This window comes from Campylobacter jejuni, assembly GCF_049221745.1.
Classification (GTDB): Bacteria; Campylobacterota; Campylobacteria; order Campylobacterales; family Campylobacteraceae; genus Campylobacter_D; species Campylobacter_D jejuni_E.
Genome location: NZ_JBMJAO010000002.1, coordinates 115,343 through 170,979, shown reverse-complemented (window position 1 = coordinate 170,979; position 55,637 = coordinate 115,343). Strand labels below are relative to the sequence as shown.

Here is a 55,637-nt window from a genome sequence, read left to right as displayed (position 1 = left end):
GTGTAATTAGCTTTTTATCTTTTTCATTTTGCTCTAACTCATTGTTTTTGTCCTCTAAGTTTTGATTAGCTTCTTCAAGTTCTTTTTCATTTTCCTCTTTTTTGTTAATTAATTCACCAGCAATCTCTTTTTCAAGCTCAGCAATTTGATTTTCAAGTTCTTCTTTTCTCTCTTCAAGTTCGCTTGTATCAGCAGGTGGTTCTTGACTTAAAGCCTCATCGATTTGATTTTTAATTTCCTTTAATTCCTCATTTTTTTGCTTTAATTCATCATTATTGTTTAAAGCTTCTTCAATTTGCTTTTTTATCTCTTCAAGCTCTTGTTCTTTATCTTTTATACCTTGCTCTATATTTGCAATTTCATCTTTAATTCCATCATCTTTACCATCATCTTTCTCATTAAGCAAAGAAAGAAGATATTCAACATTAGCCTTAACACCACTTATATCATAGATTCTTGCTTGATTGTCAATCTCATCTATGCACTCACCTTTTTTAGTTTCAAGCTCATTAAGTCCTTGTTCTTTTGTTTGGATTATTTCATTAAGGCTTTGCTCTTTTGTTTCATTTATTTTATTGAGTCCGTTTTCTTTTGCGCTCACAAGCTCATTTAAAAAATCTTGCTTATTCTCGTTTAAACTATGCAATTTTTCATTAAAAATAATACTAAACTCATTTTTCTTTGCTTGATAATTCGCATTAAAAATATGATTTAAGTTGTCAATCATAACTTTAGAAGTATCTACAAGAGTAGTAAATTCTTTCTTTTGAGTTTCAAAAACCTCTGTGACTTCATTTCTTTCATCACTTAAACCTTTGAGCATTTCTTCCATTTGTTTTATTGTTTCTTCAGCTAAAACTTTTAATTCTGTTTCATAAATTAACTTATCATTACCTAGTTCTTTTTTAGCAACTTCAGCTAACCTACCTAAATCTTCATTAGCTATCAAAGCTCTTTGATTAAACCTATCATAACTTTGCTCAAAATGTATTTTATACCCTTCACATTTTGCTGTAAGTTCATCAAATTTAACTAAAGCTTCATTTTTTACTTCATTTAATTTTTTTAATATTTCATTTTGTTTATCATTTAAAGAAGAGTAGATACTTTCAGACTGTGATTTTAAATCTCGTTCTAAATTTTCTATTTTACTTTTAAAATCTTTTATAATTTGGGAATAAGATGTTATATCATTTTCAAATTCTTTATATAAAGCTATAACTTCTCTTAAATCTTCTATATTTTGCTTGCTTTCTAAAAGTAGTTCATATGCACTAGCTATTTCTTTATATTTAACTCCAATATCAAATTTAATTTCTTCTAGCTTTTTAACACTATCTATCATTTCTTGATTTAATCTTTGGTTTTCAAAGAATATAGTGTTAATTTTATTTTTTATAATTTCGCTTGCTTCACTTACTACTAATTTTGCTTCATTTGCTAAATCTTTTACTTCTTTTTTAATACTTATTAATTCAGGTTTTATTTCTTTTAATTCATCAACATTTAAATGTAAGCTATCTACAATTTCTAAAGCATGATTAAGTTCACTTAAAATTTCATCTTTAATTTTTGTGTTCAAATCAAAATATTCTTTTACAAAATCTTTATTTTGTTTAATTTCATTAATATAATTATCTAAATTAAATTTTATTTCTTCATATTTCTGTATATCTTTTTTTAAATTCTCAAATTCTTCTGTATTATTTTCTAAAAAATCTTTAATGTTTTGTATTTCTTGTTTATTTAAAGAAAAATCTTCATACGCTTCTTTAATATAATCAAATTTTGCATTTACATTGTTGTATTTTTCACTTATATTTGAATATTTTTTATTAATATCATCATATTTGCTTAAAATATCATCATTTTTATCTACAATATCATTTTTAAATTTTAAACATTCATTTTTTAAAGATTCGCAAGCTTGTTTTAAGCCTACAACTTCATCAAGTCTTGTATTGTCTATTGCTTCTGAAATGCTGTTTATTCTAGCTAAAACTTGATTTATGATTTCAAGTTTTTCTCTACCTGTTTTTAATTCATTTAAGCTTGTTCCCATTTTTAACCTTCATAATAATCACTATCTTTAATTCTCTTTTCACAAAAGAAAAGCAGATCATCCATGGCTAAAAGCCATTTTTATCATCTAAATAAGCTATAAAATCAGCACTATTTATACTTTGCACATAGTCTTTATAACTCAAAGCTCTATTAAATTTTTTTGTGAAATTACAATTACAACCATGTTCTTTCATCATCAAGCTCCTTGCCATCATTAGCTATATACTCATAAATTATCTTGTCACATAATGCCAGAAAGTCTTTTTCTTCGCATCTTGTAATCAAATAACAAACATAATTAATCACAGCAAAACTAAGTGTTTCATCTATCATTAAATGTTCTTTTTCATTGTCAAAATCAGGCTCATCAGGAATAATCAAAAAATGATTATTCCTAACTTGCCTAAAAACTTTTTCGCCTTGCTCTACATTTTTTAAAAGAACGCTAGGAACACATTTTGATAAAATATAATAAAATGCTTCCATAAAATAGGCTTTCAAAACTTCATCATCTTCTATCATTTTGTAAGAATTTTTAACTTTAGCGATAATGAGTTTTTTAGCCGTAGCACAAAGCATTATGCACCTTTTGCTGCTTTTAAAACCGCTTTAGCCTTTGCATTATTTCCACTAGTTAATCCCACTCCTATAGCAAAAGCATCAGCATTTCTTACTTCTAAAGTGCTTTGCGTATAAAATCTTTTTGCTTTTGCAGTAATATCAGTTGGAACATCTTCAATCATAGTAGGAATATAAAGCCCATGTTTCATATACTCAAAATCTCCAGCAATTAAAACATCACCCAAACCATATTTAGGGCTTAATAATCTATGCATATGGAAATTTACCGTTCCAAATCTGTTTCAAGGCTTACTACTTGTCCTGCTAGTTTTGTTTCATTGCCTAAAATTCTTGTAGCAAATTTGTTAATAGCTCCTTTTAAGTCAGCTCCTAAAAAGACATCTTTAGGCGTAACTCCGCTATTCCAAATGGTTTGCAAAATTTGATTAAGTTTATCTTCTGTTAGTTCTGTTGCAGTTCCGCTCCAATCTCCTGTTTCATCAAAAGCTAATACATTTCCACGCTTTCCATCAGCAAAGCTATCTTTTCCTTTAGCGATATAATGAAAAAGTCCAGCCATTTCTCCACTTGTTGCTTCTTGTGCTTGAACATAATCTTTGAAAACTGATTTTTTTACATCACTATCTCTGCCTAGACCAAATAAAGCATATTCCATATCCATTTTATGTTCTTTGGTTTTTTTGCCTATTTGATACTCCATTTCATTACCACCATATTGATTTGCTTTTAATAAAGCTTTTGATACCATGGCTTCGGTAATGAATATTTGAGTAGCATTTGTAGTTTTTTGAGCTGTGTTTTTTGTTTCACCTACAAATTTACTTAACTCTAAATTTGCATTCTTTTTTGGTTCTTCAAAAGTATCAGTAATCCAACTATGAGTTAAAGGATTTGTAACCTTTGAAGTACCTATTTTATTTAAAATTGGTGTTTCAGTAGCTCCGATTTTAATAATCGTTTCGTATATTGATTGTTTTAATTTAACATTTTCCGTTGCGGGTAAGGTATGTCCCATTGAAGGTAAAGCCATTTTTGAATTCTCCTTAGTTTAGTTTTAAGGATTTTTCCAAAAATGACTATTTCAAATATAGTGTGTTTTGAAATAAATTAGATATTTTTAAAAACAAGACAAATTAAAACTAATTTATTTTTGTTTTTAGTTTTGTTTATTAGAATTTTGATTAAGAGCTTAAGGGCAGAATCTCGCCCTTTACAATTGCGAAAGATGTATATAAACTTTCACTTCTCTTATTGTAATTCATAGTTTGCAACTATCCATGTATTTGTCTTATCTCCTTTTCAATTATCTTTTATATTTTAAAAAATAATTACATGAATTTATGCTATAATTGATAATCGCCATTGACACTACTCACGCTTAAAGTGTCAGTATTAAGCCTAGCTTTAGTGCGTATCGGCTAAGCTAGGGGCGATATATTAATAAAAATTATATGCAGTTATAATCCACTTTTTATCTTTACCTTTATAATCAAGTGCTACCATAACTCTACTATTCTTAACATCAATAAAAGCTCTATTATTACCTTTTTTTACATTTCCATTATTTATAATATTTTCTATTTCTTTTATAAAATTTAAAGCTTTATTTTTTGCTTCTATTTTATTTAACCCTTGTTTAATGAAATCTTCTTCTCTTCGATTGACAATATGACTTAATCCAAAGTTTCCATCTCCCCAAACCAAATCAATATCCCCTAAATCTTTTCTATGAAAAGCACCTGCTACCTGTCCTTGTTTTTCAATGAGTAGTTTTTGTAAAGCACCTTTTCCATCGTGATAATATTCTGCATAATTTTCGCCAAATTCTTTTAAAGGTTGTATGTTTAATTCTTTTTCTATTTTACCCCTTAAAGCACTTGGAATATCTTTTTTTACACCTTTATTTGTGCTTTCTTTGGCATTGATTATCATCTGTCTAGTTAAGTTGTATTCAACAGTATTTAAATTCATATTATCTAAAAAATCAAAATTATAATCTTTATTCTCTTTTAGAAAATTATCATATCTTTTTAGAATATCTTCACTAGCCTTTTTATCATTTTGTATTTTTTCATCAAGACTTTGTTTTACGCTTTTTTTATTCTTTTTCTTTACTTCTTTTGCCTTAATATTCTTTTTTATATCATCCATTAAGTTTGTTTTAGGCTTAGTTTGGGTAGAATTTTCGTTAGAGAACGACACTTGCTTTGTCTCTGAAGATGCCCTAGATGTCGGTAAGGCTCTCGCATTATTATAATACACTACTTCAGCATTTTTCATTTTATTTTTTATATTATTTTGTTTCTTTGGTGAATTGCTAATTATAGTCAAGTGCGTTTCATAGTCTTTACCTATACTTGTAAAATAAGTTTGATTATCTATATTTTTAATAAAAATAAAATCATCTTTATCTTTTAAGATTGCCTGTGGGCTTTCTAAAGTTTCTTTGATATGTGGTATGTATTTAATTCTATCTTTTTCAATCAGCTTTAGTAAACTTCCTTTTGTAAGTTTTATTTCTCTATCTTTTAAAGCTATCTTTGCTTCTTTTGGTATATTAGGGATATATTCATCATCGATATTTTTAAGATTGAAAGTTTTCATCCATTCATTTCTAACATCTTTATTTATAGTATACTCTTTGCCATTTTTGCCTATAAATCTTAAAGAATTGTCTTTAGGATCAGCTTTACCCATGAAGAAGTTGTCGCCTTTGATTAAATCTTTAACTTTTGAATTAAATTCTTTTCTAGCCTCTTGTGCTTCTTCTTTGAGTGTTTTATCTTTAATACTTTCTATAAATTCTTTAGCCGATCTATCAAAATCTTTTAAATTATTTATATTGCTAAACCCCCTTCGCATTTGTATTCTTGTTCCAGCTCTTTTGCCAACTTCCCATAATCTCATAAAATAAAAAGCTATATAATCAGTGAAATTATTAACAAGCATTGTTTTAGCTCTTTCTATGAAATTTGTACTTATTCCATGTCCTAGTTCTTTTGCTTTTGAATTTAAAATACCATCTATTACAGTTTCAAAGTTAGTACGTAAATCACCTATTGTTTTTAAAACTTCAATCTTCTCTTGTCCTGATTTGCTTTTTGGTTTAAAGTTTTCAAAATTATCCATGACCGCTTTATAATTTACTGCAAATTTGGGATTATTGGCATCTCCTATATTTACTTTATTTTTTTCTAAAGCTCTAGTTATTATTTGATTATCTAAAACTTTAATCTCATCATCATTAAGTCCTTTTGTTATAGCTTCATAATTCTTTTTTGGATTAGTTTCATTAAGTATTTTATCTATATCTTTTGATATCTCTTTTTCACTTCCTTCTAGTTTTTTTCCTAATTTACTTTTATCATATACTTTAAAATCTGCATAATCTTTTCTAATCTTGGTTAAAATCTCTTTTGCTTCTTGGGGATTATCAGCACTTTTTACTATATTTTCTAAAAATGCGTCTTTTAAGCTATTTAAAAAATCTTTATAGTTGTAACTTGAGCTTTCTTTTATTTTATTGCCTATAGCATCAATTCTATCGTAAATCTCTTTAACGCTTTTACCATCTAATGCACCGCTTTTTACTTCATGAATAAAATTTTTTATCATAGCTGGCGTGCTTTCACTATAAACACTTGAGTTTAAAACTATATCATCTATGGTTTGCTTATCTACTTTTACACCATTTGGATTAAGCTCATCTAGTTTATCAAGTCCTTTTCCAAATTCATCATAAGCTCTTTTTGCTCTAGCATCTCTTAAAGCATAAAGCTCATCAGCCTTAGAAGCATTATTTAAATTTAACTCTTTTAATATAGCCTCATCTTGTAAGTGTAAAGAGTTTGCAACCTTATTTGCCATTTTAGGATCATTTGCTAAAACACTTCTTGCCATATTAGCTAAATCATCATTCATAAAAGAAAGATTAATAAGATCTTGTTGATTCAGTGCTGCTTCTTTTGAGCCTATATTTTTACTAATATTATTTAGTGAATTAGTTACGTTGTCTGCTGTATTTTTTACAAAACCATTTTTTGCAGTATTTGAGAAATCTTTTATTTTGCTTGCCACTCCATCAACTAATGCATTTCCTTGATTAACTTCTAAAGGCATAGCTCTTGATTTTTGCAATATATCATCATAATTTCTATTTCCGCTTTCTATTAGCTCTCTTGCATAAGCTTTTGAAGTTTCGCTACCTTGTGAAGCCAAATCATTTAAAATGCTAGGGCTTATTTTTCTAAGCTTATCCCCTATATTTTCTTTTAAATTACCACCTTTTACTGCCATGCCATCTATCATATCTTTACCAGCTTGTGCACCTGTTTTTGCCATATTATAGGTATTTTTTAAAGCTCTTGCTCCTTTGGCAACTCCTGCAAAAGCTGCATCTCCTATTAAAGAAAGTCCAGCATTTTCACCCATAAGCATAAGAGCTTCTTTTAAATTCATATCTTGATTTGTATCTTTTGTATTTCCGTAGTAATCATATCCTGCCCCTAAAGATGCACCTAATGCACCACCTGCAACCATACCAACTCCGCCACCTAGCATTGTACCGCCAATTGCACCTGCTGTTCCTAAAGCCATACTAGCACCATTATCTCTTAATCCACGATATAAATCACCCATAGTGCTACCTTGCACTTTAGAATAATTTCCATTATTATCTTGCACCCAATAAGATCCATCATCATCTTGCAATAATCTTCCACGCCCTGATTTTTGCAACTCATCGCCTAAATCTCTCATAAACTGATTACTTTTTCTTACTACTTCATTATCATCAGCAAAAATAGGTTTAGAGGCATTAAATTTAGATTGCTTATCTAAAATATAATTACTTAAATCATCAGCATTCATGGATGGATTTTTATTATAATCATATAAATCCCTTTTATATTCACTAATATTTCCCATAGGATTTGTTAAATTTTGGTCTTTGAAATTATATTTTTCATATTCTTTAGCATATTTATCTTTATTTTTATAAAAATCATTTATTACTTCATTTTTTAAATTTGATAAATATTCACTTGTATTTTGATTTTCACTTTGACTTGCTCCATCTTGCAAAAATGAAATAATGTTATTTTCTTGTGGTTTTTCTAATAAAAATTCTCTTATATTCATTGTATTAATCCTTGTTTTTTTAATTCTTCTATGCTAACTTGCATTTTTCTACCTGCTTGATTAACTAATATTACATTACCATTAGCATCAGGCTCTGATATTTGAGCATTAATTCCATTAAAACTAACGCTATGTAATTTTGGTGTATTTTGATTTTGCACTTCTAATGTATTTTTGGCTAAATCATTTTGTATATTTTGATTAGTTGTTGAATTACCTATAATTACTGCATTTTTACTAGGTTTTGAGTATTTTTCATCCCAATAAAAAGCTTTTACCTTTGGAGCATAATTGTTATAAAAATCCATATTATTTTTATAATCTTCTATAGCACTTTGTTTCTCAATATTTGTTTTTGCGTTTCCTAGTCTTTCTGCTAATTCCATTTTAAAAGAGTTTGGAGCTTCTGCTAACCATTCTCCTGCTAATGCTTGAGCTACCCTTTGATTATTTGCTTCCATAGTATAACCATTAATAGGGAAATTGGCTTGTATATTCTCTAAATTCCATTTAGCATTTTTACCACCCCTTAATAAATCACTTTGCATTCTTTTTAAGAATAAATCACTTGCATCATTTAAATCTGTGCTTTGACTTCCCCATCCACCAAAACCACGCTCTATAGCTCCATTCCAAAAACCATGGGTTGTATCATATGTTTTACCTTGTTTACTTGCTAAATCTAAAAACTGAGCATCTGCTTTATATCTTGTATTGTTTTGTAAATTTGCATTGTTTTGACTATCAAAACCTTGACTATTACTAAAAACTCCATTTAATAAATCTTGCTCTTTTTGTTTTGTATTTATCTCATTTTGTAATTTTTGTAGTTCTAATAATCCTTTTTGATAATTTAAATCCTTGTAAGCCTTATTAGCATTTATTGCTTGCTGTCTTAAAGCATTTTGCATGGCATATTGTCTAGCTCTTTGGTTATAATTCATTTGCCATTGCTGATCTGCTATATTTGCTCTTTCTTTTTGATAATCAAAGTTTCTCTCATTTTGCAAAAGCTGATTATTTTGCATAGCCTGATTAAATTCCATTTGTTGCTTTCTTAAATCTTGCTCTTGCTGAAACTCATTAGCTTTAACTTTATCATCAAAACTTTTGCTCATGATGTCATATAAGACACCACCGACTTTTCCTGCGTTTTGTATAACGCCTGTATCAGGATTAAATACTACTCTTTGTGGGTTATAAAATGCCATTTTGTTTCCTTTATTCTTTCTTTTAAAATAAAGGATTTAAGGAAGTTTGTGTATAATTTTAAAAGGTGTGGTGCCAAGGGTCGCCACCCTTAGCACTAAATTACCACCTAGAAAGGCGGTGAAATAAGATGCTACAAATCTTAATAGTTATTATACTACTTTGTATTATTGTTGTCAATGCAAATTAACAATCAATAAACAAAGCCCCTTATACAAGGGGTTAAGATTTACCCTTTAAAACAAACTCCTTAAATCCAAATTTATTTAATTACTCCAAACATTTTGAAGTTTATTTTCCATATTCTTTCTTCTATTTAATTCTTCATTAGCTAGATACTTATTGAAGTTATAAGCATCTTTTTGTAGCTCATAATTCTTTTGTGCCATCTTTTGCTGATTATAAGCACCATATAAAGCACCAGCACCGCCTAAAACATTTCCTAATCTATCAAAATTAGTTACTTTATTTGTATCGCTACTTTTAAATAACCAATCTCCAAAATTACTAAAAGAATTTTTTAATCCATTTAAAAAACCACTACTACTACTTGCTAAATTTGGAGTGAAATTGCTTGTTTTCATCAAAGTATCTGCAAAGCTAGATCCTAATCCCGTACCACCTTTTAAAGCTGTTATAAAATCCATAATTTCTCCTTTATACTAAACTTAATAATTCTTTACCTAGATCTATCTCGCTAACTTCGCCTTTTTTTAACTTATCGTTAAAATCACTAGTTCTTACATTATTATTTGCACTTGATAAATCTTCAGCTTTTTTAGCATTATTTGATTTTCCGACCAAATTTAGTAAGGTTTTCCAGCTGTCAATATTACCTTCGCCTAAACCATTTAATTTTGTTGCAAGTTCTGCCATAGCCTTTAAATCCGCATCAGGATAGGCTTTTCTTAACTCGCTTTCTACTTGTGCGTATTTAGCGATTAGTGCATCTTGCTCTTCTTTGTCTTTTTGCTTTTTATCAAGCTCTTCAAGCCTTTTTAATTTCTCATCAAGTCCATCAAGTCCTAATTCTTTTAAATACTGCTCTCTTTGTAATTCTTGTTCGCTTGGCTCTTTTTTTGGATTTTTTAAAGCTTCAAGCTCACTCATTAAAGCATTTAATTTGTTGTCATTTTCACTTTTATAAGCTTCAAACATCGCCTTATAATCAGGCTCGTTCTCATTATCAACCGGCATAGGTTCATTATCTTCTACTTTCGTAGGTTCGTCGCCATTATTAGCAACTTGTCCTTTATCATCATCTGTTATGGCATTTATTAAATCTTTTAAAGCATCATTTTCCATCTTCTTCATCCTTTATTTTATTGATTATTATGTCTAAAAAAGCCATAGTATCTAAAGCTTTTAACCTTAACTCTTTCTCATCGTTATTTTTTGCTATATAAAAACATTCGCTATATTTTGCTTTGATAAAATCTATTAATTTCTTTCCTCCTTTAGTTTTAGATATATCACTTTTAATTTCAATATTAAGCATTAGCTTCTCCTTGCATTTGTGGATTAATATCTTCATTATTTTCAAAAGCAAATAAACTATTTACATTCTTTACACCTAAAATTGGTAATAATTCTTTAGTAAGTTCTTTGCTAGCATTTATAATCCCATAAGCAGAATTTGCATCGCCTATGCTCATATACATTTGATATAATTGTGAAAAAACTTGCATACTAGCTTGAATTCCTGCACGTCTAATTTCTTTATTCATGGCACCTGTGCCGGTTTGAATTTTAAATCTAAAACTAGGTATATCCTCTCTTTGAAAACCATTAAAAAAACTATCTTCTCCATACTTAAAAACAAGCATTGCAAATCTATCAAATAAAGGCTCTATAAAAGTTTCGTTATACTGTCTTATATAGTCAGCACTTCTTCTTCCGCCTTCTTGTGCTTTTATGCTAATTTCTGTTGCTGTTTCATTTTGTGCAGTTTGAGCTCCATTGTTTTGTGGACTAACTCCTGTAACTTCTGTGAGTTCGCTTTCTAAAAGCTGTAAATTCATTCCCGCACTATTTACATTTGGTGGTGGTAATATTTGCACACCCTTTGGATCGTCTGTATATATTGGTTTTCCTAAGGTTTCTATATCTTCTCTGCTTACTCCCATTGATTTTGGCATCATTATTTTAGGCATGATATGAGTTCTTACTGCATCTATTAAAAGATTTCTAGTTATATTAATTTCATCTTGCAAAGGCATAGCAGAAGCCATTATAGGCTCGCCATAAGCACTTACATAGTTTTCGTTATCTATCTTTTTAAGTTGTGGTAGCATTGAACCCCAGATAAAAGGCTGTCCATCTTGCAAAGTAACTTCATTTCTAAGTAAATTATTTTCAAATAAGGTAGAAACCACCCACTCATCATCGTTTTTTCTTTCATAAATATCATAAAGCTTTACTTTTTTATACTCATCATCTTCATCAAAAAGCTTTTTAATTTCAATTTTTTTATAAAAACCTAGCTTTTGTCTTTCATGGATTTGATTATAGGTTAGGTAAATTTCATTGACTATATATCCTACATCCTCGCTATTTAATGCATTTGGATCAAAATAAATACTATCAATATCTACTCTTTCAATGCGTGGCATTCCTTTATGCCAAGTAACCTTGGCTATACTTGTTCCCACAAGTAAAACATCTAAGAAAAGCGGTTGAAAAATCTTAAACATATTGATTTTACCACTATAAAAATCAATTGCATTCTGCCATAGCTCTATAATCGTATCATCGCTATTAATGTAAGTTTCAATATCTGCCATTCTCTCACTATTAAAATACACATCATTTAAGCTAGTGATTAAATACTTTACCTTAGCGTTTATTTTTGGTATGTAGATACTTGATTTATTTCTTTTTCTCAATTTTTGCATTACCTTATTTTCAAGCAAATAAGCATCTTGCAACTCTTTAAAGTGTGGTTTGTAATTTTCATATCCACTTTTACTTTCGCTAATGAGTTGTGTTAAAAACGACACTCTCTCATCATTAGTTCTTTTTGTTTTCATTCATAATTCTCCATATTGTTGTTTTGCTTAAATTTGTTATTTTTAAAATATCTTTTTCATTCACTCCTTTTTCAAATAAAAACTCCGCAAATTCTCTTTTAAATTTCTTTTTAGAAATATTATTAAACCCTGACACAAGCTCTAAAAATTCATTTGCAAGACTTGACTTTATAGCCTCATCGCTTAAATTTGAAAGCTTTTTTATTTTGTTTACATCAATTGCATCATAGATCATTAAAAACTCACCAGCCATCATAACTCCAATCTTCATTAGTATTGTTTCTACTGTATAGTTTTTCAAAAAAGGTTAATGCAACCGCATCGCTAACATCAGGACTTTTGCCATAATTCTTTTTTAAATACTCTTTTGAGACTATCTTTAAAAGCCCCTTGTCGCTATATTCATACTCAATCATTCTCATATCTTTTTTTAATTCTTCATCTTTAAAAAGCTCCATATGTTTTAAATTTTTGGCAAAAGTAAAATACATTTGTGCTCTTTTATTTAAGTATTCATTACTTGTTGCAGAATTTGCAGAATTTGCCTCTAATACAGGCAAACCATAATTTAATAAAACATCATATACACCTACACCAAGTCCGCAAGTATCTATAAAAATTCCTTTAGGCTTATCTTCACTTTGGTTATATTCGGCTAATATTTTGTTTGAAAGCTCAATAGTTCCAAGTTGTGAGTATTTTTTAATCTCATCAATTACAAAACCTTTTCTTTTTGCAAGAACACTCTTATCATCTCCATATCTTGCTACATCAAGCCCCCAAATATTCTCGCCTTGCATTTTTTCAATACTAAAAGAGTTCTTGCTCATCGCATTTTCAATTTCACTTAGAGAAAATAATTCAGCACTCGAGCTATCTATAAACTCGCCATAAATTTCTTGCTTGACAACTTCACTACCTTCTCCGCCTACTTCTTCAATTAATTCTTTAATTTGCTCTTCTTTTAAAAATGGATTATCATAGCTTGAGAATTGAAAATGTTTCCAATTCTTATCACTTAATTCTTTTTTGCAAAGTTCATAAAATAGATTTTTTCCTTTAGGAACTCCACCGATAATCGCTCTTGATTTAGGGTTATCAAGCAACATAGGGCGTATGGCGTTATACCAAAGATACTCTCCTTTACTACCTTTTAAAATAATTCCTGCTTCGTTTAAGATAACAAGGTCATATCCAAAACCTTCGATATTTTCACTTCTTTCAGCACTTCTCATATGAAGCACTGCTCCATTAATAATTAGTTTCTTGTCTTGCACACTCCATGAGTAAAAATCTTTTGGCAAGTTTTTTAACTCAGGTGTAAAATATAACTCGTAATAATTTTGTAAATTTGCTTGTATGGTATCCACCCATAAAACATTTTGTCCTAAAAGCAAGTTTTCGATAACAAACTTAGCACTTCCCCTTGTAAAACCAAGTCTTCTGCCCTTTGCTACAGTTATAAAGCGTGGATTTTTATCATCAAAAACTTTAAGTTGTGCTGGAGTGTAAGAAAAATCGATTTTTAAATTCATTTAATTTCACTTCTTATGATTTCAATTTTTTGAACATTATCGCTGACAACTTCTTGCTTATCAACGTATCCATGCTGATTTTTTAGTAAGAACATACTAACACTTGGGGTATAAGTGCCGATTAAGGAATGGTTTAAAATATCCATTTCACATTTTTGCTTAGCTTGAGATACAATTTCTCCGAAATCCTTATCCTTCTCCCACTCGCCTAAGGTTTGCATTGTAATTCCTAAATACACAGCTAATCCCACTTTTGTTTTAGGTGCAAAAATAATACTCTCCTTAGTTTCTTTTAAGACAACTCTTTCATTAAAATAACTCTCTATTTTTGAAACAAGCTCTTCTTTTGTCATACTTTTGCCATTTGTCATCATTCTAGCCATTAAGCCACCCCTTCTTTAAAATTAAATTCTTTGATTTCTAAATCTAAAAAAGATTTTTTAAAACTAATAATCTCATAATCGCCTTTTAAAACATTCTTATCGTTTTCAAATAACGCATCTAACACGCATTTTACGATATTGTCCCCATCGCCATGCCTTTTGCTGTTAAATCCTATTTTTAAAGAAAACTCATATTTCTTTTGCTTATCAAAGGCTTGAAAACAGCTAATATTATTTTGTCTTCTAAACTCCATTTGCAAGAGTTTTTTAAAATCTAAATATTTAAGATAATCTTTACATGCAAATTTAGATCTTTGCGTAGTTCTTTTATAAGGAATAGGATTGTTAATCAAATCAATTTTTAAAATATACTTTTCCATTTCAGGCTTTCTTAAAATTAGCTTATATTTCTAAAAGCCATTTTGACTTTTATCTTCTTTTGAAATTCTGCTTGATTCTCCTCAAAAATTTTTTTCTGCTCATTCTTAAAATTGCTATATTCTTCTTCATAACTTAAAGATTTATATCCTTTTATCTTATAAGAAGTATTTATATGTGTATCTTTTCCGATACGCTCTTGATTTTTAAATATAAAATCTATTAAAGCGTGTTTAAATTCGTTATTTTTTAGCACTTCTCCATCTTCGTAGGTTAATTCTCCAAAATTATTTAGACAAACCAACATATTAATTGATTTTGCTAATTTTTTACAAAGATTACCTTGTCCATCATGACAAACATATGAGTATTTAAAATCACTTTCAAGCAATCTAAAAAATGGACTATTTTTATATTTATTTTTTAACCATTCTAAAAAAATTTCTTTGTCTTCAAAACGCTTTTTAAACTCGATTTCAGCTCTTTTGCAAACTCTTCTTAATTTCTCATAGGTTGTCCCTACGATATTCTCTCTTTCTAAAGTTTCGAAATAAAAATCTAAGAAAGCATGAATATCCTTTGCATCTTGCAAATATCTACCTACAATATCAGTTGCTTGAGCCTTATTAATTTCCAATAAGTCCATTAAAATTTGTATTTTTTCTTGCATTTTTTACTCCTTAAAAGCATCCTAAGAGCTTGTTTTTGTTCTCATCTTTCATTCCGTAATACTCCATCAAGCTATCAACCACACTAGGATTGGCTTCTTTTTTTCTGTTAAAACGCTGATTTTTTCTTGCTTCATTTTCTTTAGCGTATTTAAGCCATGTATAAAGACTTCCTGCCACACTTGACATTCTTTTTCCATTTCTTTTCCATTCCCTAGCATCCCAATAGCCTATAAAATCATTAGCCAACTCTTCACCAAAGTTTGTGCCATTTTTCTCATTAAAAGCTATTATTTGTCTCATGAGTTCATTTGCATTTGGGACTTTAAACTCTTTTTTTGCCATTTTCTCTAACTCCTTTTTGCTAAAATCAATAAAGCTCGTCACAAAAGAGGCGTTTTGATTAGAAACGCGTTCTTTCTTTTCTTGATTATTTTTTAAATTTTCTAAATTCTCTTTTTTTATAAATTTATTATTATTAATATTTATATTATTTATAAATTTATTATCACGTGCGTGCGTGTGTGTTTCTATATAATGCAAATTCTCTTTTTTTCGTTTTCAGTAGTTAATTTTCTGTCGATTGATGAAGTGTTATTTTTAAGAGTTTTGCTTAGCTTTTCATCACTGTTTTTAAGCAAAGATAAAGATTTGTTAAAATGCTTTTTAACTTGATAATTTTCATCTTTTAAAATCCACTCATAAAAATTTAAAGAGCCATTCCTAACCTTTTTAATTTCTAAAAGTCTGAGTTCAATTAATTCTTTTTTAGCAATTCTTAGTCTATTTAAACTCATTCTTTGATTATTTTTAACTTTTATAAACTCTCTTAGATAGATCTCACTTACAATCGTTTTTTCACTAAGCTTTGCTAATTGAATATACAATGCTAAAGCATCAACGCTAAGACCGCCATAAGCTATAGTGTTTGATAATTTCAAATAGCCTTTTCTCTCTCTTAGGCTTTTACGCCCCAAAGCTACATCAAAACTTGCTATAAAACTTGGTATCACTAACACTCCTTTATGTTATAATTTAAATTAAAAAGGCTTTTTATGTTTAATTCTTTCTTATCCGAAATGCTAAAAACCGCCACTTTAGAAAATTTGTTATATTTTTTAATAGGTGTTTTATTTGGTTTAAGTATCCGTCCTTTGTTTTTATATTTAACTAAAAAACAAAAACTAAAAAGAGTTTGTATTAAAGATATGAAGCTAGAAAACGATTTGACAAAAAGACTATATCCTAACTTAGGATATAAATTAGTTACAAAAAAAACTCCTTTTGAAATGGTTTTTAAAAAAGATAAATTTAAATACATTATTTGTCCTCACTACCGTGATAAAAAATGCGTTTTAGATAATGATAAATGCAAGATATTAAAATCCCAGCCGAAATACCAGCCACTAGAAACAGTCTAAAATGCAACATCATCAAAGTAAAAATAAATAATCCTATTATTTCAAATACCCTATCAAGCATTAATCATCCTAAAAGATTTTCCAAATTAAAAAATAAACTAAAAAACCTATTGAAAATCCCGCTATAAAAGCCATTTTTTAACCTTTAGTTCAATCACTTTCATTCTCTATCCTTTCGCTTTCTCCCACGCTTAGGTATGTTTATAAGATTGCTACGAACATCCACCCAAAATTCATGAGGTATTCCGTAGAGTTTTTTAAACTCTATTTGTTTTTTGAAACTTGGGCGTGATTTATTTGTTCTAATCTTTTTAACACTAATAACCGTATAGTGATTACTCAATATTTTTGTAAAATCAAAAAAATCTATTTTTTTCATAATGAAAGTATAAAATAAAGAAACTTAATAAATATTTAATTATGTTTCTAATTATGGAACATTATTTGCTTGAAAAAAGTGTATAATTTTTATACTAAAAAAGGAGAGAATATGGGAAGAAATGGAGATATATTCGATTTTCATTTTGATACTGAAAAATTTAAATTTTATTTAAAAAATAGAGATAAAAAAGTTACATATCAAGATTTGATGGAAATTTTATATAAAAATGGCATAGAAAGCTCAGAAGCAACAATAAAAAAATGGTTGATGTCTAAAGAAGATAATAAAACAAAACCTAAACCACAATATATAAAAATTTTATGCAATGCATTAAATATTCCCTTTAACGAAGTGATATTGCAAGATGTTTTTAGAAATGATAATCAAATTAACTTCAGATATTTCCCAGATATTTATGCAAGTGCAGGACTTGGAACCTCATCTCAAAGTGAAGAAGTGAAAATAGTTTCCGTTGATGAAAATTTTCTAAAAGAAATTTTAGATATACCTATAAAGAAGAGTTATGATATTATAAAAATTAATGGCGATAGTATGGAACCTATTTTATCTAATGGAGATTTTATTATTGTAGATAGAAGTAAAAATTCACTTCAAACTATTTCAAACGCAGATATTGTTATTTTTAGAAAAAATGATGATTTATTTTGCAAAAAAATTAAAAAAGAACCTTTTGAAGATTATATTTTTTTAGTTTCTGAAAATAAAAAATACGAGGATAAAAAAGTAGATAATAGCGAATTTGAACAATGCGAGATCTTAGGTGCTGTAGTATCAAAAATGGCTGTTGAAACCTTTAAAAATTTTATAGAAGTGGTGGGATGATGAATATAAAAGAATTATTAAGTATCGAAAAACATCCAAAAATACAACAAACTTATATGTTGCCAAGTTTTGAAAATTCTAAATCTTTAAAAATAGAATTACAATGCGATGATGATAAATATCATAAAGATAGTTTTATACTTGATATTTCAAGATCTAGTGTGCAATTTCAAAGAAAAACAAACCAATACCGTTATAATGCAACTAATATAATAGCAAGAATTGATTTTTACGCTTCTCATACAAACCCAGAATTTAATCCAAATAAAATTCCAAGTGATAAAAGATTATCAGAGCTTATGGAAAAATATAGCGAATTTAGATTTAGAGACCAAAACCATATCCATATTTTTATCGAAAGCTATGCAGATAAATGGGCTTTCCCTTTAAACGAATTTAATATTAAAACAAATGATGATTTTTTAAATCAAAGCTATGATTTTTGCCAATTTTGTAATATAATAAATATAAAATTTGCAAAAGGTGATTTATTTTGTTAAACATAGAAAATCTTATGAATTCTTATTTTTCTTATATTAAAAGCAATTTTGATATATCCAAAATAGAAAATAATATGTATGAAATTACAACGCCATTTTTAGATAAAAGCAATGATAATATTTTATTTTATATAGAGAAAAAAGATGATTTGATAGAGTTGAGTGATGGCGGAGAAACTTTAAGAAATTTATCATTAAGCGGTTTTGATTTTAACTCAGAAAAAAGATTAAAAGAATTAGAAATAATTCTTAATGGTTTTAATATTCAAAAAAATAATGATATCTTGTTTACTCGTGCGAATGAAAATAACTTTGCAAAAAAACAACATAATCTTATACAAGCACTTATAAGCGTTAATGATATGTTTGTGTTAGCTCAAGGCAAAATACAAAGTTTCTTTTTTGATGATGTAAAAAATTTTTTTGAAGAAAATTTCATTAGATACACAGAAAACATTAGTTTGGATGGAAAAAGTCATTTAAATCATAAATTTGATTTTTTAATTACAAAATCTTCACAACAAAAAGAAAGGCTTATAAAAATAATCAACAATCCAAAGAATGACAATTTAAAGGCAACATTATTCTCTTTTATGGATTTACCTCAAGAAAGAAAAGCTAATGCTGATAATATTATTATTTTTAACAATAAGGAAGGTAAAAATATGGACGCTTTAGTCAATGCTTCAAATGAGCACAATGTAAAAGCATTTCTTTGGAGCAAAAAAGAAGAATATATAGATTATTTAGTAGCTTAAACTATAAAATAGGTAATAAATGAAAAAACTTATAATCTTACCATTGTTATCCACTCTAGCCTTAGCTGATTATAGCCAATACAAACCAAGTGAAGATTTTGCTAAGTATTTTACTAAGCAAAACTGCTCACAAGTTTTAGATAAGTTTTATTATCTAAATTGCTATGATTATAATTATAAAGGCACTAAAGCTGTAGCTTATAAATTAGAAGCAGATAATCTAAAAGGCGAACAAATCAAAAAACGCCCACGCTTTGAAGATGATACAAATATACCTAAAAAATACCGCACTACATGGAGTGATTATAAAAATAGCGGTTATGACAGAGGACACACTCTTTCTAATGCTTCCATGAGAAAAACAACTCAAGCTCAAAGAAGCACTTTTTTAATGAGTAATATTACTCCACAAAATCCACAAATCAATCAAAGAGTTTGGAACAAGATTGAAAAAAGAGAAAGACAAGTAGCTTTAAAGCTTGGAAGTTTAGAAGTTTTAAATTTGGTTAATTATGATAGTAATCCACAAAGAATAAGAAATCAAATTGCTATTCCAAGCTCTTATATTAAAATCTTAAAAGGTGATAATTTTAAAGAATGTTATCAAGTGCCAAATCATGAAGTCGAAGATGAGAATATAAAAAAATATAAGGTTAATTGTGATAAAATATAATCCTGTTGTATAAATAAAGGATTTTCTATGCTATCTCTAAATGCTATAAACTTATATGAAGAAATGTTAAAGTATGAATTTATATGGAGCAGTATTAAAAATTCTAGTTTAAAAAAATTTAAAGATTTACAAATAATACAACAAGATTTTACCTCTCAGGATGCAAAGGAAAAAATACAAGATTTTCTTTTAAATTTAGATAAAAAAGACTTTTCAATCTTAACAGAATACAATTATCAATTTCCAAAAAATTTAAAAAATACATATATAAAATCACTTTATTATAAAGGAAATTTAGATTTACTCAATGAGCCTAAAAAAATTGCTATAGTTGGGGCAAGAAATGCAACAGAAAATGGAATAAAAAGAGCTATAAAATTATCAAAAGAATTATCAAGCAAAGGTTTTACAATCGTTTCTGGATTAGCACACGGAATTGATACGGCTGCAATGAAATCTACTATAAAAAACAATGGAAACCTTATTGGTGTAATAGGTACTCCTATTAATGAATATTATCCTATTGAGAATAAAGCACTGCAAGATGAGATAGCAAATAAACATCTTTTAGTAAGTCATGTACCTTTTTATAAATACTCTATACAACCATTTTCAACTAAAAAATTTTACTTTCCCGAAAGAAATGCGGTTATGGCAGCAATATCAGATGCTACAGTTATTGTAGAAGCAAGTGAAACAAGCGGAACCTTAACACAAGCTAGAGCTTGTATTGAAATTGGAAGAAAGCTTTTTATATTAAATTCATGCTTTGAAAATGGCTTGAAATGGCCATATACTTACGAAAAAAAAGGTGCAATTAGGGTTAAAAAAATTGAAGATATTTTGGATAATTTATGAAGCCTATTAAAGTTGATTTGGACATACATAGCATTCCTTATCTGAATTCTGATGACGCTTGTTATTATTTTTTGGATTATAAGCCAAATTCTGGCTTTGAGGCTAATTCATTAGTATTTAACTTTAAAAAAGATTTATTATTTAAAAATCATCCATCTTGGTATTATAGAAATGAAGCTATTAAAGAATTTGCAAAAATGATAAATAATGTGTTTTTAAATATAAATAAAAACATATTCAATATTATTCCAATGCCCACATCAAAGCCAAAAAATTCAACAGAATTTAACAATAGGCTAATGCAAACTATGGAGGAATTGTTAAAATTGGATAATAGTTATAAAATATTTGATTGTTTTGATGTTCAAAATAATCTAGTACCAGCACACTATAATGGTTATAGAAATCCTAATGATTTAAAACAAGAAATATTATTCTATCCACCAAATTTTTTTGATAAGAATATAGTTTTAATTGATGATGTATTAACAACTGGAGGACATTTTAAAGCTTGTAAAAATATCTTATTGGAAAAACTAGATCCAAATATAAACATAGTTGGATTATTTTTAGCGAAAACTGAACATTATTATCAGTAGATATAAGTTATTTAAACTATAACCTCTCAATACCCCATCAACCTTTTATATCCATCGCAAGCAAAAATCTACTATATTTATTTTTTATTGATAAATGTCTTTTTTACATATTCGACTATACCTGAAGCAGCATTATCAAAAACTCCTTTAGATTCTCCACCAAATAATCCACCAGGCAAAATAGCATCATTTGAAAATGTAGATATTGTTTGATTGTTATCATCAGTTAATCTGACTTCTATTTTTGCTTTAGCCTTTCCAGCCCCGAAACTTATAAAATATCTTAAAGCCCTATTGCCTTCATCATAGTCAGATATTTTACATTCTATTTTTATATCTTTACCATATATTTTCTTATTTTTTAGTAGCTCATTTATTTTATTATTAAGATACCGACTTTCTTCACTATTTTGTTCACATTCTGCATATGCATTATAAAATTTCCTATCCGTATCTATAACATTTCTTTGCGAAACATTATTAATTTGTGAATAAGAACAAGCTGACAAAAACAATATAGCAAAACTATATAAAATTACTTTTCTCATCAAACCAACCCTTTTTAAAAATTTTATTTTTATTATACCACAAAAATATTTTTAAAAAAGTTTCTAATTAATATACTAAATTAAATTTTAATTAAGTTTCTTTATTATATACTTTTATCAACAAAACAAAAAGGAGAAAAAATGCTAGAGGTTAAATTAGATTTAAGACCTGATTTTAAAAAAATGCTAGAAATAGCCTTTGAAAGAAATTATTCAAAAAGTTACGCTTCTTTGGAAGAGTTTTTAGCTGATGTTCTTGATAATGCAGTTAAAAACATAATAATCAAAGAAGCATTTGAAAACAAAGGATTTGTTATTTCTCTAAAAGATTAGGAGTTTCGTTTAAAACTTGAAAATCTTTGTCATTTAGTCTTTTTTCAAGGGTTGCGACTTTACTTTCTAGCTCGCTAACTCTTAAAAGAAGATTATTAAGTTGAGCTTTTAAGCTTTGTATTTCGTCCATTACATCACCTTCCTAGAGTGAAAGTGATTATAACTAAAAAAGGAGAAAAAATGAGTTTTACAGATTTTTATTTTGATAGAGAAGAAAAAAGAATTTCTAGCCAAATAAAAGAATTAATTGCAAATGAATTTGAAAGCAAAGAGAATTTAGAAAATATATTTGCGAACTTGCAAGATTTTAAAAACTCTTTAGAAATAAGCTTAGAAGATGATGAAGAAATATCTATCTCTTTACAAGCTTATGGAGATGAATTTATGAGAAATGCTTATGAACTTTTAGAGAGAGTTAGAAAATTCGAAAAACAATGCAAAAAGCTTTTTTGAAAGTTTAACAAGTTCTTTAAAAAAAGAGCTTTCTTAAGCTTTTGACCGCTTGAAAATTAAGCTTTACTATCGCGTTGATAGTTCTGTATAGCGGAAGGGTTAGCAAGTTATCCATAAACTTGGCTCGCTATTATTGTTTATAGTGCTATTTTTCAAAGGTTTTCTTGCACTTTAAAAACGACAGAAAATCAAGAGTTTAAGAAATATTTTGTATAATTATAAAGTTTAAGTTGCTAACTTGTCTCGGTGTTGAGAAAGGAGGCTCTAAAATGTGGGATAAAATTTTAACAATTTTAATCTTAATCTTAGAGCTAATTAGAGAGCTTATAAAACTCTAATATTTTTTAACACAGATAAATTTTAACTAAATCCGCTTAGCATAAACTTAAACAACTATACAACGCCGAGATTGCGGATTTGCTCGGCTTTTCTTAAGCTCCTTTAATGCTTAAATGGGGCAACTTTTACAAATTAACTACTTGAGAATTTACCTTTTTGTTTTATTTCCTATTCTAAAGAACTCAGTTGTCCCTTTTAAGCATTAATCTAAAAGGAGAAAAAATGAAAGCTTATCACACAAAAGAACAAGTCATCATTAAACTTAGCAAAGATGAATATAGAAAAGAAATGAAGCTAAATAAGTCTTTAAAAGATGAAAATAAATCTTTAAAAACTGAAATTTCTAATCTTGAAAATGAAAAAATAGAACTTTTAAAAGAGTTAAAAGATCAAATAGAAGCAAATATGAAAAATATAAAAGAAATTAGCTCTTTGCAAAATAAAATTTATGAGCTTCTTTATATAAAAGAAAGGTCGAAACTATGTTCCTAAATAGTAAAAAAAATGAAAAAATAAGATATTTAGAAAAAGAAATTCAAAGGTTAAAAGGTGTAATAGCATTAAAAGATACTGCTATAAATGAAATTTCATTGAAGCTAGAAGAAGAAATTAAAATCAATGTAAAACTTAGTAATTTTCGTATAAAAATACTTGATGCTTTAGGGCTTATAGGCGTTTTTAAAAATGATGATAAAGCTATTAAAGAAGTAAAAAGATTAAAGGATAAAGAATTATGAAAAGACAAACAAAACCGCTAAGTATAAGAATTCCATTAGAATTAAAAGAAGAGTTGCAAAAAATAGCAGATAAAGAATACCGCCCTTTAGCAACTCAAATAGTTAAAATTTTAAGCGATTATGTTAAAATAACCAGTAAAAAGGAGTAATATGACAGAAGAGAAAGAAAACATTGTTAAAAAGGTTTGCAAAGAGTTAAACATTACTCAACGACAGCTAAGCGAAATGTTAGAAATCCCAGAAAGTACTATAGCGCGTTGGAAAAGCGGAGATTTGCCACGACTTACAGAACTTTTTTTAAAAACAATGCTTGAAAATATAGAATTAAAGCGAAAGTTAGAAACAATCAAAAAAGCTCATAAAATAATATCAGAATTATAAGGATATGGAAATTTTCCACACCCTTTATTTTCATTTTTGGCAAATATTTTAGAATAATTTATCAAAAATGAATAAAACATATTGACAAACTTTCATAAATAATATATAATTTCCTTAAATATTTTCAAAAATGAAAGGTTTAAGATGAATTTATTACAATGTGAAATTTGTCAAATCACTAGAAATTTTTTAAATACAGAAGTTGCATATAACTACGCAGTAGATAACACTACAATAATGTCTCACAAAAATTTACACTCTGATGAGCTCATAGAAAATATACATTATTTTTACGATTATGAGCAAACAAAAGGCGGAAGACAAAGAGTAATCAAATGGACTTTAGAAGGTGTTTATATGCTTGGCTTTTTCATTAAAAGCCCTAAAGCTAAAGAATACCGCAAAAAAGTAGCTAAGCTTTTAAGAGAGCAAACACAAGCTAGATTTAAAACCCTAAGTGATGAAAATCTAAGGCTTAATTCTTTAAATCATCATCAAAAAATAGGTTATAAATCTCAACTTAAACAACAAAAGGAAAAATATGAAAACAAAATCAAAGCTCTTAAATACGACTTAGAAAAGAAAAAGCAGTTAAGCTTTAAAAGAAAGCTTAGTGAAAAAGAACTTTTGGAGCTTAGGAAAATACTAGCTAAAGATTATGACATTCTTTGTTTTAAAAAATGGGAATATATGTTATTTGCTGAAAGTGTTTCAGGTAAAAACTATAAACTAGAAAAAGAAAATGATTTTTGTATTTATAAAAGTATAAAAGATAGTTTTAATTCTAAATTAGATTATTATAAAAACTATGGTGAATACGAAGAAAAATGGAAAAAAATATTAAGGAGATAAATTGGGAGTTTTAAAAAGATTAGATAAAACTATTATTATAGAAGATGATAGAAAAAGTGAAAAAGAATTAGTCGAGCACTGCATTTTAGAAGGTATTTCTTTAAATGATGCAAACTTAGAAAATCTAAATTTAAGTGGTTTAGATTTTGATAATGTATTTATAAATGGTGCTAGTTTTAAAAACGCTAATTTAAATGATATTTCAAGCAAGAATGCATCTTTTATAGATTGCGATTTCAGCGGAGCAAGTTTTCATTTTTGTAATTTTCTAAGAACAGAATTTGAAAATTGTATATTTGAAAATGTAGATCTTAGGGATTGTATAGGAGATATGAAAAATATCTTTAGCGTTGTCTTGGATACCTATGTTATGACTTTTACAAAAACTATGATGAATTTAGGTTGTGATACTAAAACAATAAAAGAATGGCGTAATTTAAGCGTTGATGATTTAGAAGATGAAGAACAGAAATGGCTTTGGAATTATTACAAGGATACTATTTTTGAAATTATAGATAAAAGATTAGGAGTTGAAAATGATTAGATTAGATATCGGAGATTATTACACAAGAAAAGAAGTTGCAAATCTTTTAAAAGTAAAAGAGTCTATAGTTCACAAATACGCCAAACAAGGCAAATTTAGAGAGTTTAAACAACATAGAAATTGTTCAGGATTGTATCCTAAACAAGATATTGAAAATTTTATAAAAAAATATTTCGGACTTGTTGATTTAGATCAGCAATCTCATCAAGATAATCTCCCCACCACTGCATAAGGATGGCTTTTTCCTTCAAATTTAAAGCATGATTATATGCAGATTTAATCTTATTTTTTTCTACATGCGCTAAACACAATTCTATAATATCGCTACTCATTTGGTGTTTATTTCTATTTTCATGGGCCAGGGTGCTAAACATAGCGCGAAAGCCATGAGGTGTAAAATCATCATTAGAGTAGCCCATTCTTCTAAACATGGATCTAATTGTGTTATCACTTATAATTTCACTTTTGCTTCTTAAGCTATAAAATAAATAACCCGTATTAATACTCATCTCTTTGTATTTTTTAAGCATATATACACATTGAGAATTTAAAGGTATAGTATGTGCTCTTTTCATCTTCATATCTTCTTGCGGTATATACCAAATACCATTTTCCAAATCAATATCTTCCCATTTTGCACTTCTTATACTAAAGCTTCTTTGTGCAGTTAACAAAGAAAACATTGCTGCAATTTTTACACTAATATATCCTTTGTAATCAATTATATTATCTACCAATGCTTTAATTTCTTTATTTTCTAACAAGGTAGCATGATTTTTACTCGCTTTATTTATAAGCAATTCTTTTCTATTTAGATTTGCCATGGGGTTACTTTTAATATATTCTTTTATGACACCATGTCTAAAAATTTCATTTAAAAGAGTAAAGAACTTATCGGCACCTTCTCTTATATTTTCTTTTCTAAATTTTTCAAAACTTTTTAAAATATCCTTGATCTGCAATTTATCTAATATAATTTCTCCATAAATTCCAAAAGCAAATCTTTGCAAATAACTCATATAGCTTTTGTAGGTTTTTTCGCTTAATTCAAGTTTTTTAAGATTCATTTTTTCCAATGCTAATTCTTTAAATGTTATTTCATACTTTTCTCTTATACTGTCATTTTCAGCTAAATTTACCTTTAGATTATCTCTTTGTTTTCTAGCGTTAGCAAGATTGAGAGTAGGGTATTCTCCTAGAGTTATTCTTTTATATCTTAAAGTTTTGGGACATTTATAATTAAATATAAAAGTTTTTTTACCGCTCGGATAAATACAAAGAAGCAGGTTGTCAAAATCAGCAATATAGTATTTTTTGTCTTTAGCTTTTAAGGCTTTTATTTTGGTATCGTTTAACACTTTTATTCCTTTGGGTCAATAAGGTCAATAGCAAATTTTAGCTAGGTCAATAACAAAGTCAATAAAAAATATTTGCAAGTATAATAAATTAAAATAAATTAAAAATAATCTAAAGTAATTAGATGTCTACGAAAAGCCTATTTTAAGACAATTAAAAAGAAGTAAAAAAAATTGAAAAAAGCTAAAAGAAGTATAACTGGTTGCGAAGGGGAGATTTGAACTCCCGACCTTCGGGTTATGAGCCCGACGAGCTAACCACTGCTCTACTTCGCGGCATATAAGATATTTGAAATATAAAATAGGAAATGGATGGGGTAAAGGGATTCGAACCCCTGAATGACAGGACCAAAACCTGTTGCCTTACCGCTTGGCGATACCCCAATAAATATTTTTAAAAGTGTGATTATAGTGAATTTTAATTTATTTGTCAAGCAATTTAAGTTATAATTTTAAAAATTTTAAGGAAATAAAGATGAAATTTGTTAGCGTAGAACAAGCGATTAAGGATTTACAAGCAGGAAAAATGCTCGTTATGGTGGATGCAGAAGATAGAGAAAATGAAGGTGATTTAATCTTTCCTGCGCAATTTAGCACTCAAGAAAAAGTAAATTTCATGATAAAAGAAGCTCGTGGTGTGGTTTGTGTAGCCTTAGATGAAAATTTAGCAAAAAAATTTGAACTTCCTTTAATGGTGCCTAAAAATACTTCAAATCACGAAACCGCTTTTACCATAACCGTAGATGCAAAAGATGCTACAACGGGAGTTAGTGCTTATGAAAGAAATATGACTATACAAATTTTTGCTGACGATAACGCTAAAGCGAGTGATTTTGTAAGACCAGGGCATATTAATCCTTTAATCGCAAAGAAAGGTGGGGTTTTAGAACGCACAGGTCATACAGAAGGCACGGTTGATCTTTGTAAATTAGCAGGATTAAAAGGTGCTTGTGTGATTTGTGAAATCGTAAAAGATAATGGAGATATGGCAAGAAGAGAAGATCTAGAAATTTTTTGCCAAAAACATGATTTAAACATGATAGCCGTAAGCGATCTTATAGAATATCGCCTAAAACATGAAAGCCTTATTAAGCTTGAAGAAAAAAGTCAGAGTGTTTTAGCAGGCTTTAAAGCAGAAAAATTTACCTTTAGCGATCATAATCAAACCCAACACATAGCTTTTTGCTTTAATGATATCAAAAAATGTGAAAATGTTAAATTTCATATCAGTGGTAGTGATTTTGAGCTTTTAACTTCAGATAAATTTTCAAAACTTTTAGAGCAAATCAAATTTCTTAGTGAAAATGGTGGTGTTATAGTTTTCATGCAAGGAGAAAAATCAAGTGCAACTCAATACAAAAACTATGGCATAGGGGCTCAAATTTTAAGATATTTTGGTATAGAAGAAATCAAACTTTTATCTCAAAGTTGTGATAAAGATTATATAGGCTTAGAAGGTTTTGGTTTAAATCTTAAAGCTTGTAATTTTAACTAAAAAGGAAAAAAATGACTTTAAAAGAACAAATTTTAAATGATATCAAAGAGGCAATGAAACAAAAAGATGATTTTAAAAGAGATAGTTTAAGAACTCTAAATGCAGCTTTTAAACAAATAGAAGTGGATGAAAGAATAGAATTGGATAATGAAAGAATTTATAAAATCATTGCAAGTGAAATCAAAAAACGCAAAGACGCAATCGAACTTTATCTTAAGGCAAATCGTGAAGATTTAGCACAAAAAGAACAAAATGAAATAAGACTTTTTGAAACTTATTTACCTAAACAACTAAGTGATGAAGAATTAACTCTAGCCTTAAGGCAGCTTATAAAAGAATTGAATGTGCATTCCTTAAAAGAACAAGGTTTGGTGATGAAAGAGGCTAAGGTGAAATTTGGCGCGAGTGTTGATGGCAAAAGACTTAATTTAGCACTTAAAGAGCTTTTACGATAATTTTTTGGAGTTATTATGAAAGAGTTAAGCGGTTCTGCAATGATTTGCGAGGCTTTAAAAGAAGAGAATGTTAAAATTGTTTTTGGCTATCCTGGAGGTGCTGCGCTTAATATTTATGATGAAATTTACAATCAAAAGTATTTTAAACATATTTTAGTACGTCATGAACAAGCAGCTTTGCATGCTGCTGATGCTTACGCAAGAATGAGCGGAGAAGTTGGAGTGGCTATAGTTACAAGTGGACCAGGCTTTACAAATACTATTACAGGTCTAGCTACTGCTTATAGTGATTCTATCCCTTTGGTATTGATTTCAGGGCAAGTAGCAAATTCTCTTATTGGTACAGATGCTTTTCAAGAAATTGATGCAGTAGGTATTTCAAGACCTTGCGTGAAGCATAATTATTTAGTTACTTGCATAGAAGAGTTTCCACGCATTTTAAAAGAGGCTTTTTATATAGCAAGAAGCGGTAGACCTGGGCCTGTACATATAGATGTACCAAAAGATGTGAGTGCAACTTTGGGACTTTGGGAATATCCTAAAGAAATTTCTATGAAAACTTATAAGCCCGTTTATAAGGGTAACTCAAAGCAAATTAAAAAATTTGCAGAGCTTTTAAAAGAAGCAAAAAGACCTTTATTTTACTTGGGTGGAGGTTGTATCAGTTCTAATGCAAGTGAGCAAATCAGAGAGCTTGTAAAATTCACAAAAATTCCAGCGGTTGAAACCTTGATGGCACTTGGAACTTTAAGAAGCGATGATATTTTTAATCTCAAAATGGCAGGCATGCATGGAAGCTATGCAGCCAACATGGCTTTAAGCGAGTGTGATTTGCTTGTGAGTGTAGGAGCGAGATTTGATGATAGGATTACAGGAAAAACAAGTGAATTTGCTAAACATGCGACTATAGTTCATGTTGATATTGATCCTAGTTCTATTTCAAAGATTATCAATGCACATTATCCTATAGTAGGAGATATTAAAGAAGTTCTTAAAGAGCTTTTAGAAGAGCTTAAAAAGGAAAATTTTAATACAACTTTTAAAGAATGGCATGAAACTTTAAAGCGTTATAATGAACTTTATCCACTTTCTTATAAAGATAGCAATGAGGTTTTAAAACCACAATGGGTGATTGAAGAATGTGCGAAAATGGCTCCTGATGCAAGGATTATTACCGATGTGGGTCAGCATCAAATGTGGGTAGCGCAGTTTTATCCTTTTAATCATCCGAGACAACTTGCAACAAGCGGAGGGCAAGGAACTATGGGATATTCTTTACCTGCTGCTTTGGGTGCAAAGCTTGCTGTGGGTGAAGAAGTGGTGATTAATTTCGTAGGCGATGGATCAGTTTTAATGAATATCCAAGAGCTTATGACTGCTCATGAGTATGGTATAAAAACTATAAATATTATTTTAAATAATGCCTTTTTAGGTATGGTAAGGCAGTGGCAAAGTATGTTTTATAAAGAGCATTTTTCACAAACAGATCTAAGCACTCAGCCTGATTTTACCAAAATCGCTCAAGGTTTTGGTTGCGAAGGTTATGAAATTTCAAGTAAAGAAGAATTTATTCAAGCTTTTAGTCAAGCTTTAAAAAGTGATAAAACCTCTCTTTTAAATGTAAAAATTGATCGCTTTGAAGATGTTTTACCTATGGTGCCTGCAGGTGGTGCGATTTATAATATGATTTTACCAAAGGCAAAGGATAGACAATGAGAAGGGTTTTATCGGTAATTGTTTTAAATGAGCATGGGGTTTTATCGCGTATAGTAGGACTTTTTTCAGGAAGAGGTTATAATATTGACTCGCTTACAGTAGCACCTTTGGAAAATAAAGAATTTTCGCGTATTAATATAGTCACTTCAGGAAATGAAAGAACTTTTGAGCAGATAGTCAAACAACTTCATAAGCTTATCCCTACTTATAAGGTGATAGAGAGTGAAGAATTTATTGATAAAGAAATGGCTTTGGTGAAAATTCCTTTAAAAGAAAATTTAGGTGGTTTTGATGCCGTTTTGAAAGCTTATAATGGTACTATTGCAAATAGCAATGAGAATTTTTTGTTTTTAATGGTTGTTGATGATGCAAATCGCATTGATAATTTTTTAAAAACAATTAAAAAATACAATCCTAGTGATATAGTTCGCAGTGGATCTGTTTTGATGGAGATTAAATGAAATTAAGTGAAATAGCAGAATTTTTAAGTTTAGAATATAAAGGTGAAGATGTAGAAATCAGTGCTTTAAATTCTTTATTGAAAGCAAATTTTACAGAGCTTACTTATTGTGATGGTGAGAAAAATACCAAAGATATACCTCACACAGGAGCTGCTGCTATTTTAGTATCTAAAGAATATGAAAATTTAGTACCTAAAGATACTAAAGCTTTGATTACTCAAAGTCCACATTTAAGTTTTGCTTTTTTAAGCAAGCTTTTTGCTAAACCTTTGATAAGCACAGCTAAAGAAAAAGTACAAAATATTGCAAAAAGCGCAAGAATCATGCCTAATGTTTATATAGGTGATAATGTAAATATCGGTGAAAATGTAATCATTATGGCAGGGGCTTATATCGGTGATAATGTCAGCATTGGTGATGAGAGTATTATCCATCCTAATGTAGTTATTTATAATGACACTAAAATCGGTAAAAAATGTCATTTGCTTGCCAATTGTGTAATAGGAAGCGATGGTTTTGGTTATGCACACAATAAAAATGGTGAACATTATAAAATTTATCATAATGGCAATGTGATTTTAGAAGATTTTGTAGAAGTAGGGGCTTGCACGACTATAGATAGAGCAGTTTTTGATAGTACTATTATCAAAGCAGGCACTAAGGTAGATAACCTTGTTCAAATCGGACATAATTGCAATATAGGTCAAAATTGTATCATTGTGGCGCAAACTGGAATTTCAGGTTCAAGTGAACTAGGACGTAATGTTGTTATGGGTGGGCAAAGCGCAACGAGTGGACATTTAAAAATAGGCGATTTTAGTACTATAGCTGCAAGAGGCGGTGTGAGCAAAAATTTAGAAGGTGGGCGTGTTTATGGTGGTTTTCCTATCATGCTTCAAAAAGATTGGCTAAAACTTCAAGCTAAAATAGCGATAAATTTTAAAGAAAAATCACAAGATTAATATTGCATCGCCATAAGAGTAAAAGCGATATTTTTCTTTTATGGCGAGTTCATAAAGTTTTAAACACTGTTCTCTACCGATAAAAGCTGAAACTAGCATGATAAGTGTAGATTTTGGTAAATGAAAATTAGTTAAAAGATGATTTTGTCTTATAGGTGGGTTTTGCGGGTGTAAAAAAAGATCACAAAAACCACTTTTTGTTTTAGTTCTTGCATAATATTCTATAGTTCTTGTTACTGTTGTTCCTACGCCTAAAATAGCTTGTTTAGAATCTATAATTTCACATGCTTGCTGCGGAATATTAAAAAATTCGCTATGCATTTTATGCTCTTGTATATTTTCACATTCCACGCTTTTAAAGGTTCCAGCTCCTACATGTAAGGTTAAATGATAAATTTCGTGTTTTTTTCTTAAATTTTCAAGCATAGTCTCACTAAAATGTAAACTTGCAGTTGGAGCAGCCACTGCTCCTAAATTTTTAGCAAAGATACTTTGATAGTCTTTTAAGTCATTTTTTTCATCTTTTCTTTTAATATAGGGTGGTAAAGGTATATGCCCTATCTTGTCAAGCAGGTTGTAAAGACTTTCAGTATTTAAAATTTTATCATTTTGAAAAAATTGGATTTTGCGAAGACCATCGTCTAAGAGTTCTACAACGCGTGCTTTTAAATCCTCTTTAAAATATAAGAGTTCATCTTTTTTGACACGTCCTTTAATTTGTACTAAAAAAAGTAGCTCTTGAGAATTTAACAAAGGTTGATGTAAGAAAAGTTCTATTTTTCCTCCGCTTATTTTATTTCCATAAATTCTTGCTTTGATAACTTTGGTATCATTGAAAAAAATCGCACAGTTGGGTAAAAAGTCTTGTAAATTTTTAAAAGTAGTGTGAAAAATTTCTTTGTTTTTGCGGTTAAAAACCAAAAGTCTAGCGTCTTCTTTCGGGTTTGCAGGATAGTTGGCTATGAGTTCATCGGGCAAGGTGTAATCATAGCTTGAAAGAAGTAAGTCTTTATTCATCACTTTCTTTATCTTTTGTGGCAGGATTTACCTTTTGAACAATTAAAATAGAAAGTCCATAAAGTCCGCAAAGTGGTCCTGCCATTAAAAATTGAGATAAAACATCAGGTGGAGTCATAAAGGCTGAAAAAACAAAAATAACTAAAACAGCTATGCGAAAATGGCGTTTTAAAAAACTATCATCTATAAGTCCGATTTTAGCAAAGAAAAAGGCAATTACAGGCATTTCAAAAGCTAAGCCAAAAGCCACAACAACTTTTGTAAAAAAATCTACATAAGTTCCTATGGTAATCACAGGATTAAAATCTTCATTTAAACCAAAATTAATCAAAAATTTAAAAGCTAAAGGTACTACAACAAAATAGCAAAAACAAGCTCCTAAAGCAAACATAATGCTTGCAAAGCTAACAAAAGGCACCACAAGGCGTTTTTCATTATCATAAAGTCCTGGAGCTATAAATTTCCAAAATTGCCAAAAAATTACAGGTAGAGAAAAGATAAAGGCTGCAAAAAAACTAACTTTCATTGCAGTAAATAAGGCTTCTTGTACTTCAATCACATTCACATGTTTGGCTACTTCGGGTAAAACAGCTATAAGTGGAGCTTTTAAAATATCTAAAATATAGCTTCGTAGAGCAAAACATACAATAAACATAACTACAATGCAAGCAACGCTTATAAAAAGGCGTTTTCTAAGTTCTATTAAATGAGGTCTTAATTCTTCAAACATTTATTTTTCCGTTTTATCTTGTGTTTCTAATTTACTAAGATTTGGCTTTTCTTCTGTATTTAAATTTTTTCCAATAGGATTATTTTTATCATCTCTGCTATCAAAGGTTAAATCTACCTTTGTTTTATCTAAAATATCTCTTTTAAGGTCATCAAATTCTTCAAAGCTAAGTTTTTTGCGTATATTTTCATTAGTGCTTGAAAATTCATCTTTGTATTTTTTAGCTTCTTCTTTTAAGTCATTGATGCGTATTTCTTTTTCTATGCTTGATTTTGCATCATCTATGTTGCGTTTTACAGCCTTTAGAATTTTTGCTATTTGTACTATAGCTTCTGGAAGTTTATCGGGTCCTAAGACTAAAATCGCTACAACTAAAATAACTATAATTTCACCAAAACTCATTAATCATTACTCTTTGAAATTTGATATTTTAAATAAATATTTTACTTAAAAAACTTAAATTTAAGATGAGAGATATAAAGCAAGTTCATCGCTAATGAGAAAATTAGGATTAAAATATCTTTTATTTTTGTAAAAAAGTTTTTTTTCTTTTAATAATATATTTATTTTGTCTTTTTGCCATTGATTGAGTTTTGTTTCATCAATCCCTACTATACTCCTAAGTCCCAAAAATAGGTGCTCTAAATTCAAGTCTTTAGAATTTAGTTGCTCTATAGATCTAAAAGTAGGATTTTTTATATAATTGTTTAAATTTTTTGCTGTATAAAAACGCTTATTTTCATAAAATCCTACTGCACTTAATCCACAAGCTAGGTAGTTTTTTCCTTGCCAATAAGCAAGATTATGTTTGCAAATTTGAGATTTAGTTTTTGAAAAATTGCTGATTTCATATTGGAAAAAACCAAGTTTTGAGAGTTGTTTGATAAAAAATTTCATTAAATTAGGAGCATTTTTTTTAAAATGTTCTTTTTTGGCAAAGGCTGTGTTTGATTCTATGGTTAAATTATAAGCGCTAAGGTGTGTGATTAAAGCCTTGATTTGTTTTAAGTGTAAGAGTTCAAATTCAAGCATTTTTTTATTGTCTAATTTCGTATCGTAAATAAGATCTAAATTGATATTTTTAAAACCTACTTTATTTGCATTTTCTAATGCTTTGATAATTATTTCTTGATTGTGAATTCTTCCAAGAAAGTGAAGTTTTTTAGGATGAAAACTTTGAGCTCCAAAAGAAATACGATTAACTCCTAGATTTTTCATATTTTTAAGCCAATTTAATGTTGCTGAGTTGGGATTAGCTTCGCATGAAATTTCTACATTTTTATCTAGTAAGGAATGTAAAATTTTAAAAATATCTTCATAATTATACGCATCGACACAACTTGGAGTTCCTCCGCCTATAAATAAGGTTTTAATTTGATTTGATTGAATGTTGAATTGTTTTAATTGAAAAATAATATCTTCTTTTAAAGCCTGAAAATAGGCTTTTTCATAATCATTTTTTTTCAAACTTGTAAAAGCGCAATAATTACATTTGCTTTCACAAAATGGAATATGGATATAAAAATGCATAAAAATCCTAAAATATTTTATTAAATTTTTAATGTATTTTAATAAAAATTTGATTTGATTTAGGTTAAAATCATATCCTTGAAATTTAAGGAAAAATATTGTGGAAAACGAGAAAAATTATAGACCAAATGTTGCAGCTATTGTTTTATCAAGTTCTTATCCTTTTGAGTGTAAGATTTTTATAGCTAAAAGAAGTGATATGGATAATATTTGGCAATTTCCACAAGGAGGCATTGATAAAGGTGAAAGTGCCAAAAACGCTTTATTTAGAGAACTAAAAGAAGAAATAGGCACCGATGAGGTTGAAATCATTACTGAGTATCCAGAATGGTTGAGTTATGATTTTCCGAGTAAAATTGTTAAAAAAATGTATCCTTATGATGGGCAAATTCAAAAATATTTTTTAGTGCGTTTAAAACATGGTGCTACAATCAATATCAATACCAAGTATCCTGAATTTGATGATTATCAATTTGTGAGTGTTAAACAAATTTTTGAAATGATTAATCATTTCAAAAAAAATATTTATGTTAAAGTGATCAAATATTTTGAAGAGAAAGGTTATATCTAAAATGCTTATAGTTCAAAAATATGGTGGAACAAGCGTTGGAACACTTGAGCGTATCGAAGCAGTAGCTAATAGGGTTATCCAAAGTGCGCAACAGGGTAATCAACTTGTTGTTGTAGTATCTGCAATGAGTGGGGTGACAAATATTCTTATCGAGCAAGCTGAATATTTTAGCAAAACTCCTAATGGTAAGGATATGGATATGCTTTTAAGTAGTGGAGAGCGTGTAACAAGTGCTTTGCTTTCTATTGCTTTAAATGAAAAGGGTTATCCTGCTATATCATTTTCTGGAAGAAAAGCAGGAATTATTACGGATAGTGTTTTTACAAAGGCAAGAATTCATCATATTGATACAAAAGCGATAAAATCAGAACTTCAAAATGGTAAAATAGTCGTTATAGCGGGTTTTCAAGGTGTAGATGAGGAAGGTAATGTAACTACCTTAGGGCGTGGTGGAAGCGATTTAAGTGCTGTGGCGGTAGCAGGTGCCTTAAATGCGGATTTGTGTGAAATTTATACCGATGTTGATGGGGTTTATACAACAGATCCAAGAATTGAACCAAAGGCAAAGAAATTGGATAAAATTTCTTATGAAGAAATGCTTGAACTTGCAAGTTTGGGTGCAAAAGTTTTGCAAAATCGCTCTGTAGAGCTTGCAAAAAAATTAAATGTTAATTTAGTAACTAGAAGTAGTTTTAACAATAACGAAGGAACAATGATAACAAAGGAAGATGGAATGGAACAAGCTTTAGTAAGTGGTATTGCTTTGGATAAAAATCAAGCAAGAGTAACTTTAAGAAATGTAGAAGATAAGCCTGGAATCGCAGCTGAAATTTTTTCTGTTTTAGCAAATGAAAATATTAATGTAGATATGATTATACAAAATGTTGGAGTTGATGGTGCTACAAATTTGGGTTTTACGGTTCCTCAAAATGAACTTGAATTAGCCAAAAATGCTATGCAAAAAATTTTAAGCTCAAAAACAACTATAGAAAGTGATAGTGCTGTAGTAAAAGTTTCTATAGTCGGCGTAGGCATGAAGTCACATTCAGGAGTGGCAAGTAAAGCTTTTAAAGCTTTAGCTGATGAAGGGATTAATATCGGTATGATTTCTACTAGTGAAATAAAAATTTCGATGATAGTTCATGAAAAATACGGAGAGCTTGCAGTTAGAGCACTACATGAGTGCTACGGACTTGATAAATAAATGAGTGATTTTTTAAGTTTTACCCTTGAAAATATCCGCAATGGCGGAGCTTTTATGGCATGGTTAGAGTCGCGTCGTTTAGAATGGGCTCCTTTGATGGCTGCAAGACTTAAATATCTTTTAGAGGGACGCACTTTTGTCTTAATGTGCGATGAACAAAGATCTTGGTATGAAGAGTATTTTTTAAAAAATATAAATTCAAAATCCGCTCGTCCCATGCTTCCTTTTGTGTCGTTAAATTCTTTATGCAAGAAGAAAGTGCAAAGTTCAGAAGATATAGCTTTGCTTAATGACTTGCTTGACATTTCTTTTCCTAATGGTTATGTGTATTTTTATATAGGAAGTGCTTCTGATAATAAATCTTTAATCGCTAAATCAAGAGATGATAGTTTATTGTGGCTTTTTGATGAGCAGTTACAAGATAGTTTTTATTTAAATTCTAAAGATAAAGACTTGGATATCAAGCTTATTAGTTTATATCAACTTTTTGATGTAAGTTTGGATGCAATATTATTTTCCAAGGTGCAATTAGGATAAATATTTTGTTTATTAGTAAGATTATTATCAGTGAAGATTTTTTGGGTATTAAAGAAGAAATGATTCATAATTTTGGTATGAAAAAATTAAGATTTTTTATGCCTCAAAATGAGTTTTTACTTGATGATGCAAGAGCAGTTGAAAAAGAAAGTTATATTGCAGAAACTGAAGAAAAAATTATTGTTTTAATGGCAGATTCTTATAGGATAGAAGCACAAAATTTTTTACTTAAACTTCTTGAAGAACCTCCAAAACATATTAAATTTCTTATCGTAGTACCTTCTAAAAATTTACTTTTACCTACTATAAAATCACGTCTTATTTGTGAAAAAAGAAAAGTTGAAAAGGAAGTTAAAAAACTTGATTTAGATCTTAAAAGAATGGATTTAAAAATGCTTTTTGATTTTTTACAAAAAAATGAAAATTTGGATAAAAATGAACTTATGGATCAAATCGCATTACTTGCTAAAGAATGTGTAAAATATAAAGATTTTAATGCTGAAGAATTAGAGTTTTTTTATGAAAGCTATGAGCTTGCAAAATTAAATTCTAAAAGCGGGGTGCTTTTGGCTACTCTTTTGCTAAATTACTATACAAAGAAATAAAATGAAATTTTTTAAAATCAATCCAAATACTGATTTTAATCTACTTTGTTCTTTTATAAACCCTCATAAAATGGGACAAAAGATCATGAGTGAAAAAACAAAAACTCATTATATTTTAATTAAAGATATTTCTACTCCTGCAGCAAATATTTTAAAACAAGATGCTTTAAGAGTAGGAGCTGAGCTTATTACTCATAAAGAAGTAATTACTGCAAAAATCACTCGTTCAAATGCACTTTTAATGGCAAATAAAGAACAAATTCAAAAGCTTATTGCTAAAGAAAAACTTCAAGATTTTGGACTTAAAAATTTGGCTCTTTTTTTGCAAAAAGATTTTTTAAAACCGAAAAAAGCTGAGCTTATGGCGGTTATTAATGTCAATGAAGACAGTTTTAATGCAAAAAGTCGTGTGAGTGAAGAAGACTTTGAAAAAAGGCTTAATGATTTTCTTGTTTTAGAACCTGAGTATATCGATATAGGTGCGGTAAGCTCAAGACCTGGGAGTGAGTATTGTGGTAAGGAAGAGGAATTTAGAAGGCTAAAAAAAGTACTTGATTTAATTTATGAAAAAAATTATTATGAAAAAGCAATTTTTAGTTTAGATAGTTTTGATGAATATTGTCTAGAATATGCCTTAAATAAGGGTTTTAAACTCATTAACGATATTACAAGTTTAAGAAATCTTAATTTAGCTAAACTTGCAAGTAAATATCAAGCCAAGTATTGTTTAATGCACATGCAAAACAATCCAAATAACATGCAAGATAATCCTTTTTATGAAGATTTGCTCGATGAGATGACTTTGTTTTTTAAAGAAAAACTTGAACTTTTAGAAAGTTTTGGAGTAAAAGAAAGTATTTTAGATGTAGGTATTGGCTTTGGAAAGAGTGCGGAGCATAATATGATTTTAATCAAACACTTAGAACATTTTTTACAATTTAACAAACCTTTGCTTATAGGTGCAAGTCGCAAAAGTGTGATTAATGTGTATTTTCAAAGTAAGATTAAAGATCGTTTAGCGGGAACTTTGTATTTGCATTTAAAGGCTTTTGAAAATGGTGCTAGTATTATAAGAGTGCATGATTTATATGAGCACAAACAACTTTTTGCTTTAGCACAGGCAATGGATAATATAGGAGTTTAGATGAAAAAAGAAGAGTATTTAGAAAAAGTTGCTTTAGCAAATTTGTGGATGAGGGCATATTATGAAAAAGATGAACCTTTGGCTAGCGATGAAGAGTATGATGCTTTAATCAGAGAATTAAGAGTTTTTGAAGAACAAAACAAAGATGAAATTTCAAAAGACTCTCCAACACAAAAAATAGCTCCTATCATACAAAGCGAGTTTAAAAAAATAGCTCATTTAAAGCGTATGTGGTCGATGGAAGATGTGTTTGATGAAAAGGAGCTAAGAGCTTGGGCAAAACGCGCAAAATGTGAAAAAAATTTTTTTATAGAGCCTAAATTTGATGGGGCAAGTTTAAATTTACTTTATGAAAATGGTAAGTTAGTAAGCGGTGCCACTAGAGGTGATGGTGAAGTGGGTGAGGATATAACGTTTAATGTTTTTGAAATAGAAAATATACCTAAAAGTATAGCTTATAAAGACAGAATAGAAATTCGTGGTGAAGTAGTGATTTTAAAAGATGATTTTGAGAAAATCAACGAAAAAAGAGCCCTTTTAAATCAAAGTTTATTTGCTAATCCACGCAATGCTGCAAGTGGGAGTTTAAGGCAACTTGACACAAGTATTACTAAAGAAAGAAATTTAAAATTTTATCCTTGGGGGGTAGGAGAAAATACTTTAAATTTTAGCAAACATAGTGAAGTGATGAATTTTGTTAGAGAGCTTGGTTTTTTAAAAGATGATTTTATAAAGCTTTGTACTAATTTAGATGAAGTTTTAAAAGCTTATGGTGAGCTTTTAGCTCTAAGAGAAAAAAAGCCTATGATGATGGATGGAATGGTGGTAAGAGTAGATGATCTTGAACTTTGTAAAGAGCTAGGTTATACAGTGAAATTTCCAAAATTTATGGCCGCTTTTAAATTTCCTGCACTTGAAAAAACCACACGTTTAATGGGGGTAAATTTACAAGTAGGAAGAAGTGGTGTGATTACTCCTGTGGCAGTTTTAGAGCCTGTAAATTTAGATGGAGTTGTAGTAAAATCAGCCACACTTCATAATTTTGATGAGATTGCAAGGCTTGATGTTAAAATCAATGATTTTGTAAGCGTGATAAGAAGTGGTGATGTCATACCTAAAATTACTAAGGTTTTTAAAGAACGCAGACAAGGTTTGGAAATGGAAATTTTACGGCCTAAACTTTGTCCTACTTGTCAAAGCGAACTTTTAGATGAAGGAACCTTAATAAAGTGTCAAAATATTGATTGTGAAGATAGACTTGTAAATTCTATCATTCATTTTGTTTCTAAAAAATGTCTTAATATAGAGGGGCTTGGAGAAAATATCGTAGAACTTTTATACAAACACAAAAAAATTACTACACTTGAGAGTATTTTTCATTTAAAATTTAGTGATTTTGAAGGTTTAGAAGGCTTTAAGGAAAAGAAAATCAAAAATCTTTTAAATGCTATAGAACAAGCCAAAGAATGTGAGCTTTTTCGTTTTATTACAGCTTTAGGGATAGAGCATATTGGTGAAGTTGCGGCTAAAAAGCTAAGTTTGAGTTTTGGTAAAGAATGGCATAAACAAAATTTTGAAACTTATGTAAATTTAGAAGGTTTTGGAGAGCAAATGGCTTTAAGTCTTTGTGAATTTACGCGTGTTAATCTTATAAGAATTGATGAGTTTTATAAACTTTTAAATTTGAAAGTAGAGAAACTTGAAGTAAAAAGTGATAGTGTGATTTTTGGTAAAACTTTTGTGATTACAGGTACTCTTTCACGTCCAAGGGATGATTTTAAAGCTTTGATAGAAAAATTTGGAGGCAAGGTAAGTAGCTCTGTTTCTAAAAAGACTGATTATGTGCTTTTTGGGGAAGAATCAGGCTCTAAACTTAGTAAAGCTCAAGAACTTGGAGTAAAATGTATAGATGAAAGTACTTTTAATGGGCTTATTGAAGAATAGTTTTTATGTTTTAACATTGCTTAGTCTTTTTGCTTTTTTGCTAACTTGGCAAAGAAGTGTTTTTTCTTTATTTTTTTTACTTCCTATTTTTTTAACACTTTTTTGGGAATTTTTCCTATTTCTAAAACTTAGAAAAAATATCATTAAAGAAGCTACTTTAATCAAAGGGAGTTTGTTTTATCGTATTAGTATGGGGGATTTTTTTCTTTATATTTTTAGTTTTTTCTTGGCGATTTTTGGACTTAATTCTTTATTTTTAAATTTTTTAAGTCTTGAAAAAATTGATTTTATTTTTATATTTATAATTTTACCTTTGTTGATGATATTTTTTAAAAAAGAGTTGCATTTACAATTTGTAGATAATGCTTATAACGATTTTAGAATAGTTATTATCGCTAGTTTTTTTACGGCTTTGTTTTATGCGTTTTGTGGGCTTTTTTTTTCATACAATGAATTTTTAAATTTGGAGCTTTTTTCTGAAAAAATCATCACTTATAAGAGTGCTTCTTTTATTTATTTTGATTTTTTATCTGAATTTTTATATTTTATTTCTAATTTAAAATTTTTTGTTTTTTCTTATTTTGGAAATTTAACTTTTAAAATTTTAAATTTTATTTTTAATTTTTTTAATTTTTTTATGTTTTGTTCTCTTTTAGCCTTTGTTTTTAATTTTGTTTTAAAAATAAAGTTAAAAGTAATAGTTTTATTTTTATGTTTTATTATGGTTTTAGGAAATTATTTTTTAAGAGAACAAAGAAATAATGTTTTAAAACCTGAACAAGAGCAAGTGCTTTTGTGGATGAATAATTTTGATTTTTTAAAAGATAATAACTTAAGCTTAATTCAAAAAGAAAAAGACCTCTTGAAAAAAGATCTTAAAGAACTTAAGCAAATTTTTAGAAAAAATGCTTTTGAAATAGGTATTTGGTGGTTTTCTAAAGAAAAAGAGGATTTAGAAAAAAGAATTAATGAGAGTTTAAAATGAGATTTGATTTCTTTGTTTCAAAACGTTTAAATATCAGTAGAAATAAAGCCTTAGAGCTTATAGAAAATAAAGAAGTTTTGCTTAATGGCAAAAGTTTTAAAGCTTCTTTTGATATAAAAAATTTTTTAGAAAATTTGCTAAAAAAGCAAGATTTAAGTCCAGAAGAAATTTATTTATCTAAAGAATTAAATTTAGAACTTTTGAATGAAATTTATGTTTCAAGAGCAGCTTTGAAACTAAAAAAATTTTTAGAAGAAAATAATATTGAAGTTAATCATAAAAATTGCCTTGATATAGGATCTAGCACAGGTGGTTTTGTGCAAATTTTACTTCAACATAATGCTTTAAAGATTACTGCACTTGATGTAGGAAATCAGCAGCTTCATACAAGTTTAAGAAACAATGAAAAAATAATTTTATATGAAAATACAGACTTAAGAGTTTTTAAAAGTGAAGAAAAATTTGAACTTATTACTTGTGATGTGAGTTTTATTTCTCTTATTAATTTGCTCTATTATATCAATAAATTAGCTTTAAAGGAGATTATTTTACTTTTTAAGCCACAGTTTGAAGTGGGAAAAAATATCAAAAGAGATAATAAAGGTGTTTTAAAAGATGATAAAGCAATTTTAAAAGCAAGAATGAATTTTGAAAAAGAATGCACTAAATTAGGTTGGATTTTAAAAAGTATGCAAAAATCACGTATTAAAGGAAAGGAAGGTAATATTGAATATTTTTACTACTATGTTAAAAACTAGTATTACTTCTTTGGCTATAGGTTGCTTTGATGGTATGCATTTAGGACACTTAAAGCTTGTAAAATATTTAGATGAAAATGGGGTTTTGCTAGTAATTAATAAATTTAAAGGTAATTTTCTTTGTTCAAATCATCAAAAAGAAGAAATTTCAGGAAAAAAAATTATAGAAGTAGATTTTGAAAGTATAAAATCTTTAGATGGTAAAGATTTTTTAAACTTTTTAAAAAAAGAATTTACCAATTTAAATTTTATAGTAGTGGGTTATGATTTTTCTTTTGGAAAAAATAGGGCTTATAGTGCTAAAGATATCGAGCTTTTAAGTGGGATAAAAACTGTAATAGTTGATGAATTTAGAATAGGCGGAGTAGGTGTTCATGCAAGTTTAATTAAGGATTTTTTATCAAAAGCAAATTTGCAAAAAGCAAAAGAATTTTTAGGAAGAAATTATAGTATTAAAGGAAAAATAGTTAAAGGACAAGGTTTGGGTTCTAAAGAACTTTTTGCAACTATAAATTTAGACTGCAAAAGTTATTTTCTACCTCAAAATGGTGTTTATGCTACTTTATTAAAAAGCCAAAAAAAAATTTATAAAAGTGTGAGTTTTTTAGGTATAAGATCAAGTGATGAAAATTTTGCTATAGAAAGTCATATTTTAGAAAAATTAGATGAAAATTTTACATATGGAGAATTTTTGGAGCTTGAATTTGTAGCTTTTTTGAGAGAAAATCAAAAATTTCAAGATTTAAAAAAACTTAAAAATCAAATCACCAAAGACATAAAACAAGCTCAAATTTTATTAAGGAAAAATGATGAAAGATGAACTTTTTAAACAAAGCCCTAAAAAACAGTTTGAATTTGATAAAAGTGTAGCCAGCGTTTTTGATGATATGATCAATCGCTCTGTGCCATTTTATAAAGAAAATTTAGAACTTTGCGGTAATTTGCTGGCTAAAATTTTACCTACAAATGCAAGTATTTGTGATTTGGGTTGTTCGAGTGCTAATTTTTTGATTTTTTTGGCAAATTTGAGAAAAGATTTTAAACTTTTTGGCGTGGATAATTCTACTTCTATGCTTGAAGTTGCAAAGTCAAAAACTAAGGCTTATGGGCTTGATATAAATTTTTTTGAAGCTAACTTATGTGAATTTGTTTTTTTTACTTGTGATGTTTTTATAGCAAATTATACTATGCAGTTTATTCGTCCCCCTAAAAGACAAGAATTGCTTGATAAAATTTATAAAAATTTAAATTCTAAAGGTATTTTAATTATGAGTGAAAAAATCCTTTATGAAGATGCATTTTTGTCTAAAAATATCATAGAACTTTATGCAGACTACAAGGAAAAACAAGGCTATTCTAAGTTTGAAATTGCAGCTAAAAGAGAAGCTTTGGAAAATATTTTAGTTCCTTATAGTCAAAAAGAAAATTTAAATATGCTAGAAAAGGCAGGCTTTAAGAAAATAGAAAGCATTTTTAAATGGGCAAATTTTGAAACTTTTGTAGCTTTTAAGGATTAGAATTATTTTCATCTTCCCATTCATCTTTTGGAAAACCTACTTTATAAGCATTGACACAATCTTGACTGATAATAGCTTTGTGTCTACATTCTAAACTTCTTTTTTTTGCTTCTTCAGGGTGATTTTGATAATATTCTACACTTTTGGTTTGTTCGCATGCTGTAAAAAATATACCAATAAGGCTTAAAAAAAGAGTTATTTTCATGGTAATTTTTCCTGTGTTATATTAACATCATCACTAAAAATAGAACTTTGATTGTTTTCTGTTGTTTTGGAGGGATAAATTTCAGAAGGTGTTTCTGCTATAGGTGGCAGTATAATACTTTCATTATTTTCTGAACTTTGGTTAATATCTTTTGTGATTTTTTCTTTTTTTAAATCATTTTGTTTTAAAGCTTCTAATATCTGATTATCAGATTTTTTTGGTGTGTTTGGACTGTATTTACTCTCTTCATTTGTCGGCTTAACACCAACTTTTAATGCATTAATACAATCTTCGCCAAGAGTTCCGTTTTCTTTACATTCTTTCGCTTTTTCTTTTGCTTCGCTAAGATGATTTTTGTAGTAATTTTCTGTTTTGCTATCGCAAGCTGTTATATTAATAACTATTAAAATCGTAAGTAAAATACTTAGTCTTCGCATTTATCAATCTCCTAAAATTTTTAATATCTTAGCAAACTTGTATAAAGCAACGATAAATTATTTTTCTTCATTGTAAGAAAAAATAGGTAAAGACCATTGATATTTAATAGCCAAAAGTCTTGCAACAACCCCTATGAAAAGAGTTAAAAATGTGCAAATTAGGGCATTAAGCTCAAGCCAAATTATGAGTAAATAATAGATTGCTCCTGCAATTATGGCGATTCCTGCATAAATTTCTTTTTGAAATACTAAAGGAATTCTCATACATAAAATATCTCTTAAAATTCCACCAAAAACACCAGTGATTACAGCAGCAGCAACAGCGATAATAAAACCATGATCTTGATCTATAGCTATTTGAGCACCGAGTATGCTAAAAACAACAAGTCCTATAGCATCAAGAGTTAAAAATAAAGTTTCAAGTTTGGTTACTACGCGCGGAATTTTTGTGGCTATAAGGGCGCAAAAACAGATTAAAATAATATATTCAGGGTGCTTAACCCAAGTTAAAGGATAATGTCCTAAAAGCACATCTCGTATGCTTCCGCCTCCAATTGCTGTTACGAGAGCAATAAAAATTACTCCAAAAAGATCCATTCTATGACGTCCTGCAGCTAAAGCCCCTGTCATTCCTTCTGCTGAAATACCTATGATGTAAAGGGTAGTTATGGTAAGAGTATTTATTTCCATAAAATTTATACCTTAAAATTTATCGCAATTTATTTGATATTTTTGAATATTTTCATCATTTACTTCGTGGTTTGGCACTTGATAGCATTCTTTAGATTTTGGAGTTTTGATAATTTTGATATAAAAACTTGGTATAGCAATATGATTTTTAATGTATTTTGGTTCTTTATCATAAAGTATTAAATTTAAAACTTCGATGCTTTGAAATTTTAAAGCTAAAATTCTTTCTCTTTGTTCGATTTCATTCCAAATTTTATTATTTATTTGTGCATTTTGGGGGGTGATATTACTCATTAAAAATACTGAATTTTGAGCAGCTTTACTAAAGCTAAAAGAAGCATTGGGTGCAGTGTGTCCACGTGTGTAGCTGCTATTTTTATAATCACTCCAAGTAGTGCGGTATTTTTTAGGTATATTTGTATCATCTTCAAAGCGTGGGCGTTTTTTGATTTGTTTGTCCTTTAAATTTGAAGCTTTTACTTTATAAGCAACGGCTTTTGTACCTTTAAGTTTGTAATCATAACAATTTATATAATAGAATTTATCTAAAATTTGCGAGCAATTTATATTATTAAAATAAGAAGAAAAATCAGCGCTAGGCTTATAAGGTTCTAAGGCAAAAATATTAAGAGAGATGGCAAGCAAAAAGATAAAAATTTTCATTTAAATTCCTTGATCTTTACTTTTGCAAAGATGATTTAAAAAACACTCTTTACATAAAGGTTTTTTAGCTTTACAGGTATAGCGTCCAAAAAGCACCATAGCTTGATGAAGGTAGTTAAGATTATCTTTAAATATACGTGTTAAATCCTCTTCTGTAGATTCTGGAGTTTTTGCTTTGCTAAGTCCTAAGCGGTGAGAAACTCTAAAAACATGAGTATCTACAGCCATAAAATTTGCTCCGCACCATTCAATTAAAACTACATGAGCAGTTTTTTGTCCTACACCAGCTAAAGATTTTAGTTTTTCTTCTTCAAGGGGAATTTCTCCATTAAAATTTTCACAAACTGCTTTTGCCATTTTTATAAGATTTTGTGCTTTATTATTGAAAAATGAACAAGTTTGTATATAAGTTTTAAGACTTGATAAATTGGCATTCGCAAGAGTTTTGATATCAGGATATGCTTTAAAAAGATTAGGAGTGATAAGATTAACCCTTTTATCAGTGCATTGAGCCGATAGCATCACACAGACTAAAAGTTCATAAAGATTTGAAAATTTAAGTTCTGTTACAGGTTTGTCAAAATGTTTTAAAAAAAGTTCTTTGATTTCTAAATTTCTTTTCATTTTTTAATTTTAGTTAATTAGCTTTAAACCAAGTTTAGATATAATAATTTTATATACATTTTATTAAAAAGGAAACTCAATGAAAAAAATTTCTTTAGTCGCAGCAGCTTTGATTGCAGGTGTAGCTTTAAATGCAAATGCAGCTACAATAGCCACTGTTAATGGTAAGAGTATTAGTGACACAGAAGTAAGTGAATTTTTTGCTCCTATGCTCAGAGGGCAAGAATTTAAAACTTTACCAGATAATCAAAAAAAAGCTCTTATTCAACAATATATTATGCAGGATTTAATTTTACAAGATGCTAAGAAACAGAATTTAGAGAAAGACCCTTTATATACAAAAGAACTTGATCGTGCAAAAGATGCAATACTTGTTAATGTTTATCAGGAAAAAATTTTAAATACTATTAAAATTGATGCTGCTAAAGTAAAAGCATTTTATGAACAAAATAAAGATAAATATGTAAAACCTGCAAGAGTGCAAGCAAAGCATATTTTAGTAGCTACAGAAAAAGAGGCTAAAGATATTATTAATGAACTTAAAGGTTTAAAAGGTAAAGAGCTAGATGCTAAATTTAGTGAACTTGCTAAAGAAAAATCAATCGATCCAGGTTCAAAAGATCAAGGTGGTGAGCTTGGTTGGTTTGATCAATCAACTATGGTAAAGCCTTTTACAGATGCTGCTTTTGCACTTAAAAATGGTACCATTACGACTACTCCAGTAAAAACAAATTTTGGTTATCATGTAATTTTAAAAGAAAATTCTCAAGCTAAAGGCCAAATTAAATTTGATGAAGTGAAACAAGGTATTGAAAATGGACTTAAATTTGAAGAATTTAAAAAAGTGATTAATCAAAAAGGGCAAGAACTTTTAAATAGTGCTAAAGTGGAATATAAATAATGGGTGTTTTAGACATTGTAAAAGCAGGGGTGATTAGCGGTAGTGAACTTAATAAAGTTTATGATTATGCTAAAGCAGAAAATTTTGCTATCCCAGCTGTTAATGTTGTAGGAACTAATTCTATTAATGCAGTTTTAGAGGTTGCAAAAAAAGTTAATTCTCCTGTTATTATTCAGTTTTCTAATGGTGGGGCAAAATTTTATGCAGGAAAAAATTGTCCTAATGGAGAAGTTTTAGGTGCAATTAGTGGAGCTAAGCATGTGCATTTGCTTGCTAAAGCTTATGGCGTACCTGTAATTTTGCATACTGATCATGCTGCAAGAAAGCTTTTACCTTGGGTTGATGGGCTTATTGAGGCAAATGCTGAATATAAAAAAAATCATGGGCAAGCTTTATTTAGTTCTCATATGCTTGATCTTAGTGAAGAAAATTTAGAAGAAAATCTTAATACTTGTGAGGTTTATCTTCAAAAACTTGATATTTTAGGTGTGGCACTTGAAATAGAACTAGGCTGTACAGGGGGTGAAGAAGATGGGGTAGATAATACAGGTATTGATAATTCCAAGCTTTACACTCAGCCTGAAGATGTAGCTTTAGCTTATGAAAGACTTGGAAAAATCAGTGATAAATTTTCAATTGCAGCAAGTTTTGGAAATGTACATGGGGTTTATAAACCAGGAAATGTTAGTTTGCAACCTGAAATTTTAAAAAATTCACAAAAATTTGTTAAAAATAAGTTTAATTTAAACAATGATAAGCCTATAAATTTTGTATTTCATGGCGGTAGTGGTAGTGAATTAAAAGATATTAAAGATGCGGTGAGTTATGGTGTAATTAAGATGAATATTGACACGGATACTCAATGGGCTTTTTGGAATGGAGTGCGTGAATATGAACTTAAAAATAGGGCTTATTTGCAAGGACAAATTGGAAATCCAGAGGGCGATGATAAGCCAAATAAAAAATACTATGATCCGCGTGTTTGGTTAAGAGGTGGTGAAGAGAGCATGATAAAGCGTCTTGAAATTGCTTTTGAAAATTTAAATTGTATTAATAAAAACTAAGTCTTTAAAGGCTTAGTTTGATTTTGTTTTAAAAATTTTTATTAAGCTAAGTAGTGATTTTTAAAATAAATTTTTAATGGGGTATTGGTTTTATGGATATCAAGTCAGATGAAATTTCAGAACTTGTTTTACCTGAAGGTAAAGATGTAAGAGGTTCTTTCGTTTATTTAAAAATTATTTTTATTCCAGCTTTTCTTTATATTTTAATTTTATTGGGTTATTTTAATGTAATTGATTTTAAAGTTGAATTGCATACAGTTGTTATGACAGGTGTAGTTTTTTTTACAGCATTGATTTTTGCTAGACATAGTGCCGAGTATGCTTATAGTATTTTTGAACAGCAAAAAGATGAATTTAAGCAAGTCTTAAAAAGACATATTATGAGACATTTTCTTGTCATAGGTAAAGATACAAAATCAAATGCAAATTTTGATGACTTTGCTTATGCATATATTAAAGGTGCGAGAAATGAGAATTTTGCTAGCATAGGTTCAGCAATTTTTCCAATGATGGGAATTTTGGGAACTTTTATAAGTATAGCTTTTTCAATGCCAAATTTTAATTCTAGTGATACAGCTGCTTTAGAACAAGAAATTGCAGATTTATTAAGTGGAGTAGGCACTGCTTTTTATGTTTCAATTTATGGAATTTTTCTTGCGTTATGGTGGATGTTTTTTGAAAAATATGGCAAAAGCAAAATCGAACGTTTATTAAATCGTCAAAAAAATGCTACAAGTGGGTTTTTTTGGACGAAAGAAGAGCTTGATCAAAGATATTTAAGCGAGAGTTTACAACACTTTGAAAAAATTGGAGCGATTTTTAAACAAGTTAGTAATAATGATTTTTTTACAGAACTTGATCATGCTATTGATAGAAAATTTGGTATTTTTCAAGATATGTTAAATGTAGAAGAAAAAGCTATTAGATTAAGTAGCGAGTATATCAAACAAACTATGGGTGAGCTTAGTAAAGCACAAAGAGATCAACGCGATCTTGGAAAACTTTATAGTGAAATGTTAAATGGTATAGGTTTGTTAAATCAAAATTTAAAAGAAATCAACACAAGAATGTCAGAGCAATATAATCGCTTACTTGATATTAGCAGTGATAAAATTCATCATCTTGATAAGACTTTAAATGCATTTGATGAAAAAATAGATCGTTTTGGTAAAAATTTTGAACTTTATGAGAAAGCAATGTTAGAAAATCAAGAAAAGATTTTTGAAGGATTTAAAACAAGTTTATTTGAAGGTATGCATAAATTTAAAGAAGTGTACGAAGAAGAAAAAAGCATTGATGCTAAAATTAAAATGATGGATGAGCTTAAAAAGGAAATGAAAGCACTTGATGAAGAAACAAGTCAAATGATAAACAAGCTTTCTGGAGATGAGAATCAGAACAAAGAAAATGAAACTAATCAAATTTCAGAATTTAAAACTGAAAACGAAAGTCAAGTAGAAATATTTGAGCAAGAAAGTAATAATGACTTAAAAAATGAAAATAAAGAAAACAAATGAAAAATGAGTCAAAAGAAGATAGTAATTTTTGGATAGCTTATGCTGATTTAATGGCAGGATTGCTATTTGTTTTTATTTTGTTAATAGGTGCTATTGTTGTAAAATATGTTTTAACTCAAAGTGATTTAAAAGAGATTAAAGATAATCTTAATAAACAAGAAGCACGTTTAGAAGAAAGTAAAGAAGAACTTAGAAATAAAGAAGCCATAGTGTTTAAACTAAGTTCTGATTTAAATAATGCTTCCAATGCTTTAAATCTTGTCAATTCTCAAAAAGCAGAATTAGAGGCTAATATTACAAGTTATAAACAGTTAAGCAAGGATTTAAACTCAACTTTAGATAGCAAAGATAAACAAATTTTAATTTTACTTGGACAATTAGAAAAAAAAGATGAGGAGTTTAAAAATTTGCAAGAAGACTTTCAAAAAGCTAGAGAAAAAGTACAAAATCTTAGCTTAATTCGTGAAAATTTAAGCAAAGAATTACAAAGTAAGCTTGATAATAATATTACTATAGATGAAAAGACAGGTTCTATTTCTTTGCCAGCTGAAGTACTTTTTGATAAAGATTCTTATGTTTTAAAAAATGAAGCAAAGGCAAGTTTAAGGAAAATTTTAAGTGAATATTTTGATGCTATTCTTGAAGATCCAAAAATTCTTGCTAATATTGAAAATATTATTATCGAAGGGCATACCGATAGTGATGGATCTTATATTTATAATTTAGATTTATCACAAAAAAGAGCATATGAGGTGATGAATTTTATCTATACTTTTTATAAAAATGATAAACTTCAAAAGCTTTTAATGGCAAGCGGGCGTTCTTTTTCAGATCCTGTGTTTATCAATGGGATTGAAGATAAAGACAAGAGTCGTCGTATAGAGATAAAATTTAGCATTAAAAATGACAATGCTTTAAAAGATATAGAAAAATTCTTTGAATTTCATTAAAACAATCAGCCCTATACAAAAGATAAATTTTAATGGGTTTGAATTTTATGTTAAAAGAGATGATTTATTAGGAGAGATTAATGGAAATAAAGCTAGAAAACTTGCATTTTATTTTCATCAAGAATATCCTAAAAATCAATGTTTTATAAGTTATGGTGGAACTCAAAGTAATGCTTTAGCAGCATTAAGTATTTTTGCTAAACAAAGATCTTATAAGCTTATTTTTGCTTGTGAAAAAATTTCTGCTTTTCTTAAAAATAATCCTTGTGGAAATTATGCCTTAGCTTTAAAAAATGGTGTAAAGTTTGTAGAAAATGTTCATTCTTTATCTTTGAAACAATTCGCTTTATCTTTATGTAAAAAAGATGATATTTTTATAGATCAAGGTATAGCGAATTTAAAAGCCCAATATGGTTATATAGAACTTGCTCAAGAAATTCAAGTGCAAAGTCAAAGTTTAAAGCTTGATTTTGATATTTTTTTACCTTCAGGCACAGGTACTTCAGCAGCATTTTTGGCAAGGTATTCTAAATTTAAAGTTTTTACTTGTGCTTGTGTAGGTGATATTCAATATCTTAAAAAACAAATTTTAACATTGGTTCCAAATTATGATTTTTCTAATTTAGAATTTTTGACAAGCGATAAAAAATATCATTTTGCTAAACCCTATAAAGAATTTTACGAGCTTTATATGGATTTTAAGATAAAGTGTAATATAGAATTTGATTTACTTTATGATATTTTAGGGTTAAGCATGGTATTAAAAAAAGAATGGAAAAAACCTTTGCTTTATATACATCAAGGTGGAATTTTAGGAAATTCCACTATGTTAGAGAGATATAAATTTAAAAAATTAGTTTAAAATTCCATAGATAAAAATGATTAAAATAATCAAAGGTACTATATATTTTACATAATAAAACCAAATTCCAAACCATGAACTTTTAAGTGTATTGTTATTGCTAAGTTCTTTTAGACTTTCTTGTTTGCCTAAAATCCAACCTACATAAATACAGCAAAAAAATGCAGTTAAAACAAACAAAATATTTCCACTAATGAAATCAAAACTATCAAAAATATTTTTTTCTTTGATGATAACAATATCACGCCAAGGCCCATAAGTTAGAATACAAGGAAGATTGCCAAGTATGAAGATAAACCCTAGAGTTAGGTTAATAGAAAGATTTTTAGAATATTTAAATTTTTCTTCTAATACGCTAATAATAACTTGATAAATTGGCAAGCTTGTGGTTAAAGCTGCAATCAAAAGTAAGACAAAAAATAAAATACACACAATGGTGCCAAAATGGATATGAGAAAATGCTATAGGCAAAGTTTCAAAAACCAAAGAAGGTCCGCTATCTGGAGCAAGTCCTGCTGAGAAAAGTGCTGGAAAAATCATAAAACCAGCCAAAACAGCTATGATAGTATTTAAAACTCCTGTATAAATAGCGGTTTTTGCCATATTTTCATTTTTATTAAGATGAGATGAAAGTGTTATCATTACCCCAAAACCTAGGGATAAAGCAAAAAAGACTTGCCCTAAAACATCGATTAAAAGCTTTGGTGATAAAATTTTACTAAAATCAGGTTCAAGATAAAATTTAACTCCAGCTATAGCTCCATCAAGGGTTAAATTGCGTCCAACAACAATAATAAGACAGATAAATAATAAAGGCATTAAAAATTTTACGGATTTCTCTATGCCATCTATAATGCCTCTTTTTAAAATAATATAATTAATAATTACAAAAACAGTGGTAAAAATACCAATCCCCAAAGGATTGAAGGCTATTTTGTCGTTAAAAAACTGATGAGTAAATTCTTTGCTTACTACATTGCCAAGGCTAAAATTCCCTAGGGTTAATTCCCAAATATAAACTAAAACCCATCCTCCAAGTACCATATAGTAAGCCATTATGCCAAAGCTTCCTAAAAGTCCCATATATCCAATACTTTGCCATTTTTGTTTAAAAGCATCTACGCTATTTGTCATCGCTTTTCTGCCTATGACATTTTCAACTAAAATAACAGGAATGCCTATGATAATCATGGCTATACAAAAAACTAATACATAAGCACCGCCACCATTTTCTCCTACAAGATAGGGAAAACGCCAAGTTGCTCCAAATCCTATGGTTGCTCCAGCAACTGTTAGAATATAAGTTAGTGTGCTACTCCATGTTTGTCTTTGCATGATTATCCTTTCGAAAAAGAACTATTTTACCTAAAAATAACTTTAAAAAATTATAACTTATCCATATAACTCATATCATAAGTATTTTTTAAACGTTTATATATGGTTTCATGCCAATTTTGAGATATGAGAGTGTTTAATTTTTCTAATTTATCAAGTAATTTTGGATTTTGCTTAAAAATTTGATTTGGGGAATAAAAAAGTTGATTAAGCTCAAATATACTAAGTGAAATAGAATTTTTTTCTAGAATTTTAATATTTTCAGATTTTTGTATTCGTCCAATTTGTAAAACTCTATAGTACCATCCACTCAAGCCAGTCTTAAAAATCTCATGTGTAAAATTTGGATTATTGTGAATTTTTGAAATTTTTACACAAGGTTTTCTAGGTTCGCTTACTTGTAAAATAGCATTTGAAAATTGATGTATATCACCTATGCAAACATTTTGTTCATTAAGCCCATTGATACTTAAATTTTCACCCATTGAGCCAAAATTTAGCTTTTTATTAAGAAATCTTTCCCATATAGGATAGTTTTGACAAGAGTTGGCAAAAATAGCTTTATGGTAGCCTCCATGATGAATTTTATCAGCTATCTGATCATCTAAAATACCTAGAAAATCAATTTGTGTTTTTTCTAGGTAAATATCTTTAATAAATGCGCTTTGGAAATTTTTATAGTTTTTAATTTTTCCTATTTGTAAGCTTTGAATTATCATGGTTGTAATTTTTTTAATAAATCATTAGCACTGATAAAACCTGTAATTTTCAATTTTTCTTTTCCATTTTCAAAGAAAATTAAAACGGGTGGGCCAAATACATTAAATTCTTTCATGATTTTGATTTGCTCATTGTTATTTTCACTTACATCAACTTTAATAAGTTTATAATTTTGCATTTTTTGTATAATTCTTTTATCGCTAAATGTCAGCTCATCTAAAAGTTTGCAATTTTCGCACCAAGATGCGGTAAAATCAAGCATTAAAGGTTTTGTACTTTTTTGTATTTCTCGTTTTAATTGTTCAAGATCATTAATATAATCATAATTTAAAGTAGAATTAGTTTGAGATATAGAGCTAAAATTTAAAAGATTTAGAAAATTTTTAGCTCCAAAAAGTCCTCCTAAAAAAATACTTAGAGAATAGGTTAAAACAAGAATTAAAATACTTTTTTTTACTTTAGAAATTATTGTAAAGCTTTTTTCAAAAATTCCCATAAAGACACTAAAAAATACACCTAAAATTCCATAAGCAATTAAAATATAATTATCTTGGATAATTCTAGAAAGTATCCAAATAGCCATAGCTAGCATAACAAAACCAAAGAAAATTTTTATTTTTTCCATCCAAAAACCAGGCTTAATAAAACTTAATCCTAAGCCTATAAAAAGTAAAGGTACACCCATGCCAAAGCTCATAATAAAAAGTGCACTACCGCCTAATAAAGCATTGCCTGTATTGGCTATATAAATTAAAGCACCTGCTAAAGGAGCTGCTACACAAGGACCTATTATTAAAGCAGATAAAAATCCCATGATAGCTATACCTATAAGCCCTTTGCTTTTTTGGCTTTTTTTATGTATGAAGGTTTGAAATTTTAATGGTAATTCAAAACGAAAAGCTCCAAACATAGCAAAAGCAAAAGCTGTAAAAATTAAAGCAAAAAGAATCAAAATAATAGGTTTTTGTAAAATTCCTTGAACACTTGCCCCTAAAAAACTTGCTATAACTCCAGCAATAGCATAAGCTAAAGACATAAAAAAAACATAGATAAAAGAGAGAAAAAAATTGTATTTTTTTGAAAATTTAATATCACTTTTTGCTATGATAAGAGAAGATAAAATTGGAATCATAGGTAAAATGCAAGGTGTTAGAGAAAGTAAAAGTCCATAGCCAAAAAAACTTAGCAAAATCCAAAAAAAATTATCTGTTTTTAAAAAATTAGCTATAGAATTTTCTTCGGATTCAACTTTGATTTTTTTATTTATTTTTTGAGATTTATAAGGTTTAGAAATTTCAAAAGTATCTTTTTTAGAAATAAGATCAAAATACCAAGTTTGTGGATTATAACACAAACCCTGTTCAGAGCAGCCTTGAAATTCAAGTTTAATTAAATTTTTATTATTTTTTATAAAGCGTTCTAGTAATAAATTCGGCAATGCTAAATTTAATTTTTGATAATAAACATTTTCATCA

The 55,637-nt window shown here is 28.6% G+C and carries 66 protein-coding genes, 2 tRNA genes and 3 pseudogenes (2 of these 71 running past the window's edge); 36 read left to right on the top strand and 35 right to left on the bottom strand.

Annotation, left to right across the window (positions count from 1 at the left end; genetic code table 11):
* From ACOTU8_RS03490 to ACOTU8_RS03410, 17 genes and pseudogenes are all read right to left on the bottom strand, one after another.
* Positions 1–2,062 carry the 5' portion of a hypothetical protein gene (locus tag ACOTU8_RS03490; protein ID WP_422341803.1) on the bottom strand. 581 nt of this gene lie to the left of the window's left edge, so the window shows 2,062 of its 2,643 coding nt (coding positions 1–2,062); it begins with the start codon at positions 2,060–2,062; the stop codon falls past the left edge of the window.
* A 2-nt stretch (positions 2,063–2,064) separates the two neighbouring features.
* A pseudogene (locus tag ACOTU8_RS03485) lies at positions 2,065–2,258 on the bottom strand (hypothetical protein).
* Positions 2,239–2,643 (bottom strand): hypothetical protein, encoded by a 405-nt coding sequence (locus tag ACOTU8_RS03480; protein WP_002861675.1) that lies wholly within the window; start codon positions 2,641–2,643, stop codon positions 2,239–2,241. Before ACOTU8_RS03480 ends, ACOTU8_RS03485 begins: the two are co-directional and overlap by 20 nt.
* Positions 2,643–3,676, bottom strand: a pseudogene (locus tag ACOTU8_RS03475) (SU10 major capsid protein). Before ACOTU8_RS03475 ends, ACOTU8_RS03480 begins: the two are co-directional and overlap by 1 nt.
* 407 nt (positions 3,677–4,083) lie before the next feature.
* Positions 4,084–7,785 (bottom strand): PBECR2 nuclease fold domain-containing protein, encoded by a 3,702-nt coding sequence (locus ACOTU8_RS03470; RefSeq protein ID WP_059119427.1) that lies wholly within the window; start codon positions 7,783–7,785, stop codon positions 4,084–4,086.
* Positions 7,782–8,996, bottom strand: coding sequence for a hypothetical protein (locus tag ACOTU8_RS03465; RefSeq protein WP_059111127.1), 1,215 nt, complete (start codon positions 8,994–8,996; stop codon positions 7,782–7,784). The genes ACOTU8_RS03470 and ACOTU8_RS03465 overlap by 4 nt, the downstream gene beginning before the upstream one ends.
* 264 nt (positions 8,997–9,260) lie before the next feature.
* Positions 9,261–9,641 (bottom strand): hypothetical protein, encoded by a 381-nt coding sequence (locus tag ACOTU8_RS03460; RefSeq protein ID WP_059119425.1) that lies wholly within the window; start codon positions 9,639–9,641, stop codon positions 9,261–9,263.
* Positions 9,642–9,651: 10 nt separating this feature from the next.
* Positions 9,652–10,299, bottom strand: a complete 648-nt coding sequence (locus ACOTU8_RS03455) for a hypothetical protein (protein ID WP_059119424.1) — start codon at positions 10,297–10,299, stop codon at positions 9,652–9,654.
* Positions 10,289–10,492, bottom strand: coding sequence for a hypothetical protein (locus ACOTU8_RS03450; protein ID WP_000931940.1), 204 nt, complete (start codon positions 10,490–10,492; stop codon positions 10,289–10,291). Before ACOTU8_RS03450 ends, ACOTU8_RS03455 begins: the two co-directional genes overlap by 11 nt.
* On the bottom strand, positions 10,485–12,023 hold the full coding sequence (locus tag ACOTU8_RS03445; RefSeq protein WP_059119423.1) for a portal protein: 1,539 nt from the start codon (positions 12,021–12,023) through the stop codon (positions 10,485–10,487). Before ACOTU8_RS03445 ends, ACOTU8_RS03450 begins: the two co-directional genes overlap by 8 nt.
* Positions 12,004–12,276 (bottom strand): hypothetical protein, encoded by a 273-nt coding sequence (locus tag ACOTU8_RS03440; protein ID WP_002781524.1) that lies wholly within the window; start codon positions 12,274–12,276, stop codon positions 12,004–12,006. The genes ACOTU8_RS03445 and ACOTU8_RS03440 overlap by 20 nt, the downstream gene beginning before the upstream one ends.
* Positions 12,266–13,558: a hypothetical protein gene (locus ACOTU8_RS03435; RefSeq protein ID WP_422341802.1), complete on the bottom strand. Its 1,293-nt coding sequence runs from the start codon at positions 13,556–13,558 to the stop codon at positions 12,266–12,268. Before ACOTU8_RS03435 ends, ACOTU8_RS03440 begins: the two co-directional genes overlap by 11 nt.
* The gene (locus ACOTU8_RS03430) at positions 13,555–13,941 is read right to left on the bottom strand and encodes a terminase small subunit (protein ID WP_002826748.1); all 387 of its coding nucleotides are present in this window, start codon (positions 13,939–13,941) and stop codon (positions 13,555–13,557) included. The genes ACOTU8_RS03435 and ACOTU8_RS03430 overlap by 4 nt, the downstream gene beginning before the upstream one ends.
* The gene (locus ACOTU8_RS03425) at positions 13,941–14,321 is read right to left on the bottom strand and encodes a hypothetical protein (protein ID WP_422341801.1); all 381 of its coding nucleotides are present in this window, start codon (positions 14,319–14,321) and stop codon (positions 13,941–13,943) included. The genes ACOTU8_RS03430 and ACOTU8_RS03425 overlap by 1 nt, the downstream gene beginning before the upstream one ends.
* A gap of 17 nt (positions 14,322–14,338) precedes the next feature.
* Complete coding sequence (locus tag ACOTU8_RS03420; protein WP_422341800.1) at positions 14,339–14,989, bottom strand: hypothetical protein; 651 nt, start codon at positions 14,987–14,989, stop codon at positions 14,339–14,341.
* Positions 14,990–14,999: 10 nt separating this feature from the next.
* Positions 15,000–15,530, bottom strand: a complete 531-nt coding sequence (locus tag ACOTU8_RS03415) for a hypothetical protein (protein WP_422341799.1) — start codon at positions 15,528–15,530, stop codon at positions 15,000–15,002.
* Positions 15,518–16,000: a hypothetical protein gene (locus ACOTU8_RS03410; RefSeq protein WP_422341798.1), complete on the bottom strand. Its 483-nt coding sequence runs from the start codon at positions 15,998–16,000 to the stop codon at positions 15,518–15,520. The genes ACOTU8_RS03415 and ACOTU8_RS03410 overlap by 13 nt, the downstream gene beginning before the upstream one ends.
* A 42-nt stretch (positions 16,001–16,042) precedes the next feature.
* On the opposite strand from ACOTU8_RS03410, the gene ACOTU8_RS03405 reads away from it, so the two are divergent.
* A complete protein-coding gene (locus ACOTU8_RS03405) occupies positions 16,043–16,408 on the top strand; it encodes a hypothetical protein (protein ID WP_002874369.1) in 366 nt (121 codons plus the stop codon).
* Positions 16,409–16,568: 160 nt separating this feature from the next.
* Here the strand turns inward: ACOTU8_RS03405 and ACOTU8_RS03400 are convergent, their stop codons facing one another.
* A complete protein-coding gene (locus tag ACOTU8_RS03400; RefSeq protein ID WP_002826741.1) occupies positions 16,569–16,787 on the bottom strand; it encodes a hypothetical protein in 219 nt (72 codons plus the stop codon).
* 111 nt (positions 16,788–16,898) lie between these two features.
* Here ACOTU8_RS03400 and ACOTU8_RS03395 point away from each other — a divergent pair, with 111 nt between their 5' ends.
* Genes ACOTU8_RS03395 through ACOTU8_RS03370 form a run of 6 tightly spaced genes read left to right on the top strand, consistent with a single transcriptional unit; the run spans position 16,899 to position 21,021 of the window.
* The gene (locus tag ACOTU8_RS03395; protein WP_257075359.1) at positions 16,899–17,633 is read left to right on the top strand and encodes a S24 family peptidase; all 735 of its coding nucleotides are present in this window, start codon (positions 16,899–16,901) and stop codon (positions 17,631–17,633) included.
* Positions 17,633–18,133 carry a DUF6978 family protein gene (locus tag ACOTU8_RS03390; RefSeq protein ID WP_207919331.1) on the top strand — a complete coding sequence of 167 codons (501 nt, stop codon included), beginning with the start codon at positions 17,633–17,635 and terminating at the stop codon, positions 18,131–18,133. Before ACOTU8_RS03395 ends, ACOTU8_RS03390 begins: the two co-directional genes overlap by 1 nt.
* Complete coding sequence (locus ACOTU8_RS03385; RefSeq protein WP_002810124.1) at positions 18,127–18,891, top strand: DUF1828 domain-containing protein; 765 nt, start codon at positions 18,127–18,129, stop codon at positions 18,889–18,891. The genes ACOTU8_RS03390 and ACOTU8_RS03385 overlap by 7 nt, the downstream gene beginning before the upstream one ends.
* Before the next feature lie 19 nt (positions 18,892–18,910).
* Complete coding sequence (locus ACOTU8_RS03380; protein WP_422341797.1) at positions 18,911–19,564, top strand: DNA/RNA non-specific endonuclease; 654 nt, start codon at positions 18,911–18,913, stop codon at positions 19,562–19,564.
* A gap of 27 nt (positions 19,565–19,591) precedes the next feature.
* Positions 19,592–20,422, top strand: a complete 831-nt coding sequence (locus tag ACOTU8_RS03375) for a DNA-processing protein DprA (protein WP_422341796.1) — start codon at positions 19,592–19,594, stop codon at positions 20,420–20,422.
* Positions 20,419–21,021, top strand: coding sequence for a phosphoribosyltransferase (locus ACOTU8_RS03370; protein WP_422341795.1), 603 nt, complete (start codon positions 20,419–20,421; stop codon positions 21,019–21,021). Before ACOTU8_RS03375 ends, ACOTU8_RS03370 begins: the two co-directional genes overlap by 4 nt.
* Positions 21,022–21,098: 77 nt before the next feature.
* Here ACOTU8_RS03370 and ACOTU8_RS03365 read toward each other — a convergent pair whose 3' ends face one another.
* Positions 21,099–21,569: a DUF4410 domain-containing protein gene (locus tag ACOTU8_RS03365; protein WP_131260509.1), complete on the bottom strand. Its 471-nt coding sequence runs from the start codon at positions 21,567–21,569 to the stop codon at positions 21,099–21,101.
* A 141-nt stretch (positions 21,570–21,710) separates the two neighbouring features.
* Here ACOTU8_RS03365 and ACOTU8_RS03360 point away from each other — a divergent pair, with 141 nt between their 5' ends.
* Positions 21,711–21,902 (top strand): hypothetical protein, encoded by a 192-nt coding sequence (locus tag ACOTU8_RS03360; protein ID WP_422341794.1) that lies wholly within the window; start codon positions 21,711–21,713, stop codon positions 21,900–21,902.
* Here the strand turns inward: ACOTU8_RS03360 and ACOTU8_RS03355 are convergent.
* On the bottom strand, positions 21,883–22,032 hold the full coding sequence (locus ACOTU8_RS03355; protein ID WP_002810114.1) for a hypothetical protein: 150 nt from the start codon (positions 22,030–22,032) through the stop codon (positions 21,883–21,885). The genes ACOTU8_RS03360 and ACOTU8_RS03355 overlap by 20 nt on opposite strands.
* Positions 22,033–22,082: 50 nt before the next feature.
* On the opposite strand from ACOTU8_RS03355, the gene ACOTU8_RS03350 reads away from it, so the two are divergent.
* The 8 genes from ACOTU8_RS03350 to ACOTU8_RS03315 all read left to right on the top strand — a co-directional run bounded on the left by ACOTU8_RS03350 (position 22,083) and on the right by ACOTU8_RS03315 (position 25,440).
* Positions 22,083–22,355 (top strand): hypothetical protein, encoded by a 273-nt coding sequence (locus ACOTU8_RS03350; protein ID WP_422341793.1) that lies wholly within the window; start codon positions 22,083–22,085, stop codon positions 22,353–22,355.
* Positions 22,356–22,916: 561 nt separating this feature from the next.
* The gene (locus tag ACOTU8_RS03345; protein WP_002874357.1) at positions 22,917–23,186 is read left to right on the top strand and encodes a hypothetical protein; all 270 of its coding nucleotides are present in this window, start codon (positions 22,917–22,919) and stop codon (positions 23,184–23,186) included.
* On the top strand, positions 23,177–23,431 hold the full coding sequence (locus tag ACOTU8_RS03340) for a hypothetical protein (RefSeq protein ID WP_002795984.1): 255 nt from the start codon (positions 23,177–23,179) through the stop codon (positions 23,429–23,431). The genes ACOTU8_RS03345 and ACOTU8_RS03340 overlap by 10 nt, the downstream gene beginning before the upstream one ends.
* On the top strand, positions 23,428–23,580 hold the full coding sequence (locus ACOTU8_RS03335; protein ID WP_422341792.1) for a hypothetical protein: 153 nt from the start codon (positions 23,428–23,430) through the stop codon (positions 23,578–23,580). Before ACOTU8_RS03340 ends, ACOTU8_RS03335 begins: the two co-directional genes overlap by 4 nt.
* Position 23,581: 1 nt before the next feature.
* Positions 23,582–23,812 (top strand): helix-turn-helix domain-containing protein, encoded by a 231-nt coding sequence (locus ACOTU8_RS03330; protein WP_421624850.1) that lies wholly within the window; start codon positions 23,582–23,584, stop codon positions 23,810–23,812.
* 144 nt (positions 23,813–23,956) lie between these two features.
* On the top strand, positions 23,957–24,664 hold the full coding sequence (locus tag ACOTU8_RS03325) for a hypothetical protein (RefSeq protein ID WP_422341791.1): 708 nt from the start codon (positions 23,957–23,959) through the stop codon (positions 24,662–24,664).
* A gap of 1 nt (position 24,665) precedes the next feature.
* Positions 24,666–25,208: a pentapeptide repeat-containing protein gene (locus ACOTU8_RS03320; protein ID WP_422341790.1), complete on the top strand. Its 543-nt coding sequence runs from the start codon at positions 24,666–24,668 to the stop codon at positions 25,206–25,208.
* Positions 25,201–25,440, top strand: a complete 240-nt coding sequence (locus ACOTU8_RS03315) for a helix-turn-helix domain-containing protein (protein ID WP_422341789.1) — start codon at positions 25,201–25,203, stop codon at positions 25,438–25,440. Before ACOTU8_RS03320 ends, ACOTU8_RS03315 begins: the two co-directional genes overlap by 8 nt.
* Here ACOTU8_RS03315 and ACOTU8_RS03310 read toward each other — a convergent pair.
* The 3 genes from ACOTU8_RS03310 to ACOTU8_RS03300 form a co-directional block, all read right to left on the bottom strand.
* Entirely contained in the window at positions 25,367–26,566 is a 1,200-nt protein-coding gene (locus tag ACOTU8_RS03310) for a tyrosine-type recombinase/integrase (protein WP_422341788.1), read from the bottom strand. The two genes, ACOTU8_RS03315 and ACOTU8_RS03310, sit on opposite strands and share 74 nt — an antisense overlap.
* A gap of 197 nt (positions 26,567–26,763) precedes the next feature.
* Positions 26,764–26,839, bottom strand: a tRNA-Met gene (locus ACOTU8_RS03305).
* Between the two features lie 33 nt (positions 26,840–26,872).
* Positions 26,873–26,947, bottom strand: a tRNA-Gln gene (locus ACOTU8_RS03300).
* Positions 26,948–27,038: 91 nt separating this feature from the next.
* On the opposite strand from ACOTU8_RS03300, the gene ACOTU8_RS03295 reads away from it, so the two are divergent.
* From ACOTU8_RS03295 to lpxD, 5 genes are read left to right on the top strand one after another with little or no spacing between them, the layout of a single operon-like run.
* A complete protein-coding gene (locus tag ACOTU8_RS03295) occupies positions 27,039–28,058 on the top strand; it encodes a bifunctional 3,4-dihydroxy-2-butanone 4-phosphate synthase/GTP cyclohydrolase II (RefSeq protein ID WP_422341787.1) in 1,020 nt (339 codons plus the stop codon).
* 11 nt (positions 28,059–28,069) lie between these two features.
* Complete coding sequence (locus ACOTU8_RS03290; protein WP_422341786.1) at positions 28,070–28,513, top strand: GatB/YqeY domain-containing protein; 444 nt, start codon at positions 28,070–28,072, stop codon at positions 28,511–28,513.
* Positions 28,514–28,528: 15 nt separating this feature from the next.
* On the top strand, positions 28,529–30,229 hold the full coding sequence (gene ilvI, locus ACOTU8_RS03285; RefSeq protein ID WP_422341785.1) for an acetolactate synthase large subunit: 1,701 nt from the start codon (positions 28,529–28,531) through the stop codon (positions 30,227–30,229).
* Positions 30,226–30,690, top strand: coding sequence for an acetolactate synthase small subunit (ilvN, locus tag ACOTU8_RS03280; protein WP_422341784.1), 465 nt, complete (start codon positions 30,226–30,228; stop codon positions 30,688–30,690). The genes ilvI and ilvN overlap by 4 nt, the downstream gene beginning before the upstream one ends.
* Positions 30,687–31,652, top strand: coding sequence for a UDP-3-O-(3-hydroxymyristoyl)glucosamine N-acyltransferase (gene lpxD, locus ACOTU8_RS03275; RefSeq protein ID WP_422341783.1), 966 nt, complete (start codon positions 30,687–30,689; stop codon positions 31,650–31,652). Before ilvN ends, lpxD begins: the two co-directional genes overlap by 4 nt.
* Here lpxD and queA read toward each other — a convergent pair.
* From queA to hemW, 4 genes and pseudogenes are all read right to left on the bottom strand, one after another.
* Positions 31,641–32,669: a tRNA preQ1(34) S-adenosylmethionine ribosyltransferase-isomerase QueA gene (queA, locus tag ACOTU8_RS03270; RefSeq protein WP_422341782.1), complete on the bottom strand. Its 1,029-nt coding sequence runs from the start codon at positions 32,667–32,669 to the stop codon at positions 31,641–31,643. The genes lpxD and queA overlap by 12 nt on opposite strands.
* The gene (gene tatC, locus ACOTU8_RS03265; RefSeq protein ID WP_422341781.1) at positions 32,662–33,399 is read right to left on the bottom strand and encodes a twin-arginine translocase subunit TatC; all 738 of its coding nucleotides are present in this window, start codon (positions 33,397–33,399) and stop codon (positions 32,662–32,664) included. The genes queA and tatC overlap by 8 nt, the downstream gene beginning before the upstream one ends.
* Positions 33,392–33,801, bottom strand: a pseudogene (tatB, locus tag ACOTU8_RS03260) (Sec-independent protein translocase protein TatB). Before tatB ends, tatC begins: the two are co-directional and overlap by 8 nt.
* A 60-nt stretch (positions 33,802–33,861) precedes the next feature.
* On the bottom strand, positions 33,862–34,929 hold the full coding sequence (gene hemW / locus ACOTU8_RS03255; protein ID WP_422341780.1) for a radical SAM family heme chaperone HemW: 1,068 nt from the start codon (positions 34,927–34,929) through the stop codon (positions 33,862–33,864).
* 100 nt (positions 34,930–35,029) lie between these two features.
* Between hemW and nudH the strand changes: the two genes are divergently transcribed.
* Genes nudH through cmoA form a run of 10 tightly spaced genes read left to right on the top strand, consistent with a single transcriptional unit; the run spans position 35,030 to position 44,194 of the window.
* The gene (gene nudH, locus ACOTU8_RS03250; RefSeq protein ID WP_422341779.1) at positions 35,030–35,500 is read left to right on the top strand and encodes an RNA pyrophosphohydrolase; all 471 of its coding nucleotides are present in this window, start codon (positions 35,030–35,032) and stop codon (positions 35,498–35,500) included.
* A 1-nt stretch (position 35,501) separates the two neighbouring features.
* Positions 35,502–36,704, top strand: a complete 1,203-nt coding sequence (lysC, locus tag ACOTU8_RS03245; RefSeq protein ID WP_422341778.1) for an aspartate kinase — start codon at positions 35,502–35,504, stop codon at positions 36,702–36,704.
* Positions 36,705–37,241 carry a HobA family DNA replication regulator gene (locus ACOTU8_RS03240; RefSeq protein ID WP_422341777.1) on the top strand — a complete coding sequence of 179 codons (537 nt, stop codon included), beginning with the start codon at positions 36,705–36,707 and terminating at the stop codon, positions 37,239–37,241.
* Between the two features lie 5 nt (positions 37,242–37,246).
* Positions 37,247–37,846, top strand: coding sequence for a DNA polymerase III subunit delta' (locus ACOTU8_RS03235; protein ID WP_422341776.1), 600 nt, complete (start codon positions 37,247–37,249; stop codon positions 37,844–37,846).
* 1 nt (position 37,847) lies between these two features.
* Positions 37,848–38,990 (top strand): dihydropteroate synthase, encoded by a 1,143-nt coding sequence (gene folP, locus ACOTU8_RS03230; protein ID WP_422341775.1) that lies wholly within the window; start codon positions 37,848–37,850, stop codon positions 38,988–38,990.
* Complete coding sequence (ligA, locus tag ACOTU8_RS03225) at positions 38,991–40,934, top strand: NAD-dependent DNA ligase LigA (protein WP_422341774.1); 1,944 nt, start codon at positions 38,991–38,993, stop codon at positions 40,932–40,934. It begins immediately after the preceding gene.
* The gene (locus tag ACOTU8_RS03220) at positions 40,915–41,919 is read left to right on the top strand and encodes a hypothetical protein (RefSeq protein ID WP_422341812.1); all 1,005 of its coding nucleotides are present in this window, start codon (positions 40,915–40,917) and stop codon (positions 41,917–41,919) included. The genes ligA and ACOTU8_RS03220 overlap by 20 nt, the downstream gene beginning before the upstream one ends.
* Positions 41,916–42,677: a 23S rRNA (cytidine-2'-O)-methyltransferase TlyA gene (tlyA, locus tag ACOTU8_RS03215; protein WP_422341773.1), complete on the top strand. Its 762-nt coding sequence runs from the start codon at positions 41,916–41,918 to the stop codon at positions 42,675–42,677. The genes ACOTU8_RS03220 and tlyA overlap by 4 nt, the downstream gene beginning before the upstream one ends.
* Positions 42,643–43,497 (top strand): bifunctional riboflavin kinase/FAD synthetase, encoded by an 855-nt coding sequence (locus tag ACOTU8_RS03210; RefSeq protein ID WP_422341811.1) that lies wholly within the window; start codon positions 42,643–42,645, stop codon positions 43,495–43,497. The genes tlyA and ACOTU8_RS03210 overlap by 35 nt, the downstream gene beginning before the upstream one ends.
* Positions 43,484–44,194, top strand: a complete 711-nt coding sequence (gene cmoA, locus ACOTU8_RS03205) for a carboxy-S-adenosyl-L-methionine synthase CmoA (RefSeq protein WP_422341772.1) — start codon at positions 43,484–43,486, stop codon at positions 44,192–44,194. The genes ACOTU8_RS03210 and cmoA overlap by 14 nt, the downstream gene beginning before the upstream one ends.
* Here the strand turns inward: cmoA and ACOTU8_RS03200 are convergent.
* The 5 genes from ACOTU8_RS03200 to nth are packed head-to-tail and all read right to left on the bottom strand — an operon-like array spanning position 44,184 to position 46,813.
* The gene (locus ACOTU8_RS03200; RefSeq protein ID WP_422341810.1) at positions 44,184–44,405 is read right to left on the bottom strand and encodes an EexN family lipoprotein; all 222 of its coding nucleotides are present in this window, start codon (positions 44,403–44,405) and stop codon (positions 44,184–44,186) included. The genes cmoA and ACOTU8_RS03200 overlap by 11 nt on opposite strands.
* Complete coding sequence (locus ACOTU8_RS03195; protein ID WP_422341771.1) at positions 44,396–44,836, bottom strand: EexN family lipoprotein; 441 nt, start codon at positions 44,834–44,836, stop codon at positions 44,396–44,398. Before ACOTU8_RS03195 ends, ACOTU8_RS03200 begins: the two co-directional genes overlap by 10 nt.
* Before the next feature lie 57 nt (positions 44,837–44,893).
* Entirely contained in the window at positions 44,894–45,526 is a 633-nt protein-coding gene (locus tag ACOTU8_RS03190) for a trimeric intracellular cation channel family protein (protein WP_422341770.1), read from the bottom strand.
* Positions 45,527–45,538: 12 nt separating this feature from the next.
* On the bottom strand, positions 45,539–46,189 hold the full coding sequence (locus ACOTU8_RS03185; protein ID WP_422341769.1) for a DNA/RNA non-specific endonuclease: 651 nt from the start codon (positions 46,187–46,189) through the stop codon (positions 45,539–45,541).
* On the bottom strand, positions 46,190–46,813 hold the full coding sequence (nth, locus tag ACOTU8_RS03180; RefSeq protein WP_422341768.1) for an endonuclease III: 624 nt from the start codon (positions 46,811–46,813) through the stop codon (positions 46,190–46,192).
* Between the two features lie 79 nt (positions 46,814–46,892).
* On the opposite strand from nth, the gene peb4 reads away from it, so the two are divergent.
* The 5 genes from peb4 to ACOTU8_RS03155 all read left to right on the top strand — a co-directional run bounded on the left by peb4 (position 46,893) and on the right by ACOTU8_RS03155 (position 52,107).
* A complete protein-coding gene (gene peb4, locus ACOTU8_RS03175; protein WP_422341767.1) occupies positions 46,893–47,714 on the top strand; it encodes a peptidylprolyl isomerase PEB4 in 822 nt (273 codons plus the stop codon).
* Positions 47,714–48,778 (top strand): class II fructose-bisphosphate aldolase, encoded by a 1,065-nt coding sequence (fbaA, locus tag ACOTU8_RS03170; protein WP_422341766.1) that lies wholly within the window; start codon positions 47,714–47,716, stop codon positions 48,776–48,778. The genes peb4 and fbaA overlap by 1 nt, the downstream gene beginning before the upstream one ends.
* 92 nt (positions 48,779–48,870) lie before the next feature.
* Positions 48,871–50,295 (top strand): MotA/TolQ/ExbB proton channel family protein, encoded by a 1,425-nt coding sequence (locus ACOTU8_RS03165; protein WP_422341765.1) that lies wholly within the window; start codon positions 48,871–48,873, stop codon positions 50,293–50,295.
* The gene (locus ACOTU8_RS03160) at positions 50,292–51,245 is read left to right on the top strand and encodes an OmpA family protein (protein WP_422341764.1); all 954 of its coding nucleotides are present in this window, start codon (positions 50,292–50,294) and stop codon (positions 51,243–51,245) included. Before ACOTU8_RS03165 ends, ACOTU8_RS03160 begins: the two co-directional genes overlap by 4 nt.
* Complete coding sequence (locus tag ACOTU8_RS03155) at positions 51,232–52,107, top strand: 1-aminocyclopropane-1-carboxylate deaminase/D-cysteine desulfhydrase (protein ID WP_422341763.1); 876 nt, start codon at positions 51,232–51,234, stop codon at positions 52,105–52,107. Before ACOTU8_RS03160 ends, ACOTU8_RS03155 begins: the two co-directional genes overlap by 14 nt.
* Here ACOTU8_RS03155 and ACOTU8_RS03150 read toward each other — a convergent pair.
* The 3 genes in view from ACOTU8_RS03150 to dsbD are tightly spaced (at most 50 nt apart) and all read right to left on the bottom strand, a layout consistent with a single transcriptional unit that may run on beyond the window.
* The gene (locus tag ACOTU8_RS03150; RefSeq protein WP_422341762.1) at positions 52,099–53,442 is read right to left on the bottom strand and encodes a sodium-dependent transporter; all 1,344 of its coding nucleotides are present in this window, start codon (positions 53,440–53,442) and stop codon (positions 52,099–52,101) included. The genes ACOTU8_RS03155 and ACOTU8_RS03150 overlap by 9 nt on opposite strands.
* 50 nt (positions 53,443–53,492) lie before the next feature.
* Positions 53,493–54,161 carry an MOSC domain-containing protein gene (locus tag ACOTU8_RS03145; RefSeq protein WP_422341761.1) on the bottom strand — a complete coding sequence of 223 codons (669 nt, stop codon included), beginning with the start codon at positions 54,159–54,161 and terminating at the stop codon, positions 53,493–53,495.
* Positions 54,158–55,637 carry the 3' portion of a protein-disulfide reductase DsbD gene (gene dsbD / locus ACOTU8_RS03140; protein ID WP_422341760.1) on the bottom strand. 224 nt of this gene lie beyond the right edge of the window, so 1,480 of the gene's 1,704 nt are visible here — the last part of the coding sequence; the start codon falls outside the window, past its right edge; its stop codon occupies positions 54,158–54,160. Before dsbD ends, ACOTU8_RS03145 begins: the two co-directional genes overlap by 4 nt.

Bases quoted from the DNA above. Each gene is read 5' to 3' on its own strand.
- ACOTU8_RS03480 (WP_002861675.1), bottom strand. From the start codon at position 2,643: ATGCTTTGTGCTACGGCTAAAAAACTCATTATCGCTAAAGTTAAAAAT.
- ACOTU8_RS03470 (WP_059119427.1), bottom strand. From the start codon at position 7,785: ATGAATATAAGAGAATTTTTATTAGAAAAACCACAAGAAAATAACATT.
- ACOTU8_RS03465 (WP_059111127.1), bottom strand. From the start codon at position 8,996: ATGGCATTTTATAACCCACAAAGAGTAGTATTTAATCCTGATACAGGC.
- ACOTU8_RS03460 (WP_059119425.1), bottom strand. From the start codon at position 9,641: ATGGATTTTATAACAGCTTTAAAAGGTGGTACGGGATTAGGATCTAGC.
- ACOTU8_RS03455 (WP_059119424.1), bottom strand. From the start codon at position 10,299: ATGGAAAATGATGCTTTAAAAGATTTAATAAATGCCATAACAGATGAT.
- ACOTU8_RS03450 (WP_000931940.1), bottom strand. From the start codon at position 10,492: ATGCTTAATATTGAAATTAAAAGTGATATATCTAAAACTAAAGGAGGA.
- ACOTU8_RS03445 (WP_059119423.1), bottom strand. From the start codon at position 12,023: ATGAAAACAAAAAGAACTAATGATGAGAGAGTGTCGTTTTTAACACAA.
- ACOTU8_RS03440 (WP_002781524.1), bottom strand. From the start codon at position 12,276: ATGGCTGGTGAGTTTTTAATGATCTATGATGCAATTGATGTAAACAAA.
- ACOTU8_RS03435 (WP_422341802.1), bottom strand. From the start codon at position 13,558: ATGAATTTAAAAATCGATTTTTCTTACACTCCAGCACAACTTAAAGTT.
- ACOTU8_RS03430 (WP_002826748.1), bottom strand. From the start codon at position 13,941: ATGGCTAGAATGATGACAAATGGCAAAAGTATGACAAAAGAAGAGCTT.
- ACOTU8_RS03425 (WP_422341801.1), bottom strand. From the start codon at position 14,321: ATGGAAAAGTATATTTTAAAAATTGATTTGATTAACAATCCTATTCCT.
- ACOTU8_RS03420 (WP_422341800.1), bottom strand. From the start codon at position 14,989: ATGCAAGAAAAAATACAAATTTTAATGGACTTATTGGAAATTAATAAG.
- ACOTU8_RS03405 (WP_002874369.1), top strand. From the start codon at position 16,043: ATGTTTAATTCTTTCTTATCCGAAATGCTAAAAACCGCCACTTTAGAA.
- ACOTU8_RS03400 (WP_002826741.1), bottom strand. From the start codon at position 16,787: ATGAAAAAAATAGATTTTTTTGATTTTACAAAAATATTGAGTAATCAC.
- ACOTU8_RS03395 (WP_257075359.1), top strand. From the start codon at position 16,899: ATGGGAAGAAATGGAGATATATTCGATTTTCATTTTGATACTGAAAAA.
- ACOTU8_RS03390 (WP_207919331.1), top strand. From the start codon at position 17,633: ATGAATATAAAAGAATTATTAAGTATCGAAAAACATCCAAAAATACAA.
- ACOTU8_RS03380 (WP_422341797.1), top strand. From the start codon at position 18,911: ATGAAAAAACTTATAATCTTACCATTGTTATCCACTCTAGCCTTAGCT.
- ACOTU8_RS03375 (WP_422341796.1), top strand. From the start codon at position 19,592: ATGCTATCTCTAAATGCTATAAACTTATATGAAGAAATGTTAAAGTAT.
- ACOTU8_RS03370 (WP_422341795.1), top strand. From the start codon at position 20,419: ATGAAGCCTATTAAAGTTGATTTGGACATACATAGCATTCCTTATCTG.
- ACOTU8_RS03365 (WP_131260509.1), bottom strand. From the start codon at position 21,569: ATGAGAAAAGTAATTTTATATAGTTTTGCTATATTGTTTTTGTCAGCT.
- ACOTU8_RS03360 (WP_422341794.1), top strand. From the start codon at position 21,711: ATGCTAGAGGTTAAATTAGATTTAAGACCTGATTTTAAAAAAATGCTA.
- ACOTU8_RS03355 (WP_002810114.1), bottom strand. From the start codon at position 22,032: ATGGACGAAATACAAAGCTTAAAAGCTCAACTTAATAATCTTCTTTTA.
- ACOTU8_RS03350 (WP_422341793.1), top strand. From the start codon at position 22,083: ATGAGTTTTACAGATTTTTATTTTGATAGAGAAGAAAAAAGAATTTCT.
- ACOTU8_RS03345 (WP_002874357.1), top strand. From the start codon at position 22,917: ATGAAAGCTTATCACACAAAAGAACAAGTCATCATTAAACTTAGCAAA.
- ACOTU8_RS03340 (WP_002795984.1), top strand. From the start codon at position 23,177: ATGTTCCTAAATAGTAAAAAAAATGAAAAAATAAGATATTTAGAAAAA.
- ACOTU8_RS03335 (WP_422341792.1), top strand. From the start codon at position 23,428: ATGAAAAGACAAACAAAACCGCTAAGTATAAGAATTCCATTAGAATTA.
- ACOTU8_RS03330 (WP_421624850.1), top strand. From the start codon at position 23,582: ATGACAGAAGAGAAAGAAAACATTGTTAAAAAGGTTTGCAAAGAGTTA.
- ACOTU8_RS03325 (WP_422341791.1), top strand. From the start codon at position 23,957: ATGAATTTATTACAATGTGAAATTTGTCAAATCACTAGAAATTTTTTA.
- ACOTU8_RS03315 (WP_422341789.1), top strand. From the start codon at position 25,201: ATGATTAGATTAGATATCGGAGATTATTACACAAGAAAAGAAGTTGCA.
- ACOTU8_RS03295 (WP_422341787.1), top strand. From the start codon at position 27,039: ATGAAATTTGTTAGCGTAGAACAAGCGATTAAGGATTTACAAGCAGGA.
- ACOTU8_RS03290 (WP_422341786.1), top strand. From the start codon at position 28,070: ATGACTTTAAAAGAACAAATTTTAAATGATATCAAAGAGGCAATGAAA.
- ilvI (WP_422341785.1), top strand. From the start codon at position 28,529: ATGAAAGAGTTAAGCGGTTCTGCAATGATTTGCGAGGCTTTAAAAGAA.
- ilvN (WP_422341784.1), top strand. From the start codon at position 30,226: ATGAGAAGGGTTTTATCGGTAATTGTTTTAAATGAGCATGGGGTTTTA.
- lpxD (WP_422341783.1), top strand. From the start codon at position 30,687: ATGAAATTAAGTGAAATAGCAGAATTTTTAAGTTTAGAATATAAAGGT.
- queA (WP_422341782.1), bottom strand. From the start codon at position 32,669: ATGAATAAAGACTTACTTCTTTCAAGCTATGATTACACCTTGCCCGAT.
- tatC (WP_422341781.1), bottom strand. From the start codon at position 33,399: ATGTTTGAAGAATTAAGACCTCATTTAATAGAACTTAGAAAACGCCTT.
- hemW (WP_422341780.1), bottom strand. From the start codon at position 34,929: ATGCATTTTTATATCCATATTCCATTTTGTGAAAGCAAATGTAATTAT.
- lysC (WP_422341778.1), top strand. From the start codon at position 35,502: ATGCTTATAGTTCAAAAATATGGTGGAACAAGCGTTGGAACACTTGAG.
- ACOTU8_RS03240 (WP_422341777.1), top strand. From the start codon at position 36,705: ATGAGTGATTTTTTAAGTTTTACCCTTGAAAATATCCGCAATGGCGGA.
- folP (WP_422341775.1), top strand. From the start codon at position 37,848: ATGAAATTTTTTAAAATCAATCCAAATACTGATTTTAATCTACTTTGT.
- ligA (WP_422341774.1), top strand. From the start codon at position 38,991: ATGAAAAAAGAAGAGTATTTAGAAAAAGTTGCTTTAGCAAATTTGTGG.
- ACOTU8_RS03220 (WP_422341812.1), top strand. From the start codon at position 40,915: ATGGGCTTATTGAAGAATAGTTTTTATGTTTTAACATTGCTTAGTCTT.
- tlyA (WP_422341773.1), top strand. From the start codon at position 41,916: ATGAGATTTGATTTCTTTGTTTCAAAACGTTTAAATATCAGTAGAAAT.
- cmoA (WP_422341772.1), top strand. From the start codon at position 43,484: ATGATGAAAGATGAACTTTTTAAACAAAGCCCTAAAAAACAGTTTGAA.
- ACOTU8_RS03195 (WP_422341771.1), bottom strand. From the start codon at position 44,836: ATGCGAAGACTAAGTATTTTACTTACGATTTTAATAGTTATTAATATA.
- ACOTU8_RS03190 (WP_422341770.1), bottom strand. From the start codon at position 45,526: ATGGAAATAAATACTCTTACCATAACTACCCTTTACATCATAGGTATT.
- ACOTU8_RS03185 (WP_422341769.1), bottom strand. From the start codon at position 46,189: ATGAAAATTTTTATCTTTTTGCTTGCCATCTCTCTTAATATTTTTGCC.
- nth (WP_422341768.1), bottom strand. From the start codon at position 46,813: ATGAAAAGAAATTTAGAAATCAAAGAACTTTTTTTAAAACATTTTGAC.
- peb4 (WP_422341767.1), top strand. From the start codon at position 46,893: ATGAAAAAAATTTCTTTAGTCGCAGCAGCTTTGATTGCAGGTGTAGCT.
- fbaA (WP_422341766.1), top strand. From the start codon at position 47,714: ATGGGTGTTTTAGACATTGTAAAAGCAGGGGTGATTAGCGGTAGTGAA.
- ACOTU8_RS03165 (WP_422341765.1), top strand. From the start codon at position 48,871: ATGGATATCAAGTCAGATGAAATTTCAGAACTTGTTTTACCTGAAGGT.
- ACOTU8_RS03160 (WP_422341764.1), top strand. From the start codon at position 50,292: ATGAAAAATGAGTCAAAAGAAGATAGTAATTTTTGGATAGCTTATGCT.
- ACOTU8_RS03150 (WP_422341762.1), bottom strand. From the start codon at position 53,442: ATGCAAAGACAAACATGGAGTAGCACACTAACTTATATTCTAACAGTT.
- ACOTU8_RS03145 (WP_422341761.1), bottom strand. From the start codon at position 54,161: ATGATAATTCAAAGCTTACAAATAGGAAAAATTAAAAACTATAAAAAT.